48 protein-coding genes (1 of these 48 only partly in view) are annotated in these 48,601 nt (G+C 66.8%); 10 read left to right on the top strand and 38 right to left on the bottom strand.

Translation table 11 applies throughout. The features are described from left to right. The first annotated feature begins 369 nt into the window (after positions 1–369). Genes KK488_RS13870 through KK488_RS13860 form a run of 3 tightly spaced genes read left to right on the top strand, consistent with a single transcriptional unit; the run spans position 370 to position 2,434 of the window. Positions 370–591 (top strand): hypothetical protein, encoded by a 222-nt coding sequence (locus KK488_RS13870; RefSeq protein WP_214624273.1) that lies wholly within the window; start codon positions 370–372, stop codon positions 589–591. Further along, positions 588–1,502 carry an EamA family transporter RarD gene (rarD, locus tag KK488_RS13865; protein WP_214624272.1) on the top strand — a complete coding sequence of 305 codons (915 nt, stop codon included), beginning with the start codon at positions 588–590 and terminating at the stop codon, positions 1,500–1,502. Before KK488_RS13870 ends, rarD begins: the two co-directional genes overlap by 4 nt. Next, entirely contained in the window at positions 1,499–2,434 is a 936-nt protein-coding gene (locus KK488_RS13860; protein WP_214624271.1) for a DMT family transporter, read from the top strand. The genes rarD and KK488_RS13860 overlap by 4 nt, the downstream gene beginning before the upstream one ends. On the opposite strand, the gene KK488_RS13855 is transcribed toward KK488_RS13860, so the two are convergent. The 24 genes from KK488_RS13855 to KK488_RS13740 all read right to left on the bottom strand — a co-directional run bounded on the left by KK488_RS13855 (position 2,397) and on the right by KK488_RS13740 (position 28,427). Continuing rightward, entirely contained in the window at positions 2,397–3,056 is a 660-nt protein-coding gene (locus KK488_RS13855) for a DUF938 domain-containing protein (RefSeq protein ID WP_214624270.1), read from the bottom strand. The two genes, KK488_RS13860 and KK488_RS13855, sit on opposite strands and share 38 nt — an antisense overlap. Continuing rightward, positions 3,053–3,571, bottom strand: a complete 519-nt coding sequence (locus KK488_RS13850; protein WP_214624269.1) for a CcdC protein domain-containing protein — start codon at positions 3,569–3,571, stop codon at positions 3,053–3,055. The genes KK488_RS13855 and KK488_RS13850 overlap by 4 nt, the downstream gene beginning before the upstream one ends. 11 nt (positions 3,572–3,582) lie before the next feature. Then, positions 3,583–4,755 (bottom strand): deoxyguanosinetriphosphate triphosphohydrolase, encoded by a 1,173-nt coding sequence (locus KK488_RS13845; RefSeq protein ID WP_214624268.1) that lies wholly within the window; start codon positions 4,753–4,755, stop codon positions 3,583–3,585. Then, a complete protein-coding gene (locus KK488_RS13840) occupies positions 4,752–6,431 on the bottom strand; it encodes a tetratricopeptide repeat protein (RefSeq protein WP_214624267.1) in 1,680 nt (559 codons plus the stop codon). The genes KK488_RS13845 and KK488_RS13840 overlap by 4 nt, the downstream gene beginning before the upstream one ends. Positions 6,432–6,656: 225 nt before the next feature. Continuing rightward, a complete protein-coding gene (gene ftsZ, locus KK488_RS13835; protein WP_214624266.1) occupies positions 6,657–8,117 on the bottom strand; it encodes a cell division protein FtsZ in 1,461 nt (486 codons plus the stop codon). Between the two features lie 128 nt (positions 8,118–8,245). Beyond that, positions 8,246–9,508: a cell division protein FtsA gene (gene ftsA, locus KK488_RS13830; RefSeq protein ID WP_214624265.1), complete on the bottom strand. Its 1,263-nt coding sequence runs from the start codon at positions 9,506–9,508 to the stop codon at positions 8,246–8,248. Positions 9,509–9,511: 3 nt separating this feature from the next. Continuing rightward, positions 9,512–10,489, bottom strand: a complete 978-nt coding sequence (locus KK488_RS13825) for a cell division protein FtsQ/DivIB (RefSeq protein ID WP_214624264.1) — start codon at positions 10,487–10,489, stop codon at positions 9,512–9,514. Beyond that, complete coding sequence (locus tag KK488_RS13820) at positions 10,486–11,445, bottom strand: D-alanine--D-alanine ligase (RefSeq protein WP_214624263.1); 960 nt, start codon at positions 11,443–11,445, stop codon at positions 10,486–10,488. Before KK488_RS13820 ends, KK488_RS13825 begins: the two co-directional genes overlap by 4 nt. Then, on the bottom strand, positions 11,442–12,365 hold the full coding sequence (murB, locus tag KK488_RS13815; RefSeq protein ID WP_214624262.1) for a UDP-N-acetylmuramate dehydrogenase: 924 nt from the start codon (positions 12,363–12,365) through the stop codon (positions 11,442–11,444). The genes KK488_RS13820 and murB overlap by 4 nt, the downstream gene beginning before the upstream one ends. Then, entirely contained in the window at positions 12,365–12,583 is a 219-nt protein-coding gene (locus KK488_RS13810) for a hypothetical protein (RefSeq protein WP_214624261.1), read from the bottom strand. Before KK488_RS13810 ends, murB begins: the two co-directional genes overlap by 1 nt. Then, positions 12,583–13,998 (bottom strand): UDP-N-acetylmuramate--L-alanine ligase, encoded by a 1,416-nt coding sequence (murC, locus tag KK488_RS13805; RefSeq protein ID WP_214624260.1) that lies wholly within the window; start codon positions 13,996–13,998, stop codon positions 12,583–12,585. Before murC ends, KK488_RS13810 begins: the two co-directional genes overlap by 1 nt. Further along, positions 13,995–15,161, bottom strand: a complete 1,167-nt coding sequence (murG, locus tag KK488_RS13800) for an undecaprenyldiphospho-muramoylpentapeptide beta-N-acetylglucosaminyltransferase (RefSeq protein WP_214624259.1) — start codon at positions 15,159–15,161, stop codon at positions 13,995–13,997. Before murG ends, murC begins: the two co-directional genes overlap by 4 nt. Further along, the gene (locus KK488_RS13795; RefSeq protein WP_214624258.1) at positions 15,158–16,441 is read right to left on the bottom strand and encodes an FtsW/RodA/SpoVE family cell cycle protein; all 1,284 of its coding nucleotides are present in this window, start codon (positions 16,439–16,441) and stop codon (positions 15,158–15,160) included. Before KK488_RS13795 ends, murG begins: the two co-directional genes overlap by 4 nt. Further along, complete coding sequence (gene murD, locus KK488_RS13790) at positions 16,438–17,766, bottom strand: UDP-N-acetylmuramoyl-L-alanine--D-glutamate ligase (protein WP_214624257.1); 1,329 nt, start codon at positions 17,764–17,766, stop codon at positions 16,438–16,440. The genes KK488_RS13795 and murD overlap by 4 nt, the downstream gene beginning before the upstream one ends. Further along, on the bottom strand, positions 17,763–18,833 hold the full coding sequence (gene mraY, locus KK488_RS13785) for a phospho-N-acetylmuramoyl-pentapeptide-transferase (RefSeq protein ID WP_214624256.1): 1,071 nt from the start codon (positions 18,831–18,833) through the stop codon (positions 17,763–17,765). The genes murD and mraY overlap by 4 nt, the downstream gene beginning before the upstream one ends. Then, entirely contained in the window at positions 18,833–20,215 is a 1,383-nt protein-coding gene (locus tag KK488_RS13780) for a UDP-N-acetylmuramoyl-tripeptide--D-alanyl-D-alanine ligase (RefSeq protein WP_214624255.1), read from the bottom strand. Before KK488_RS13780 ends, mraY begins: the two co-directional genes overlap by 1 nt. Then, complete coding sequence (locus KK488_RS13775) at positions 20,212–21,642, bottom strand: UDP-N-acetylmuramoyl-L-alanyl-D-glutamate--2,6-diaminopimelate ligase (RefSeq protein ID WP_214624254.1); 1,431 nt, start codon at positions 21,640–21,642, stop codon at positions 20,212–20,214. The genes KK488_RS13780 and KK488_RS13775 overlap by 4 nt, the downstream gene beginning before the upstream one ends. Beyond that, positions 21,642–23,399 (bottom strand): peptidoglycan D,D-transpeptidase FtsI family protein, encoded by a 1,758-nt coding sequence (locus KK488_RS13770; protein ID WP_214624253.1) that lies wholly within the window; start codon positions 23,397–23,399, stop codon positions 21,642–21,644. Before KK488_RS13770 ends, KK488_RS13775 begins: the two co-directional genes overlap by 1 nt. Then, positions 23,399–24,094: a colicin transporter gene (locus KK488_RS13765; protein WP_214624252.1), complete on the bottom strand. Its 696-nt coding sequence runs from the start codon at positions 24,092–24,094 to the stop codon at positions 23,399–23,401. Before KK488_RS13765 ends, KK488_RS13770 begins: the two co-directional genes overlap by 1 nt. Then, positions 24,091–25,068, bottom strand: coding sequence for a 16S rRNA (cytosine(1402)-N(4))-methyltransferase RsmH (gene rsmH / locus KK488_RS13760; protein WP_214624251.1), 978 nt, complete (start codon positions 25,066–25,068; stop codon positions 24,091–24,093). Before rsmH ends, KK488_RS13765 begins: the two co-directional genes overlap by 4 nt. Next, positions 25,065–25,502, bottom strand: a complete 438-nt coding sequence (locus KK488_RS13755; RefSeq protein ID WP_214624250.1) for a division/cell wall cluster transcriptional repressor MraZ — start codon at positions 25,500–25,502, stop codon at positions 25,065–25,067. Before KK488_RS13755 ends, rsmH begins: the two co-directional genes overlap by 4 nt. Positions 25,503–25,750: 248 nt before the next feature. Then, positions 25,751–27,061 carry a Gldg family protein gene (locus KK488_RS13750; RefSeq protein ID WP_214624249.1) on the bottom strand — a complete coding sequence of 437 codons (1,311 nt, stop codon included), beginning with the start codon at positions 27,059–27,061 and terminating at the stop codon, positions 25,751–25,753. Between the two features lie 20 nt (positions 27,062–27,081). Further along, entirely contained in the window at positions 27,082–27,417 is a 336-nt protein-coding gene (locus tag KK488_RS13745; RefSeq protein ID WP_214624248.1) for a hypothetical protein, read from the bottom strand. Positions 27,418–27,440: 23 nt separating this feature from the next. Then, complete coding sequence (locus KK488_RS13740) at positions 27,441–28,427, bottom strand: cysteine synthase A (protein WP_214624247.1); 987 nt, start codon at positions 28,425–28,427, stop codon at positions 27,441–27,443. Between the two features lie 270 nt (positions 28,428–28,697). Here KK488_RS13740 and KK488_RS13735 point away from each other — a divergent pair, with 270 nt between their 5' ends. Next, positions 28,698–29,840 carry a cell wall hydrolase gene (locus KK488_RS13735; RefSeq protein ID WP_250890410.1) on the top strand — a complete coding sequence of 381 codons (1,143 nt, stop codon included), beginning with the start codon at positions 28,698–28,700 and terminating at the stop codon, positions 29,838–29,840. Here the strand turns inward: KK488_RS13735 and tatC are convergent. The 11 genes from tatC to KK488_RS13680 all read right to left on the bottom strand — a co-directional run bounded on the left by tatC (position 29,791) and on the right by KK488_RS13680 (position 38,742). After that, positions 29,791–30,564 (bottom strand): twin-arginine translocase subunit TatC, encoded by a 774-nt coding sequence (gene tatC, locus KK488_RS13730; RefSeq protein ID WP_214624246.1) that lies wholly within the window; start codon positions 30,562–30,564, stop codon positions 29,791–29,793. The genes KK488_RS13735 and tatC overlap by 50 nt on opposite strands. Then, positions 30,561–30,974 (bottom strand): Sec-independent protein translocase protein TatB, encoded by a 414-nt coding sequence (gene tatB, locus KK488_RS13725; RefSeq protein ID WP_214624245.1) that lies wholly within the window; start codon positions 30,972–30,974, stop codon positions 30,561–30,563. Before tatB ends, tatC begins: the two co-directional genes overlap by 4 nt. Before the next feature lie 33 nt (positions 30,975–31,007). Next, positions 31,008–31,250 (bottom strand): twin-arginine translocase TatA/TatE family subunit, encoded by a 243-nt coding sequence (locus KK488_RS13720; RefSeq protein ID WP_214624244.1) that lies wholly within the window; start codon positions 31,248–31,250, stop codon positions 31,008–31,010. Positions 31,251–31,510: 260 nt separating this feature from the next. Next, a complete protein-coding gene (scpB, locus tag KK488_RS13715; protein WP_432653852.1) occupies positions 31,511–32,110 on the bottom strand; it encodes an SMC-Scp complex subunit ScpB in 600 nt (199 codons plus the stop codon). Beyond that, positions 32,107–32,940 carry a segregation and condensation protein A gene (locus KK488_RS13710; protein ID WP_214624243.1) on the bottom strand — a complete coding sequence of 278 codons (834 nt, stop codon included), beginning with the start codon at positions 32,938–32,940 and terminating at the stop codon, positions 32,107–32,109. Before KK488_RS13710 ends, scpB begins: the two co-directional genes overlap by 4 nt. Further along, complete coding sequence (gene nagZ, locus KK488_RS13705; protein ID WP_214624242.1) at positions 32,937–33,953, bottom strand: beta-N-acetylhexosaminidase; 1,017 nt, start codon at positions 33,951–33,953, stop codon at positions 32,937–32,939. Before nagZ ends, KK488_RS13710 begins: the two co-directional genes overlap by 4 nt. 24 nt (positions 33,954–33,977) lie before the next feature. After that, complete coding sequence (locus tag KK488_RS13700; protein WP_214624241.1) at positions 33,978–34,724, bottom strand: SPOR domain-containing protein; 747 nt, start codon at positions 34,722–34,724, stop codon at positions 33,978–33,980. Continuing rightward, entirely contained in the window at positions 34,724–36,457 is a 1,734-nt protein-coding gene (gene argS, locus KK488_RS13695; protein ID WP_214624240.1) for an arginine--tRNA ligase, read from the bottom strand. The genes KK488_RS13700 and argS overlap by 1 nt, the downstream gene beginning before the upstream one ends. A gap of 71 nt (positions 36,458–36,528) precedes the next feature. Beyond that, positions 36,529–37,254 (bottom strand): hypothetical protein, encoded by a 726-nt coding sequence (locus tag KK488_RS13690; RefSeq protein WP_250890408.1) that lies wholly within the window; start codon positions 37,252–37,254, stop codon positions 36,529–36,531. Between the two features lie 92 nt (positions 37,255–37,346). Then, positions 37,347–37,988 carry a DNA oxidative demethylase AlkB gene (gene alkB, locus KK488_RS13685; RefSeq protein WP_214624239.1) on the bottom strand — a complete coding sequence of 214 codons (642 nt, stop codon included), beginning with the start codon at positions 37,986–37,988 and terminating at the stop codon, positions 37,347–37,349. A gap of 4 nt (positions 37,989–37,992) precedes the next feature. After that, positions 37,993–38,742, bottom strand: coding sequence for a 2OG-Fe(II) oxygenase (locus KK488_RS13680; protein ID WP_214624238.1), 750 nt, complete (start codon positions 38,740–38,742; stop codon positions 37,993–37,995). Between the two features lie 112 nt (positions 38,743–38,854). Here KK488_RS13680 and ispH point away from each other — a divergent pair, with 112 nt between their 5' ends. The 5 genes from ispH to KK488_RS13655 all read left to right on the top strand — a co-directional run bounded on the left by ispH (position 38,855) and on the right by KK488_RS13655 (position 43,465). Next, complete coding sequence (ispH, locus tag KK488_RS13675) at positions 38,855–39,826, top strand: 4-hydroxy-3-methylbut-2-enyl diphosphate reductase (RefSeq protein WP_214624237.1); 972 nt, start codon at positions 38,855–38,857, stop codon at positions 39,824–39,826. Positions 39,827–39,832: 6 nt separating this feature from the next. Beyond that, a complete protein-coding gene (thrB, locus tag KK488_RS13670) occupies positions 39,833–40,816 on the top strand; it encodes a homoserine kinase (protein ID WP_214624236.1) in 984 nt (327 codons plus the stop codon). Beyond that, positions 40,813–41,253 (top strand): ribonuclease HI, encoded by a 441-nt coding sequence (gene rnhA / locus KK488_RS13665; RefSeq protein WP_214624235.1) that lies wholly within the window; start codon positions 40,813–40,815, stop codon positions 41,251–41,253. Before thrB ends, rnhA begins: the two co-directional genes overlap by 4 nt. A 25-nt stretch (positions 41,254–41,278) precedes the next feature. Then, positions 41,279–42,787 carry a malonate--CoA ligase gene (locus tag KK488_RS13660; protein WP_214624234.1) on the top strand — a complete coding sequence of 503 codons (1,509 nt, stop codon included), beginning with the start codon at positions 41,279–41,281 and terminating at the stop codon, positions 42,785–42,787. A 213-nt stretch (positions 42,788–43,000) separates the two neighbouring features. Further along, positions 43,001–43,465 carry a DUF6265 family protein gene (locus tag KK488_RS13655; protein WP_214624233.1) on the top strand — a complete coding sequence of 155 codons (465 nt, stop codon included), beginning with the start codon at positions 43,001–43,003 and terminating at the stop codon, positions 43,463–43,465. A 78-nt stretch (positions 43,466–43,543) separates the two neighbouring features. Here KK488_RS13655 and KK488_RS13650 read toward each other — a convergent pair whose 3' ends face one another. From KK488_RS13650 to ahpC, 3 genes are all read right to left on the bottom strand, one after another. Continuing rightward, positions 43,544–44,023, bottom strand: a complete 480-nt coding sequence (locus tag KK488_RS13650) for a DUF4142 domain-containing protein (RefSeq protein WP_214624232.1) — start codon at positions 44,021–44,023, stop codon at positions 43,544–43,546. A 224-nt stretch (positions 44,024–44,247) separates the two neighbouring features. Then, entirely contained in the window at positions 44,248–45,831 is a 1,584-nt protein-coding gene (gene ahpF / locus KK488_RS13645; RefSeq protein ID WP_214624231.1) for an alkyl hydroperoxide reductase subunit F, read from the bottom strand. Between the two features lie 192 nt (positions 45,832–46,023). Beyond that, the gene (gene ahpC / locus KK488_RS13640; RefSeq protein ID WP_214624230.1) at positions 46,024–46,587 is read right to left on the bottom strand and encodes an alkyl hydroperoxide reductase subunit C; all 564 of its coding nucleotides are present in this window, start codon (positions 46,585–46,587) and stop codon (positions 46,024–46,026) included. Between the two features lie 309 nt (positions 46,588–46,896). Here ahpC and KK488_RS13635 point away from each other — a divergent pair, with 309 nt between their 5' ends. Continuing rightward, positions 46,897–48,601, top strand: partial view of a TonB-dependent receptor gene (locus tag KK488_RS13635; protein WP_214624229.1) — the 5' portion only. The gene runs 539 nt beyond the window's last position; only the first 1,705 of its 2,244 coding nucleotides appear in the window; it begins with the start codon at positions 46,897–46,899; its stop codon lies off the right edge, out of view.

Genomic DNA, 48,601 nt, shown 5'->3' with positions numbered 1-48,601 from the left:
TGGTCGACGGGATAGAGCGCACTGCCCGCCGCAGGGGACCACAATCCGCCAAAGCTTCGAAGGGTTAAGCGCGACGGCAGCTTTCAGGCACATGACATCTGGCGCTGAGCGACCGACTGTGGGTCGGGACCGGAACGGCAGCTTCCAGCGTTGGCACCCACGATATCGGACGGTTCGAACGGGAAGCGCGCCTTATCAACTCTCGTCATTCCCTCGAACGCGGGAATCCAGAACCCAACCGCACTGCCATGCCGCCCTTTGGATTCCCGCACTCAAGGGAATGACAACATGGGATGTGCGGACGTGCCGCAGGCGGCCTGATCCCCGCGCCGCCCTTGCAAAGCCAGACGCCCCTCGTCATGGGGAGCCATGCTTTCGCTCATATCCGTCCTGATCGGCGCGGTGGCGCTGCTGCTCGCGATTCCTGCGTTCATCCCGTTTCTGGGCTGGGCCAACTGGCTGATCGTGCCGATCGCCCTGTTCGGCGCGCTGATCGGCCAGTTCTCCTACGGCAAGGGCGCGCGCAATTTCTGCCTGATCGTCGCCTGCATCTGCATGGCGCGCCTCTGGCTCGGCGGGGGCCTCTTATGAACGCGAGCATAGTCCGCGATACCCATCAGGTCGCCGAGCGGCGCACCGGCCTGCTTGCCGGCTTCGGCGCCTATGCGCTGTGGGGCTTGCTGCCGATCTACTTCAAGCTGCTGCACGACGTCTCGCCCACCGAACTGGTGGCGCATCGCATCCTGTGGTCGGTCCTGTTCCTGGTCTTCGTCATCGCCGGCATGCGGCTTTATCCGGCCCTGTGGCAGGCCTGCCGGCAACCGCGCCTCGTCGGCGCGCTGGCGCTGAGCTCGCTGCTGATCGCCTCCAACTGGTCGATCTTCATGTGGGCGATCCTGGGCGGCCATCTCGTCGCGGCGAGCCTCGGCTATTTCCTCAATCCGCTGGTCACCGTCGTCATCGGCACCCTGCTTCTCAAGGAGCGCCTGCGCCGCTGGCAACTGATTGCCGTGCTGATTGCCGCCGTTGCCGTCGCGATCCTTGCGTCCGGGGAGTGGCAGACGCTCTGGATCAGCCTTGGCCTGGCGCTGACCTTCGCCTTCTACGGCCTGGTCCGCAAGCTCACGCCCGTGCCGTCCGCTGTCGGCCTTGCGATCGAGACGAGCCTTCTGGCCGCGCCCGCGCTGGTGGTGCTCGGCTGGCTGTCGGCGCATCAGGGGCTTGCTTTCGGGCGTGACCCGATGACCACGCTCGGCCTGATCGGCACGGGCGCGGCAACCTCGATCCCGCTGATCCTGTTCGCCGTTGCGGCCCGCTCGCTGCCGCTGGTGACGCTCGGCCTGATGCAATATGTGGCGCCCTCCCTGCAGTTCGTCACCGGCGTCTTCCTCTATCACGAGAAGCTCTCGCCCGAGCGCTGGGCGAGCTTCATGCTGATCTGGGCGGCGCTGGCCCTGTTCATCTGGGACAGCCTGCGGGGCGCCCGGGCGGCGCGCGCATGAGCGACCGGACACCGGCGCGCCACGACCGTCCCTTCTTCGCCATCGGCCTGCGCCTGCTCGCCATGATGATGCTGGCGACGACCTATGCCTGCGGCAAGCTGCTCGCCGAGCGCGGCGCGCATTTGGCCGAGATCACCTTCTACCGCCAGCTCTTCGCCCTGCCCGTCGCCGCGGCCTGGGCCTTCGGGACGCTGGGCATGGCGACGCTGCGGCCCAGGGCGCCGATGCGCATCCACTGGACGCGGACGATCGTCGGCCTCACCGGCATGTTCTTCAACTTCGCGGCCGTCGCGATGCTGCCGCTGGCCGAGGCGACCTCCATCGGCTTCACCATGCCGATCTTCGCGACCATCCTCTCGGCCCTGTTCCTCAGGGAGCGGCCCGGCATCCACCGCTGGAGCGCGGTGCTGCTCGGCTTCGTCGGCGTGGTGATCATGGCCCATCCGGACTCGGCCAGCTTCGCCTCGGCCGGCCTGTTCGTGGCCTTGGTCGGCGCGATCATCACCGCGATCGTGGCGATCCTGCTGCGCGAGCTGGGGCATGTCGAAGCGCCGCCGGTCGTGGTCTTCTGGTTCTTCCTGCTCTCGATTCCCCTGCTCGCGCCACTGATGCTCTGGTGGGGACAGGCGCATGACCTGACAAGCTGGGCGCTGTTCCTCGCGCTCGGCCTTTCGGGCGGCGTGGCGCAATTGCTGATGACCTCGGCGTTGCGCTGGGGTCCGGTCTCGATCGTCATCCCGATGGACTACAGCCAGATCATCTGGGCGACCTGGGCGGGCTGGCTGCTCTGGTCGAGCTGGCCCAACTCGTCGACATGGGCAGGCGCCGCCCTGATCGCGGCGAGCGGGCTTTACATCGCCTGGCGCGAGCATGTCCGCCGGCGCGAACCGGTGGTCAGCCCCGGGGAGGATCTCGGCGGAAGATCAGGCTGAGATTGTTGGCGGGCATCGGCACGATCCGTGCGAGATTGAGGCCCTCCGCCCTGGCGACCGCCGTGACGTCATGCACCCAGCGCAGTCCCCAGGCGGCATTGCGGGACCGCAGCGACTCATCGAAGGCGATGTTGCTCGGCGCGGTCTCGACATCGTCCTGGAAATAAGGACCATAAAGATAGAGCAGCCGGCCTGCCGGAAGCAGCGCGGCGGCACCTGCGAACAGCCCCAGCGTCGCTTTCCATGGGCTGATATGCACCATGTTGATGCAGAGGATCGCATCCGCCTTCGAAAGGGGCCAGGAGCGCGGATCGGCCGCGTCGATCTGCAGCGGCGGCGCGATATTGGGCAGCGCCGCCTCGTCGATCCAGGACGCGATCGATGACAATGCGGCCGGGTCCGGGTCGCTGGGTTGCCAGCGCAGGGCGGGAAAGGCCTGTGCGAAGAACACCGCATGCTCGCCAGATCCGCTGGCGATCTCCAGCACCAGCCCGACGGACGGCAGCTCCTCGCCGAGCAGTTGCGCGATCGCCTCGCGATTGCGCGCGGTCGCCGGGGCATGGCGCTTGCCGCCCGACGCGCCCGCTTCGCTCGTCAGCCAGGGGCGCGGCGCGTCGGTCATCGCCGGGCCTGTCGCGCTTCCTGCAGGAGCGAGCGCGCGCGCAGAGCCATTTCGAGCCGCTGCGTCGACAGGAAACCGAGGGCAAAGGCGAGCAGCACATCGGTGACCGCGAAGATCGCATCCGGACTCCCGCCACCATTGGAGACGGTATAGCTGCGCGCGATCATACGGACGGCGACGAGCGCGAAAATGAGGAGGATCGCGGCCGGCGAGGCGCGCTGGCTGAGCTCGTGCGTCTCCGGATCGACACTGATGTGCATGAGCTTGCCGCGATACCAGCCGAGCGGCAGGCCGATCAGCAGGGCGAGGAACGCATAGAGCCAGGTCATGCCATGCGGCGGATGCGACCAGAAGATCGCGATCACGACCAGCGCATAGAAGCTCGGCAATATCCACAACCGCTCAAGGTGGAGACGGCGGCCCTGGTTCATCCGGCGGATGCGCAGGAACAGCACCAGCGAGATGATCACGATGGGGATCAGCGTCGCGAGCCAGTTCTGCGGTGGTTGATGCATGACCCTGTCCCTTAATGTGCGCGGCGATCGAACTTGCTGCCGTAGATATCGCGATGCGCCTGCTCGGCAAAGCGGTCCGTCATCCCCGCGATATAGTCGGCGATGTGACGGCTGCGGTGCGGTTCGTTGGGCAAACAGGTCGCATCCCAGGCCGAGCCCATCAGCGCCGGATCCGCATGATAGGCCTCGAACAGATCGGCCACGATGATGCGCGCCCGTTCGGCGGCGGCGAGCTGGAGCGGGTGATGATAGAGATTCTTATACATGAAGCGCTTGAGCGTCCGTTCGTCCTCGCGCATCCCGTCCGAGAAGGCGGCCACGGCGCGGCCAGCGCCGCGGATGGCCGAGACGTCCGCATCGGCAAGGCCGAGATCGACGAGATTGGCGCGCGTCGTCTCGATCAGGTCGTTGACCATGTAGCCGATCTGCTCGCGGATCAGCTCGCGCACCAGGCGCTCGACCGGAATGTCGGGATGGCGCGCAACCACCCTGTCCCAGCAGCGGGCGACGATCGGCACGTCGAGAAGCTGCTCCAGCGACAGGATGCCCGCACGCAGGCCGTCATCAATGTCATGATTGTCATAGGCGATGTCGTCCGACAGCGCGGCGACCTGCGCTTCCAGCGACGCCCAGCTGGTCAGATCGAGCGGGAAGGCATTATTGACCTCCCGCATCGCCCAGTTTGGCGCGGTGATCGGGCCATTATGCTTCGCGAGCCCCTCCAGCATCTCCCAGCTCAGATTGAGGCCGGGAAAACGCGGATAGGCCATTTCGAGCTGCATCAGGGTGCGCAGGCAATGCGCGTTATGATCGAACCCGCCATGCGCGGCGAGCGCCTCCTCCAGCGCATCCTCGCCGGAATGGCCGAACGGCGGATGGCCGATGTCGTGGGCCAGGCACAGCGCCTCGGTCAGATCCTCGTTGAGACCCAGCACCCGCGCGATGGTGCGGCCGATCTGCGCGACCTCCAGGCTGTGGGTCAGGCGGACGCGGTAATGATCGCCGTCTGGCGCGATGAACACCTGGGTTTTGTGGCGCAGGCGGCGGAAGCTGATCGAGTGGATGATGCGGTCACGATCGCGCTGGAAGATGTCGCGCGGTCCCCGCGCCTCTCCGCCCGGCTCGTCATACTGGCGGCCCCGGCTGCGCGCCGGATCGCAGGCATAAGAGGCGAGCGCCGTCACTTGCCGCCGATCTTCGCGACTTCCTCGCCTGCATCGCTTTGCCACAGGAATGCGTCGCCGCCGGACTTGGTGATCTGGGCGACGACCGCCTTGGCATCCTCGACTTTCTTGAACGGTCCGATCAGCAAGCGCCGCGTCGCGCCCCATTCGGCCGTCCAGCCGGCCTGATCGCCGATCGCATCGGCATAGGAGCGGCGCAGGCGGCGCAGATCGAAAGCCAGTGCGTCGACATCCTTGCCCGTCGCGATCTGCACCCAGCTGCGCGAGGGATTGGCGGCGAGCTTGGCTTTGCGCTCGGCCTCCGCCTTCTTGGCGGCCTCGGCCTTCGCCTTGGCTTCCGCCTCGGCCTTGGCCTTTGCTGCTGCGGCCTCGGCGGCCTTGCGGCGCTGCTCCTGGATGCGCGCGACGGCCCTCAGATCAGCGGAAACGGCGGCGGACTGGCGCTCCTGCTCGGGAATGGAGAGCGCCGAAAGTGCGTCCGCCAGCGAACGAGGCGGCGCGGCGATCGGCTGGGCCGCAGCGCTGAAGCCCGGCGCCGGCTCGGTTCGCACAGGAGCCGGCATCGGATTGGCTGCAGGCGGTGTCGAGGTGCGCGGCGGCGCGGCGGATACCAGCTCCGTGCCCGGATCCGCTGGCCCCTGGATCTGTCCCGGAGGTGGCTCCGCCCGCTCGACATTGCTCTGCGCGAGCGCAACCGTCGTGGGCGCTTCGTAGTTGCGCTGCGGTGCCGACGCTGACTGTGGCGGCGGGCTGGACCGCGGCGCTTCCTGACGGACCGGCGATGCCGCCGGCGGCGCTATGGTTGCCGGCGGAGGTGCTTCCCGGCGAATTGGGGGCGGCGTGGCCGCGCGGATCGGTGCAGCAGCCGCCAATGTCGTCGCAACTGGTGGCGCCGGGGCGGGGCGCGGTGCTGCCGCACGTGCTGCTGCGGCTTTCTCCGCCTCGCGTGCCTGGGCTTCCGCGCCGCGCGCCGCGCGCCGCTCGGCAGAGGTGGGACGGCGGCTGCGCTTGCCACCATCGGTTGCGGCGGAGGCGACCTGCACTTCCCGCTCCCTGACAGGATCGGGTGCCGCGAGCTTCAGAACGTTGGTCGGGAACTCGCCATAATAAGCGGCGGCGGCCTTTTGCGGCGGCGTCAACAGCGGCAGGCGCTGCATATAGGGATCGAGCGCGTCGGCCAGACCCTTCGGCATCACGGACTGCGTGACCTTGCGCGCATCGGTCATGCGACCGTTCATCGCATAGATGAAGGCACGCATCCGCCACGCCTCGCGATCGCCCGTGGCCAGCGCCTGTTCGAGCTGGCGATCTGCATCGCCAATCTTGCCGGAGATGCCGAGCGAGACGGCATAGCGCAGCCGTGCGGTTTCGTCGGCGCTATTGGCACGCAGCGCGGCCATATAATCGCGCTGTGCCTTGTCTTGCTGACCGGTCAGGTCATAGGCCAGTCCGCGTTCGGCCAGATGCCCGGTCGGCTGCTCGCCGAGCGCCTGTGCGGCGTCGAAATTTTCGGCAGCCGAGGTCGCTTGCTTGAGCGCAATCTGCACGATAGCGAGGCCGAGCTTGGCCTTGCCGAGCTGTGGATTGACCATGTTGGCACGAGCAAAAAAGCCGTTCGCGGCCTGAATGTCGCCCAGGTCGAGGGCTGCCTGCCCTGCCCCGAGAAGCGCCGTCACATCCTGAGGATTGCGTGAAAGCGACGCCAGATTTCGATTGAGAGAGTCGACTGCCGCAGCCGACGGCGTCGCCTGCACCACTTCGCCGGCCTGCCGCGCTTGCGACGGCACAACCTGACCCATCGCCAAAGCCACCAATGACGGGGCCAGGATCCAGCGCATCCGTTTCACTCGACGATATCCTCTCGGACCAGCGGGCGCGTCGATCGCGCCCGCACGCCCCGGTTACTGGTTGTTCTGGCGATTGAGGAACCGCGGCACCTCGAAATCGGTGCGATCGCCGTCACTCTCGTCATCTTCTTCCGGACGGGCCTGGCCCCGGGCGAGCTGCGACATGCGCTCAAACAGGGTACCGCCGACCACCTTGGGCGTTTCAGCCGCAGGCGTCGGCGTCGGCGGATTAAGCGTCGGGGCGGGTTCGGCCGACAGGCTGCTATCCAGAACCAGCTCGTCTTCACCGGTAATATCGTCGAACTTCGTGGTCGCAAAGCGTGGTGCCTCGACCTTCGGTGCCGGTTCGGCGGGTATGAAATGCTGAGCCGGTGCTTCTTCCAGCTCTTCCTCCTCTCTCAGGTCGAGCTCGGCGGGCGTCGTTTCGAACGGCGCGGGCGGAGTCAGCGTCACTGGGGCAGCCGTGGGCGTTACCGCCGCAGGCGCCGGGCGCGACACACCGATGTCGCCGAGGCGGAACGGCTGGCTCTTGGGCGCATGCGCGACCGCTTCCGTATCGATGCCGGTCGCGACGACCGAGACGCGGATCTTGCCGTTGAGATTCTCGTTGAACGCCGAGCCCCAGATGATGTTCGCATCGGGATCGACCAGCTCGCGAATGTGGTTCGCCGCCTCGTCGACTTCCATGAGGCGCATGTCCTCGCCACCGACGATCGAGACGATGACGCCCTTGGCGCCACGCATCGAGACGCCGTCGAGCAGGGGGTTAGCGATCGCCTTCTCCGCCGCCGCGAGCGCACGGCCGTCGCCTTCGGCTTCGCCGGTGCCCATCATCGCCTTGCCCATCTCCTCCATCACCGAACGGACGTCGGCGAAGTCGAGATTGATGAGGCCGGGCATGACCATGAGATCGGTGATGCCGCGCACGCCCTGCTGTAGCACTTCGTCGGCCATCTCGAACGCTTCCTTGAAGGTCGTGTTCGGATTGGCGATCAGGAACAGATTCTGGTTCGGGATGACGATGAGCGTGTCGACATGCTTCTGCAGCTCTTCGATGCCGCTCTCGGCCGAGCGCATGCGGCGCGCGCCCTCGAAGGTGAAGGGCTTGGTGACGACGCCGACGGTAAGGATGCCCTTGTCGCGCGCCGCCTTGGCGATGACCGGCGCGGCGCCTGTGCCCGTGCCGCCGCCCATGCCGGCCGCGATGAAGCACATGTGCATGCCTTCGAGCGCTTCCTGCACTTCGGCGATCGTCTCTTCCGCTGCGGCGCGGCCGATGTCGGGCCGCGAACCTGCGCCCAGCCCTTCGGTGATGCGCGGGCCGAGCTGGATGCGGCGCTCGGCCGGCGAGGCGTTGAGCGCCTGCGCGTCGGTATTGGCGACGATGAAGTCGACCCCGTCGACCGAGGCGCCGATCATATTCGCGATGGCATTGCCGCCGGCACCACCGACACCGATCACGGTGATCCGCGGCTTCAGCTCGTCCACATGAGGCGGACCGATTTCAATGCTCATTCGATAATCTCCTTGCGGTGCCATTGGCGCCATCACCATCGCGGAATCATGCACCAGTTGGACGGCCAATTCACGCTCTTTTTAACCATTCATCCACAATATATTGCGTCCGGCCCCGCCGGCGCGCGCTAATATCCGGCACGCACCGCCGAGATCAGTCGCTGCATCATCGCGGCGCCTCGCGTTCGATGCACACGCTGTTCAGCCAAAGGGCGATGCAGCAGATCTTCCCGATCGCGCGACGCATGCAGAGCGAGCCCCGTGAGCGTCGCGAAGGCCGGACCGCGATGCGCCTCGGGCAGTGCATCAAGCAGCTTCGGCTTGCCGATCCGCACCGCGCGGCCGAGGGCGGTCTGCGCATAATCGGCAATGCTCTTGAGATCCGCCCCCCCGCCTGTCAGCACGACCTGTCGTCCGACCGGGCTATGGAAGCCCATCTCGTCCAGCGCCTTGCTGACCTCGCTCATCAGCCGGTTGAGCCGCTCGCAGATCACGCCGACCAGCTCGGCGCGGGTCACGCGCCGCGTCTCGGCCTGCTCGGCGCTACTCGCCGCCGGTGCAATCTCGATGATCTCGCGAAAGTCGCGACGCGACTGCATGGCCGAACCGTAGAAGCATTTCATCCGTTCGGCCTGGCTGCGGCGGATACCGAAGGCCGAGGCGATGTCGTCCGTGATGTCGGCCGCGCCGATCGGAATCGACTTGAGACCGACCAGCATGCCGCCGATATGCAGCGAGACATTGGTGACGCCCGCCCCGAGCTCGACCAGCGCCACGCCGAGGTCACGCTCCTCGTCCGACAGGCAGGCCGCCGCTGTCGCGACTGGCGCGGCCACGATGCCCTGCACGTCGAGATAGGCGCCACGCACGCTGGTCTCAAGGTTGCGCAACGGTGCGCCGTCAGCCAGCACGACATGAATGTCGACGCCGAGCTGCTTGGCATGAAGACCGAGCGGCCGCGCTACGCCGCGCATGCCGTCTATGGTGTAGAGCGTCGGCTGCGCCTGCAGGATCACGCGGCCTTCGGGATCGATGCGCTCGCGCGCACGGTCGTAGAGCGCGTCGATGTCCGCCTGCTCGATGCGCCGGCCGCCGACAGACATCTCGACCGGCTCGACCTTGCTCTCGACGCTGCCGCCCGAGAAGCTGAGCAGCACTTTCTCGATGTTGGTGCCGGCGACCTTCTCGGCCTGCTCCACCGTCTCGCGCACGGCCAGTTCGGTGCGCTCCATGTCGATGACGAAGCCGCGCCGTACGCCGCGGCTCTCGCGCTGGCCGGTACCGAGCACAGACAGGCTGCCATCCTCATTCTTCTTCGCGATCAGCGCGGAGACCTTCCAGGTGCCGATGTCGATGGCGGTGATCAGGCCGTCATTGCGGGGCGCTGCCATGCGTCAGTCCTCCTTCTTCTCGGGCGCGGGCGTGGCGGCGGCCTTGGGCGCTTCACTGCTGGCGACGACGGCAGTCCCGGCGCTCGGGGCGGTGATGGCCGGCGCGTCATTCTTGCCGTGACCGGGCGGCAAGCGCAGCACGAACCGGCTGGGGTCACGCATGTCGAAACGCAGAACCCCGCGCCCGAGCAGTCGGTCGACGCCGTCCATCCGCGCGAAATTCACGAGCGCAGCGGCCGCTTCCGCCTCGCCCTCGGGTAGCATGAGCTGCTCGCCGGACTGGAAGCGCAGATCCCAGCGGCGATTGCCGATCCAGGTGGCGCCGGCGAGGAGCGGCTTGAGGGCAGGCGCCGCATCCATGAGACGCGTGAGCGCCTCGGTCTGCTTGTTGGCTTCCGGTCCGACCACCAAAGGCAGATCGGGAATCGCGTTGGCCGCGACGCTGCCGAGCGGAATGCCGCCGGCATCGACGAGGCTGAGCTGGCCGTCATGCTGCCACACCGCGACCGGTTGGCGCTCGACGACATCGACGATCAGCGCGTCCGGCAGGCGGCGCGAGACGCGCGCATCCTTGACCCATCCCAGGGTCATCACCTCGGCGCGCAGCTTGTCGAGATCGACCGACAGCATCGAGCGGTCGACATATTTGACCGCGATGTCCGAGACCTGCATTTCGTCGTTGCGCTCCAGGCCGCGCACCTCGATCTTGGTGACGGCGAAGCCCGCGCGCCCGGCGGCGCCGCTGATCTCCTGGCCGACCATCGCGGGCAGCCCGAGGAAGCTCGCGGCGAACCATAGCATTGCCAGGATCAGCAGACCGATGCCCCAGGTCATCAGCTTGTGGATCTGCGCGGGGCTGAGCGGGATATAGTCCAGCAGCCGATCGCCCAGCGGCTTGCCCTGACGCGGCCGGCGCGGGGTGCCGCTGCCGCCCGTCCGGCCGGAGCGGCCCGAGCCGCGCTTGATCGTCGCCGTATTCATGCCTTCGCCCCCTTCGCCGCCAGCGCATCCTCGACGAGCGCCTCGACCAGATCCCCGAAATTGATGCCCAGATGAGCGGCCTGCTCCGGCACGAGGCTGAGCGGCGTCATGCCGGGCTGTGTGTTCACCTCGAGCAGGAAGAGCCCCGCCAGTCCGCGCTCGTCATCCCAGCGGAAGTCCGAGCGGGACGTGCCCCGGCAGCCGAGCAGGCGATGCGCCTTGAGCGCGATCGCCATCATCGCCTCTGCAATGTCATCGGGCACCTGCGCGGGACAGACATGCTGGGTCATGCCCTCGGTATATTTGGCGTCATAATCGTAGAAGCCGTTGTTGGGCTTGAGTTCGGTGACGCAGAGGGCCCGGTCGCCGAGCACCGCAACGGTCAGTTCGAGCCCGCGGATGAAGGGCTCGGCCAGCAGTTCGTCGAACGCCTGCCAGGGGCCGACCACGTCGCGGCCGATCGGATTGCCATAATTGCCCTCCGCCGTGACGATGGCGACGCCGATCGACGAGCCCTCGTTGACCGGTTTTACCACATACGGACGCGGCAGTGGATCGGCGACGAACAAGGCTTCGGAGGCGACGATATGGCCGCCCGGCATGGGAATGCCATGCGGCACGAGATGCTGTTTGGTGAGTTGCTTGTCGATGGCGATGACCGAGGTGGCGAGGCCGCTATGCGTATAGGCAAAGCCCATGATGTCCATGAGACCCTGCACCGTCCCGTCCTCGCCCGGCACACCGTGCAGCGCGTTGAACACGACGTCGGGATTGGCGGCGATCAGCTTGGCGGGGAGGTCGCGCCCCTCCGCCCTCGTCGCGCCGAGATCGACGCGCGTCACCTTGTGACCGCGTGCTTCCAGCGCAGCGGCGATCTGCCCACCGCTGGTCAGCGACACCTCGCGCTCGGCCGCCCAGCCGCCCATCAGCACGACGATGTTATAAGGGCCGCTCATGCCGCCCCTCCCTCAACTCGGCGCCCCACGCGCTGGATTTCCCATTCGAGGCTGATGCCGCTGTCCTGCTTCACGCGCTTGCGGACTTCCTCGCCGAGCGCTTCGATGTCCGCACTGGTGGCGTCTCCGGTGTTGATGAGGAAATTGGTGTGCTTCTCGCTGACCTGCGCGCCGCCGAGCATAAGGCCGCGACAGCCGGCGCGATCGACCAGCGCCCAGGCCTTCTCACCATCGGGATTCTTGAAGGTCGAGCCGCCGGTCTTGCTGCGCAGCGGCTGGCTGGCCTCGCGCGCGGTGGCGATGCGGTCCATCTCGGCCTGGACGGTCTCGGGCGCCTCGGGATGACCGCGAAACGTCGCCGAGACGACGACCGCGCCCTCGGGCAGGGTCGAGTGGCGATAGGTGAAGCCCAGCGCGGACAGCGCCAGCGTCTGGCGCGCGCCGTTACGCAGGACGATGTCGGCCTCGACGAGAATGTCCTTCACCTCGCGGCCATAGGCGCCGCCGTTCATGCGCACGAAGCCACCGACCGTGCCGGGGATCGAGCGCAGAAATTCGAGGCCGCCGATGCCAGCGTCTCGCGCAGTCGAGGAGACGAGAATGCCCGAGGCGCCGCCCCCGCAGCGCAGGCTGGTCGCGTCCAGCCGCTCGACCTGCGCGAAGGCCTTGCCGAGCCGCACCACCACGCCGGGCACGCCGCCGTCGCGGACGATGAGATTGGAGCCGAGACCGAGCGCCATTACCGGCACGACCGGGTCCAGCGCCGCGAGGAAATCGCAGAGGTCGTCGGCGTCCTTCGGCTCGAACAGCCAGTCGGCCGCGCCACCGGACTTGAACCAGACGAGCGGCGCCAGCGGCGCATCCGCCGTCAGCTTGCCGCGCACGGCAATGTCAGCAACGGGACGGGCTTCTGCAACCATCAAAGCCGGCCGCCCCAGAAATTGATCCAGCGATCGAACATGTCGTTCTGGACCTTGGCTGCCTGATTCAGGGCCTCGCCCATATCGAGCGCGGCCTTGCCGACATCGGCCTGCGTCTCGGCGGCATTCATCATACCCCGCGCCATGTCGAGGCCCTTGCTGTGCACCTCGATCATGCGCTCCTGCATCTCCAGCCCGATCCGCATAAGCTCCCACATCAGCGGCGCTCCTCGATCGCGGCGGCGAGACCGGCGGCCCATTTGGTGATGTCACCGGCGCCGAGGCAGACGATCATGTCGTCGGCCTTGAGATCGGCGGCGAGCGCGGTGGCCAGCGCATCGGCATCGGCGATCGTCTGCGCGGCGCGATGGCCTCGGCGCTTGAGGCCGGCGACCAGAGCGTCGGCATCGACACCCTCGATCGGCTGCTCGCCCGCCGTGTAGACCGGCGACACATAGACGACATCGGCATCATTGAACGCCTGCTGGAACTCGTCCATCAGATCGCGCAGACGCGTGAAACGGTGCGGCTGGACGACCGCGATCACCCGGCCCTTGGCGCCCTCGCGCGCGGCGGCGAGGACGGCGCGGATCTCGACCGGATGATGGCCGTAATCGTCGATGACAACCGCGCTGCCGCCGTCGACGGCAATCTCGCCAACCTTGGTGAAGCGCCGCTTGACGCCGCCGAAGTTCGCGAAGCCCGACTGGATCGTCGCATCGGGAATGCCCATGTGCAGCGCGACGCCGATCGCGGCCATGGCGTTCAGCACATTATGCCGGCCGGGCATCGGCAGGCTGATGCCCTCGATCCGTCGCACCGATCCATCGCGCTCGCGGATCTGCACGTCGAAGATACTGCCGCCGGGTACAGGCTGGACATTCTCACCGCGAATATCGGCCTGGGCCGAGAACCCATAGGTGACGATGCGCCGGTCCTGAACGCGCGGCAGGATCGCCTGCACCTCGGGATGATCGAGGCAGAGCATCGCCGCACCATAGAAAGGCACATTCTCGACGAACTCGACGAAGGCATCCTTCACCGCGTCGAAATGCCCATAATGATCAAGATGCTCGGGATCGATGTTGGTGACGATCGCCAGCGTGCCGTCGAGACGCAGGAAACTGCCGTCGCTCTCATCGGCCTCGACGACCATCCACTCACTGTTGCCGAGACGGGCGTTCGAACCATAGCTGTTGATGATGCCGCCATTGATGACGGTGGGATCGACGCCGCCCGCGTCCAGCAGCGCCGCGACCATCGAGGTGGTCGTCGTCTTGCCGTGCGTGCCGGCGACCGCGATGGTGGACTTGAGGCGCATCAACTCAGCCAGCATCTCGGCGCGGCGGATCACCGGCACCCGGTTCTCCAGCGCGAGGTCGACTTCCGGATTGCCCTTCTTGATCGCCGTCGAGGTGACGACGACGGCGGCATCGCCCAGATTCTCCGCGGCGTGGCCGATCATGACTTTGATGCCCAGTTCGCGCAGATGGGCGATGACATAGCCCTCGGCCATGTCCGACCCCTGCACCTTGTAGCCCATATTGTGCATCACCTCGGCGATGCCGGACATGCCGATGCCGCCGATGCCGATGAAATGGATCGTGCCGATGTCGGTCGCGACGCCCTTCATGCGGACGCTCCCGCAAGGCCGGAGAGCGGAATATCATCGCTCACGCGGACAGTATCGATGGTCTGGGGAGCAGGGCCGAAACTTTCGATCAAATCACACATATCCTTGACGGCATCGGGCCGGCCGCAGTCCCAGGCGCGCTTGGCCGCGTTCTGGAGGACGCCCGGCTCCATGGCGAGCTTCTGCATCTGTTTGGCAAGCTCGGCGGGAGTGAAGTTCTTCTGGTCGATCGCGCGCGCGCCGCCAGCCTTGACCATCTCCTGGACATTGTAGGCCTGGTGATTGTCCATGGCACTGGGCAGCGGGATGAGGATCGCGGGGCGGCCGGCGACGGTCAGCTCGGCGATGGTCGAGGCGCCGGCGCGGGCAATGACGAGGTGCGACCAGCCGAGCTTGGTCGGCATGTCCTCGATATAGGTCGCGAGATCGGCGGGGATCTCCATGTCGGCGTAGATCTTGCGGACCTGCTCGATGTCCTCCGGGCGGCACTGCTGCGTCACCTGCAGGCGGCGGCGCAGGCTGATCGGCAGCATGGCGAGTCCAGCGGGGACAACGCTGGAGAGGATCGTGGCACCCTGGCTGCCGCCGGTGACAAGGAGGCGCAGCACGCTCTCCTCGGAGAAGACCGGGAACGGCTCCTCGCGCAGGGCCAGCACCGCCTCGCGCACAGGGTTGCCGACCAGATGGGTCTTGTGCGCATGGCGCGCGGCGAGGCGCTTGACATCCGGATAGGCAGTGGCGATCGCTGCCACCTTGCCGGCTACGAGGCGATTGACCCGACCCAACACGGCATTTTGTTCATGCACGATCGTCGGAATGCGCTCGGCGAAAGCGCCGAGCAAGGCGGGCAGCGCGGGATAGCCACCGAAGCCCACGACAGCCGCCGGCTCGAACGTCTCGTAAAGGCGGCGGGACATGGTCCGCCCCTCGCGGATCGCGCGCAGCCCCTTCATCCAACCACTGATCCCGCCGCTCATCCGGCCGGCTGGCAGAATATGGGTCTGCACATCCTCGAACAGGCCGGGAATCCGGGCGCCGCGTTCGTCCGTCACCAGCGCGACGCGGTGCCCGCGCGCTGTCAATTCCTGCGCGACGGCATGGGCCGGGACCATATGTCCCCCCGTCCCGCCTGCAGCCAGCACATAGTGCCGGAAGATGCTCATTTGCCGCTCCACGTGATCACATAGGGTGATCGCGCCATATACGGGTTGCGCCGGGTGAAGGCCAGCAGCAGGCCGACGCCGCCGCACAAGGCGATCATCGACGAACCGCCATAGCTGATGAACGGCAGAGTCATGCCCTTGGAGGGGAAGATGTGGATGTTGACGCCGATATTGATGATCGCCTGCAACCCCATCTGGATCGCGAGACCGGCGGTCGCCATGATCACGAACGGATCATCCTCATCGAGCAGGCGCAGCAGCACGCGCACGATGATGGCGAGGAAGACCGCCGCAATGGCGACACAGGCAATGAGGCCGAACTCCTCGCCGACAACCGAGAAGATATAATCGGTATGGGCTTCGGGCAGGTTGAACTTGGCGGTGCCGCCGCCCGGCCCGACGCCGAGCAGACCGCCATGGGTGATCGTGGTATGGGCGAGTTGAACCTGATCAGGGCCCTCGAGCGAATCCTTGACCGGAAACAAGAAGGCGTCGATGCGCTCGCGGCCATTCTCATAGAAAAGATAGGCCAGCACGAACAGGCCGAGCGCCGCCGCGCCGAGCGCCGTCATGATTCGCAGCGACGCGCCGCCGATCAGCAGCAGCGAGGCCCAGAGCGCGCAGAAGACGACAGTCTGGCCGAAGTCCGGCTGCTTCATCAGCAACAGCGCGACGATGCCGGTCATCATCCCGGTCAGCGGCACGACGGGCAGCGAGGGGTCGCGCGCGCGCAGCGAGAGCAGCCAGGCGACGGTGACGGCGAAGACGGGCTTGAGAAACTCCGAGGGCTGGAAGCGGAATATGCCGAAACCGATCCAGCGCGTCGCCCCCTTCACGTTGGAGCCGACATGCGGAAGCAGCACCAGCACCAGCGAGACCATGAACGCCACGGTCAGCCCCACCGCGAGACGCCGGGCCTGAATGCGCGGCAGCATCGAGATGACGAACATGATCGGCAGGCCGATCGCAATGAACATGATCTGCCGATAGAAATAATAAAGCGGTGCCACGTCCTTGCCCGTCTCCTTGGCGAGCTTCATCGCCCCGACCGGCGAGGCGGCCGCGACGGCAACGAGGCCGATGGCGATCAGCACGACGATGAGACCGAGCAGGACGCGGTCGATCTCCCAGAACCAGATGGCGAGCGCCGTCCGTTCGCGGGGAAGCGGCTTGCGCGGACGGGGCCGCAGCGGCGACAGCGCTATTTCGAGCTGGCCGATCTTGCCGGTCGGGCGCGGCGCGCCGCCGTCGATGAGAGTGATCTCGCCGTCCCCGCTCATGCGCCTTCTCCCGACTGTGCCTTGTCGCTCAATGCCGCCACCGCCGCCGCAAAGGCGTCGCCCCGCGCCTCGAAATCCCGGAACTGGTCGAAAGAAGCACAGGCCGGCGACAGCAAAACGACATCGCCCGGCCGCGCGCGCGCGGCCGCTTCCGCGACCGCCGTCACCAGCAGCTCGCATTCCTTGACAGGCACCTTCGCCGCGTCGAGCAGCCGCGCGAAAAGCGGGCCGGCCTCGCCGATCGTGTAGGCATGGGCGACGTTCGGGAAGCCCGGCGCGCATTCGTCGAGAGTGTCGCTCTTGGCGAGGCCGCCCAGGATCCAGTGGATGCGCGCATGGCCCCCGATGTTCGGCCAGGCGGCGAGCGCCGGCGCGGTCGAGGCGGCATTGGTCGCCTTGCTGTCGTTCACGTAGAGCACGCCGCCAATCTCGGCGACGCGCTGCATGCGGTGCGGCAGGCTGGCATAGGTCTCCAGCGCAGCACCGACATTGGCCTCGCTGATGCCGAGCGCCTCGGCGACCGCGACCGCGACCGCGACATTCTGCGCATTGTGCGGCCCCTGCAGCGAGGGCCAGCGCGCCTGCGCCTCGGTCGAGACGGACGCGGCCGAGACGAGCCGGGCATGAGGCACATGCGCCGCAACGCCGCGCGTGATATCGTCATCGACGGCGATCACCGCGGCACGGCCCGGCGACTGCATGGCGAAGAGCCGCGCCTTGGCATCCACATAGCCCTGGAAATCGGCATAGCGATCGAGATGATCGGGCGTCACGTTGAGCAGCACGGCCACGTCGCAGTCGAGGCTGAAGGTCAGGTCGATCTGGTAGCTGGAAAGCTCAAGCACATAGATGCCGCCTGCCTTGAGTGGTTCCTGCGCGAGGATCGGCAGACCGATATTGCCGCCCATCCGCGTCGGCAGGCCGGCCATGCGGATGATGTGATGGATGAGGGCCGTGGTGGTCGATTTGCCATTGGTGCCGGTGATGCCGACGACGCGATGCGGCGGCAGGCTCGGCCGCGCCATGGCGAACAGCTCGATATCACCGATGATCGGCACGCCGGCTTCGCGCGCGCGCGTCGCGATCGGATGCCGATTGAGCGGCACGCCGGGCGACACGACGATCGCGTCGAGCCCGTGCAGGTCCATCTCCATGGGATCGCCCAGCACCGCCTTGCCGGCGACGAGCGCGCGGGCATCCTCGCGCTGGTCCCAGGCGATCACCCAGGCGCCGCTTGCCGCCAGCGCGTCGACCGTGGCGAGGCCCGAGCGGGCCAGGCCCAGAACGGCAAAGCGCTTGCCGGCAAAGGCGTCCGAGACGATCATCGCAGCTTGAGCGTCGCGAGGCCCGCCAGCGCGAGCACGAAGGAGACGATCCAGAAGCGGATGACGACAGTGGTCTCGGGCCAGCCGAGCTGCTCGAAATGATGGTGGATCGGCGCCATCCGGAAGACGCGCTTGCCGGTGCGCTTGTAATAGAAGACCTGAATCACCACCGACAGCGCCTCGACCACGAACAGCCCGCCGACGACGGCGAGCACGATCTCGTGGTGGGTGGCGACGGCGATGACGCCGATCGTGCCGCCCAACGCGAGGCTGCCGGTGTCGCCCATGAACACGGCGGCTGGCGGCGCGTTGAACCAGAGGAAGGCGAGGCACGCGCCGATGATCGCGCCGCACAGGATGATGAGATCGCCCGCGCCCGGCACATGCGGGATGCCGAGATAGGCGGCATAGTCGGCACGGCCGACCAGATAGGCGAAGGCCATGAAGGCCATGCAGGCGATGATGACCGGCATCGAGGCGAGCCCGTCGAGCCCGTCGGTCAGGTTCACCGCGTTGCCGAACGCGACGATCACGAAGGCGCCGAAGATATAATAGGCATAGCTCAGATCGAGCGCGCCGCCACTCCAGAACGGCAGATAGAGCAAGGTGCCGTTGCGGCTGACGATCAGCCAGGTGGCGAGGCCGGCAATGGCGAATTCCGCCAGCAGCCGCATGCGCGCAGAGAGACCCTTGTGGCTGGCCTTCGTGACCTTGTCATAATCGTCCATGAAGCCGATCGCGCCGAAACCCAGCGTCACGATGAGGCAGGCCCAGATGTAGATGGATGCGATGTTCATCCACAGCAGCACCGAGACCATCAGGGCGGTGAGGATCATGAGGCCGCCCATGGTCGGCGTCCCGCGCTTGGCGAGATGGGTTTGCGGGCCATCGGTGCGGATCGGCTGCCCCTTGCCCTGGCGGACGCGCAACCAGCCGATGAGTTTCGGTCCGATGATCAGGCCGACGACCAGCGCGGTAACGATGGCCGCGCCGGCGCGGAAGGTCAGGTAGCGGATGAGATTGAGGACGCCGGAGAAGTGAAGCTGCTCGGCAAGCCAGTAGAGCATCAGGCCACCTCGTTCGCAGCAAGCTTCTCGACGAGGCGGGACAGGCCGACGCTGTTCGATCCCTTGACCAGCACGACATCGCCATCGGCAAGCCGATCGGGCACCATATCCAGCACGTCCGTCACATCCTTCACACGTTCGACCGGCACCTGCCCTGCCAGCGCATCGGCCAGCGGCGCCATCTCGTCGCCGACCAGCACAGCCAGGCCGACATTGGCGGCCCTGACCGCATCGGCGAGGCCGCCGTGCAGGCTCTCGGACAGATGGCCCAACTCCTTCATCGCGCCGAGCACGGCGATGCGCCGGCCGGCCTTCTCCTCGCCAAGCTGCGCCAGCGTGGCGCGCATCGAGGCGGGGTTGGCATTATAGGCTTCGTCGATCAGCAATGCCTCGCCGCCATCGGCCGTGCGCAATTTGCGGCGAGCACCGCGCCCTGGCAGGCCGGTCATCTCGGCAAGAGCGAGGCCGGCCTGCGCCAGATCGCCGCCAACCGCCTCGACTGCCGCCAGCACCGCCAGCGCATTGCTGACCCAGTGCCGCCCGGCCATCGCGACGGTGAAGCTGAGGCGCGCGTGGCGCAGTTGCGCCGTCACCAGCGTGCCGCCGCGCTCGGAGGGCATTTCCTCGATCACGCGGACATCCGCCCCTTCGCCAACGCCGAAGGTGACGACCCGGTGCGCATAACGCGTCGCATGGCTGTAGAGCAGAGCGGCGTGCGGCGAATCATAGGGAATGATCGCGACCCCGTCCCGCGTCAGCCCTTCGAAGATCTCGGCCTTGGCCTCGGCGATCTTTTCCTCGCTGCCGAAATATTCGATATGCGCCGGCGCGATGGTCGTGACGATGGCGACGTGCGGGCGGACCATGCGGGTCAGAGCGCGCAGTTCGCCGGCATGGTTCATCCCCATCTCGAACACGCCATATTGCGTCTGCCGGGGCATGCGCGCCAAGCTGAGCGGCACACCAACGTGATTATTATAGCTTTTCAAGGACCTGTGCGCCGCACCGAAGCTCATCCGCTCGAACGCGCGGTAGAGCGCTTCCTTTGTCCCGGTCTTGCCCGCCGAGCCGGTGACGCCGATGATCCGGGCATCGGTCCGCGCGCGCGCGGCAATGCCGAGCCGATCGAGCCCCTTCGCCGTGTCGGCGACCTTCACGAAGGGGCCGTTGACGTCATGATCGACGAGCAGGCCGCCCGCGCCCGCGGCGAGCGCCCTGGGGATATAGTCATGACCGTCGGCCGTCTCGCCCTTGAGCGCGATGAACAGGTCGCCGGGCGTCACCTCGCGGCTGTCGAACGCGACGCCGTTCACTTCGAACGGCCGCGATGCCGCGCCCCCGGTCGCCTCGGCAATGTCCTCGGACGTCCAGAGAGCGCTCATGCGGCGCATTCCCGCGCGACCGTGACGTCGTCGAACGGCAGCACCCGGTCGCCGATGATCTGGCCCTGCTCATGGCCCTTGCCGGCGAGCAGGACGATGTCGTCCGCGCCGGCTTCCGCAATCGCGGCGGCGATGGCCACGCGGCGCCCGCCAATCTCGCGCGCGCCCGGCGCGCCGGCCATGATCGCCGAGCGGATGACCTGTGGATCTTCCCCGCGCGGATTGTCGTCGGTCACGATCACCACGTCGCTGAGATCGCTGGCGACGCGGCCCATCATCGGGCGCTTGCCGGCGTCGCGGTCGCCGCCCGCGCCGAACAGGGTGATGAGCCGGCCCCGCGTGTGCGGCCGCAACGCCTCGATCGCCGCCTGCAGGCCGTCCGGCGTGTGCGCATAGTCGACATAGACCGGTGCGCCGGCCCTGGTGATGACCGCGCGCTCCAGGCGGCCACGCACCGGCTGCACACGCGCGAGCAGCCCGAGCACGTCCTTCAGCGCACCGCCGGTGGCGAGGACGAGGCCGGTCGCGGTCAGCGCGTTGGCAGCCTGATAAGCGCCGATCAGGGGCAGCTCGACCTTGTGCGTTGCGCCCTCGGCCTCGATCATCAGCGTCTGGCCAAGCTGCGTGGGCGTGCGGCTGACGAGCTTCAGCGTCGTGCCCTTGGTCCCCACGGTGATCAGCTTGAGCTTGCGCAGCGACGCGTGCTCGATGACGGCGCCGGAATAGTCCTCGTCATCAGCCCAGATCACGGCGGTGCCGTCGCTCGCCAGCACCTCGTCGAAGAGGCGCATCTTGGCGGCGAAATACATGTCCATCGTGCCATGATAGTCGAGATGGTCGCGCGTCAGATTGGTGAAGGCGCCGGCGACGACGCGCAGACCCTCGCTGCGATACTGGGCGAGGCCATGGCTCGACGCCTCGTAGGCGACATGGCTGACGCCTTCCTTGGCGAGGCCGGCCATGTTGGACAGGAAGGTGACGATGTCCGGCGTCGTCAGGCCGGTCGAGACCTGATCGACCGAGGTGGTGACGCCGAGCGTGCCGATGGACGCGGAGCTATGCCCCATCATCCGCCAGAGCTGGCGGGTCAGCTCGACGGTGCTGGTCTTGCCGTTCGTGCCGGTCACGGCGACGACGGTCTGCGGGAACGGCGCATAATATTGCGAGGCGAGGCTCGCGAAGAGGCGGCGCGGCTCGTCCGCCTTGATGTGCAGCGCGCCGTCCACCTTCGCCTCGTGCCGCGCCACGACCGCGATCGCGCCGGCCGCGATCGCCGCGGGAATGAAGTCCTCGCCATTCACCCGCGCACCCTGGAAAGCACCGAAGATGGTGCCCGGCGCCACCTTGCGATTGTCGATGGCGAAACCCGACACCGCCGCGTCTTCGGCGCCGGCGGGCAGGGAGGAGATGAGGTCACTGAGCCGCATCATTCGTCCTTAGCCTGTTCGTGCAGCAGGGGCATCAGCGCAGTGGTGTCGATATCGCGATTTTGCTCGGGAAATACGTTGAGCAGAGGCGCGACGCGGGTGATGAACCGGCTGACCACCGGCGCGACGGTATAAGCCGCGGTGCGAACGCCGGGCGCCCGCGCGCTGCCCTGTGGCTCGTCCATCATGATGAGGACGACATAGCGCGGATTGTCCATCGGGAAGGCCGAGGCGAAGGTCGTGATCAGCGAGCGGTGCGCGTAGCCGCCCCTGGTCGGTTTCTCGGCCGTGCCCGTCTTGCCGCCGACACGATAGGCCGGCGCATCGGCGGAGCGACCGGTGCCGGAGAGCACGATCATGCGCAGCAGCTGGCGCATGCGCGCGCTGGTCGCCTCGGTGAACACGCGGCGCGACGCGAGCTGCTCGCCCGGTTTGCGCTTCAGCACCGTTACCGGATGCCAGACCCCGCCGTTGACCAGCGCGGCATAGGCGCTGGCGAGATGCAGCGGGGTAACGGCGATACCATGACCGTAGGCCGTGGTCATGTTGGCAAGCCGGCTCCATTCCCGGGGCCAGAGCGGCTTGGCACGCTCCTTGAGCTCGAAATCGAGCCGCTGGTCGAAGCCCAGGGCGCGATAGACTTTCGGAAGCGTCGTCAGGCCCATTTCGTCGGCGATCCGCGCCGTCGCGATGTTGCTCGAATGAACCAGCGTCTCGGGCACGTTGATCCAGCGGCCGAGCGGGTGATCGTCGTGGATTGTGAAACCAGCGATCTGCAGCGGCTTGGTGGCGTCGTAGGTCTTGGAAAGATCGGTCACGACGCCTGCATCCATGGCCGCGCCGATCGAGAGCGGCTTGAAGGCCGAACCCAGCTCGTAATTGGCCTGGACAACGCGATTGCAGCGTGGCGACATATCGCAGTCGATGATCGCGGGGCGAAGCTTGCCGTCCCTGCCCATCACCGGCGGGGGCAGCTGGAGTGGCGCGAGGCGGTTGGGATTGAAGGTCGGCAGCGAGGCCATGGCGACCACTTCGCCATTGGTCGCATCGAGCACCACGCCGGCCGCACCCTTGGCGCTCTGCTCGGTGACGCCCTGCGACAGCTCATCCTCGAGCGCGGCCTGGACGCGCGCGTCGAGCGCCAGCTCGAGCGGCTGGCCGCGCAGCCTGGGATCGAGCAGCCGCTCGTCAAACGCCGCCTCGACGCCCATGCCGCCATGGCCTTCACGATTGGTAAAGCCGATGATGTGCGCGGCCAGCGTGCGCTGCGGATAAAGCCGCTCCGGCTCGCGCGGAAACTCGATGCCGACCTCGCCGAGCGCATTCACCGCCGCCACTTCCCGGGGCAGCGCGCGCTGGCGCAGATAGTTCCAGTTCCCGCCCGAGGTGAGCTGCTTGTAGAAATAGCCGACCGACTGGTCGGGGAAGATATCATGCAGCTTGACCGCCAGCACGCGCGGATCGCCAAGCACCCGGTCGCGGCGGACGGCGATGGCATAGCCATCGATGTTGCGGGCCAGCGGCACGCCGTTGCGGTCGACGATGTCCGCGCGCTGCGGCACCGGCAGCGGGCTGATCGATCGCTCCGCCTGCGCACCGGCGGCAACGCCCATCCAGACCATCCGGGCGGCCATCACCGTGGTGATCGCCACGAAGATGATCAGCACGAGCATGATCCGCCCGTGCGCCACGACGACGAGGTCGACCTGTTCTCTGCTGTCCTGGCGCGGCTCCGGCCGGGCGATGATTGTGGCCATCAGCGCCCCTTGACGTTGCTGGCGCCCGGCGCCCTGGTCACGCGATCGAGCCTGGCGAGCGGCGCGGCGCCGAGCAGCTTCTCATCCAGCAGGGCGAGCCGGGCCTTCTTGCGGGCATCGGGATCGGGCTCGCCGGCGGGACGGATGAACTTGTCCTCGGCGCGCGTCTTCGCCTTGCTGTCATCGCGGACCTTCAGCTCGGCGGCCGAGGCGGTCTTGATCAGCGAGAAGTCCGATCCGGTCGAGCGGGCGGGCGCTTCGGTGGTCGCCTTCTTCGGCGCAAGTGCCGCGGCCGGCGGGGCGGGTGCTTCCGCCTGCGCAACCTCCACCGGATGCTGCGCGACCTTGGTCGCCATCGCGGTCATCACGGGCGGCGGCGCATAGCCTTCGCCGGCCGGGGCGATCCGGTCGAGATTAGCGAGCGCGCGCTCATCGGGCAGATATTGCGTGGGCGACGGCACATAGAGACGCAGGTCGTTCTGGTTCCACGCGGCCAGCTGACGCATGCTCGCGCGCGACCCGAACTCCGCCTCAAGGTAGCGGATATTGGCGCGCGTCCAGCGGATCTGGTCGATCACGTCGTGCACCGCGTTGCGCTCGGTCGCGACGCGCAGGCTGATGAGATAGGCCGAGAGCGCCCCCATCGCGACGACGAGAATCCACATGATGCTTTGCAGGCGCTTGATGGCGATCATGACTGTGCTCCCACATGGTTCCAGGCTGGGGCGTCCGTCCGCACGGCGCTGCGCAGGGTGGCGGAGCGGGCACGGGGATTGCGGGCAAGCTCCGCGTCGCCGGGGCGGACGGCCCGGGCAGGCTTGTGAAAGGTCGGCGCCCGGGTGGCGCGCGCCTCGGGGCGGTGGCGCGATCCGCCGGCATCCTGACCGGAACGGGCGCGCAGGAAATTCTTGACGATGCGATCCTCGAGGCTGTGGAAAGTGATGACGGCGAGCCGCCCGCCGGGACGCAGCACGGCCTCGGCGGCATCGAGCCCGCGCTCCAGCGCATCCAGCTCACCGTTCAGATAGATGCGGATCGCCTGAAACGTCCGCGTGGCCGGATCGGTCTTGTCGCCCGGCCGCTTGCCAAGCGCCTTGTGGACGGCGCCGACCAGATCGCCGATCGTCGCCAGAGGGCGCGCCGCGACGATGAACCGGGCAACGCGGCGCGACTGGCGCTCCTCGCCATAAGTGTAGAGAATGTCGGCAAGCTCGCTTTCGTCGATACGGTTGAGCAATTCCGCCGCCGTCTCGCCGGCCTGGCTCATCCGCATGTCGAGCGGTGCATCGGGAAAGCGGAACGAGAAGCCGCGCCGCGCCCGGTCGAGATGCATGGACGACACGCCGATGTCGAGCAGGACGCCATCGACGGAGCCGTAGCCGGCTTCCGCGAGAAGCGCGTCCATCACCGCGAAATTGCCGTGCAGCAGGCGGATCGCGCCGTCGCTCGCCGCGACGACCGCCTGACCCTCCGCGATCGCATCCGGGTCCTGGTCGATCGAGACGACGCGCGCGCCGCGCGCCGCCATGGCGGAACTGTGCCCGCCGGCGCCGAAAGTGCCGTCGACATGCGTCTCGCCGGGGGCAATGGCGAGCGCCTCGACGCTTTCGTCGAGCAGCACGGGCAGGTGCGGCTCGGCCGGCGGGGTTGCTGAAGCGGCGTGGCTCATGCCTTCGCCCTCCGCTTGGCTTCGACTTCCGCCATGAACTTGCGGCAGAAGCCATCGATCACGCTGTTCTTGGGGCCAAGATCGAGGAAGCGCTGGGGATCCCAGAGCTGGATCACGCGATTGGCGCCGGTGAAGAAGATCGCATCCGAAATGCCGGCGGATTCGCGCACTTCGCGCGGGATGGCGAAGCGGCCGGCGCCATCCAGATTCACTTCGTCGATGCCGACGAAGAAGGCCATGTCGTGCATGTCCTGATCGAAGTCCTCGCCGCGGGCGCGGGCAGCTTGCGCCTTGGCTTCGGATTCGGCCTGAAAGGCCAGCAGCTCGGAATCGCCGAAGACCGTGAGATAGGGGCGGTTCTCGTCCAGCCGCAGCTGGATGCGGGTCTCGACGGTGCAGCTTTTGCGCAGTTCGCCGCGGAAGTTCGCAGGCATGACGAAGCGCCCCTTCGAATCGAGGGCGCTGCTGCCATATCCCTTGAAAACTGCCCCAGCCACTTGGCGCCAACGCTCCCTGTCCTCGGGACAAACGTCTCCCCGTTGCCGAAACGCGCATGCGCACGGCGTCGATGTCCGGGAATGAGACGAGCTGCCCCTTGGGTCACTTTCCTATCAAAGTGCCTGGGATCGCGAAAGCAAAATATGGGAATTCATGGGAAATCATGATGGATTCCGGGGAAGTGTTACCTGGAATCAGCTTTTAGACCTCCTATGTTCCTTTTTTGGTCCGGTGGCTTGACGGAGCGCATATGGGAAGTCGTGGGGAGCCGCTTCACGACGGCCCAGGCCGCCACCAGCAGAAGCAGCAGGAGGAAGGCCCAGCGGAGCGCGGAAATCAGCCGATTTTGATCCACCAGCCAGATGCCGGGCGAGTCGACTCGCATACTGTCGGGACGCAGCCAGGTGCGGAGCGCTGGCACGGCATCGCTGGTCCAGGCGGCACGGTCATGGGGGATCGTGGGATCGAACGTCCACAGGCGGTCATCGATCCAATCGGCGTCGGCAATGAGGCGGACATGCCCTCGCCCCACGACACAGCGGGCGATCAGCCCCTCCTCGCCAAGCTCGCAGCGCGCATCGCCACGCGCCAGCCGCGTAAAACGCGAGGCGCCCGTCATCTGCAGAAGCGCGCCGCTTTTCAGGATGCGCCTTTCCACTGCGCCGCCTCGGGCTGGCTCGAGCTGCAGGCCCCAGTGCGTCAGCAGGGGGTCCAGAAGACTGGTAAGCGGTGTCCGTCGCGGATCGCCGAGCGGACGCGGGTCCGGCCAGCCGAGCAGCGGATCGGCCAGGACCAGCGCGTAGCCGCCGCCACGCACCCAGCCATCGAGCGCGACCAGCTCGGTCGGCGCGAGCTGGCGCGGCTGGGCGATGAGCAGACGCCGGAAGGGCGTAAGGGCCGCTGGATCGAGATGATCGATCGGGCGCAGATCATAGTCGCGCCCCAGCATGTCCCATATCGGCGTGGTTCGTGCAGTATCGCGCAGCATATCGGTCTGGCCGGCCGGCGCCAGGGCAGCCCCGTAGAGCGGCAGCGCACTGATCACGCCCACAGCCGGGCGCCCTGCGGATGGCGTTTGCGGACTGTCGCGCGAGGCCAGCAGCATGGCCTCCCGGCCGCCAACAACGAGCAGGGACAGCAGGACAAGCGACGGCCGGCGCAACGACGCGGCACGCACGAAAGCCCAGCCGGCCGCCGCCGCGATGCCCGCCAGAGCGCCGCCGAGCATCGCCAGATCGAACCAAGGCTGCCGCGATGCGACCAGCAGGATGAGCAGGGTCGTTGGCGCCATGACCAGGGTCCAGGCGATCGCCGCCGACCTCCAGCCACTGCGCCCGCCATACCACCGCAAGCACAGGATCGCCGCCGCGCCGGGCAGCAGCCAGTCGAACGGATCGATCCGCCCGGTGTGCAACGCCGTTCCGGCAAGGCCGAGCAGCAATGCCGCACCGGCAATGAGAAAGAGAATCAAGGCGGAGATCAGCACGCGCGCCATGGCCGGCCGCTCGGCAGGCTTTAGCGCTGCGATTGCTTGGGATCGCGGTCCATGCGCTTGCGCAAGCGCGGATCAGGCTCCAGATCCGGTACCGAGGGGGCGGCGGTGTCAGCCGTGGGGGTGACGCCAAGATCGGCGAGCGGCTCGGTCGGTTCAGCCGCGCCATTGGCGCCTGCCGTTCCCGACGCGACCTGCTCGACCGGCGCGCCATTCGACCCCGGACCATCGCCCCGCGCGGTCTGGATGACGAGATTGGCGAGCGTCACCACCAGCAACACCGCCGCCAGCCCGACGAGGCCGATCTGCACACGCTGGAGCTCCTCACGGTGCGCTCGCAATTCATTTCTCAGAGCCATGGGTCGCCTCCGGACCGCCAGCCTCAATTTGACAGCCAGGGGAACGGCGTCAAGCCCTTGGAGACGAGCCACTCACGATTGTAGAGTGTCGAGAGATAACGCAGGCCCGTGTCGCACAGGATGGTCACGATGCGGCTGCCCGGGCCGAGCTGCTTGCCCAGCGCCACGGCGCCCGCAATATTGATACCGGTGGAGAGGCCCACGCACAGCCCCTCGCCCATCAGCTTCTCGACCCAGACCATGCCTTCCTGATCCGAGATGCGATATTGCGTGTCGATCGGCGCACCGTCGAGATTGGCGGTGATGCGCCCCTGCCCGATGCCCTCGGCGACGCTGCTTCCCTCGGCCTTCAGCTCGCCATGCGCATAATAATTGTAGAGCGCCGCGCCGTGCGGATCGGTGAGCGCGATCGTGACGCGCTCATCCTTCTGCTTGAGGCCGAGCCCGACACCGGCGATCGTGCCGCCCGTGCCCGCGGCGCAGGTGAAGCCGTCGACCCGCCCTTCCATCTGCGCCCAGATTTCCTCGGAGGTGCCGAGGATATGCGCCTTGCGATTGGCGGTATTGTCGAACTGGTTCGCCCAGATGGCGTTCGGTGTCTCCTCGGCGATGCGGCGCGAGGTGTGGACGAAATGGCCGGGATTGGAGAAAGGCGCGGCCGGAACCAGCACCAGCTCGGCGCCGAGCGCGCGCAGCGTGTCCATCTTCTCGCGGCTCTGCGTCTCGGGCATGACGATGATCGTCTTGTAACCCTTCGCATTGCCGACGAGGGCAAGGCCGATGCCGGTATTGCCCGCCGTCCCCTCGACGATCGTGCCGCCGGGCTGGAGCTGGCCCTTCTCCTCGGCATCCTCGACGATGTAGAGCGCGGCACGGTCCTTGACCGAGGCGCCGGGATTCATGAACTCGCACTTGCCGTAGATTTCGGCGCCGCTGGCCTTGGAAGGGCCGGCCAACCGCACCAGCGGCGTGTTGCCAATGAGAGAGAGCGTGTCGCTGTGAACGGTCATCGCTGCATCACGTAGGATGCCAAGGCTCGGACGGCAAGCAAGGAGATGTGGAGTCTCGCGAAGTGCAGGTTGCACCGCTTCATTCCTCCCCAAGCTCGCTTGGGGAGGGGGGACCGCCGAAGGCGGTGGAGGGGCGGCCGAAGGCCGACAGCTCGGCATTTCCCCTCCACCACGCCGCTACGCGTCGCGGTCCCCCTCCCCGAGCGAGCTCAGGGAGGAATGGAAAGACAGGTTCAGGAAAATTTACCTTGTTTCTGCTATGCGCGGCCAATGTCCGATCCCGCGCCCGGAGGCGACCGATTCTACCCGCCGGTCCTGGTGACCCGGCAGCGCCTGTCGGTGTGGCGCTGGATTGTGCCGTTCGTGCTGATCGCCCTCGCGCTGCGCCTCGTCCCGATTGCAGCCGGAGAGATATCGGGCACGCACGGCGCATCGCCGGCGCAGATGGCGGCGGTCTCGGTTCCTAATCTCATCGAGCGATCGGGCGAGACCTTTCCGGGCTCGGCCTATTTCTTCGCACAGGACGCGTTCGATCCGGCTCCGGGAGCGAGTGGCGCGGCCAACGGACTTCCCGCCAGATGGCGCGGCAACAGGCACATTCTGGCGATCGACATCGGCCCGGCGGCCGCGTCCTACCGGTTCGTGGGGCGCACGCCGGTCGACCGGCTGCGCGCCCTCTCCTGCCTGACCAACGCCATCTATTACGAGGCGGCCAACGAGCCCGAGGAAGGGCAGCGCGCGGTCGCGCAGGTAGTGCTCAATCGGCTGCGCAGCCCGGACTGGCCCAACAGCATCTGCGGCGTCGTCTATCAGGGGACGGAGCGCGACGATCTGCGCTGCCAGTTCACTTTCAGTTGCGACGGCTCGATGGCGCGCATCCCCAATGGCGACAAATGGCTGCGCGCGCGGCGGGTCGCCGAGGAGGCGCTGGGCGGCAAGGTGTTCGAGCCGGCCGGCCTCGCGACCTATTATCACACGCTCACCGTTTTTCCGGGCTGGGCCACACAGATGCATGCCTCGGCGATCATCGGCGCGCATATCTTCTATCGCGCCCCGGGCCCGAGCGGCACGCCCGGCCGGTTCCGCGACGCCTATGCCGGCATCGAGACGATCAATGGCCCGAGCGCCAATGCCTATCTCGATCCGCGCAACAGCCCCGCGCTGATCCCGGCGATCCCGGTCGAGAGCGCGGCAGCGGGTCTTCCGCCAGCGCCGGCGCCGATCGTTGCGTCCCCGGTTGCGATCGCAAGCGTGCCGGCTACGCTGCCCGCCGCGAACCCCACGCCGCGCGTCCTGATCCAGTCGGGAGACGTGAAGCCGGAATATCTCAACAGCGGGCGACCCTTGAACCGCCCCTCAGGCGCTATTCGGCGTTCGCCAGCGCCTGTTCCTTCGCCTCGCGCCGCTCCGTGAACCAGATGGCGATCAGCGCCAGCTCGTAGAGCAGGATCAGCGGGATCGCGAGCATGAGCTGCGAGATGACGTCCGGCGGCGTCAGCACCGCAGCGACGATCACCGCCGCGACGATCACGTAGCGCCGCACGCTGACCAGTTGATGGCGGCTGACCAGGCCGGCCCGGTTGAGCAGCATGACCAGAACCGGCAGCAGGAAACTGATCCCGAAAGCCAGAATGAACTGCATGACCAGGCTGAGATAACTGTCCATACTGGGCAGCGCCTCGACCGTGATTCCACCGCTGTTCCCCTGGAATTTCAGGAAGAAATGGAAGGCTGTGGGCATCACCACATAATAAGCCAGCGCCGCGCCCATGACGAACAGGATCGGCGTCGCGAGCAGAAACGGCAGCAGCGCGCGCTTCTCCTTGCTGTAGAGCCCGGGCGCGATGAACAGCCAGAGCTGGTTCGCGGTGATCGGGAAGGACACGAAAAAGGCGCCGAACATCGCGACCTTGAGCTGCACGAAGAAGGCCTCATACAGCTTGGTATAGACGAGGCGGCCCTGCGCATCGCCAAAGCCCTTCTTGAGCGGCTCGACGAGGAAGGCGAGGATCTGGTCGGAGAAATAGAAGCAGACCGCGCCGGAGACGAACAAAGCCGCGATCGAGATGAGCAGGCGACGGCGCAGCTCGATCAGGTGCTCGATCAGCGGCGCCTTGGTCTCGTCAATGTCCCTCATGCCGCCGACGAGCCCTTGGGCACTTCGCCATGTGGTGCGTCAAGCGGGAGCGTGGGCTCTACGGGCGATCCGTCCGCGACGGCCTCCGACGATGCGGCGGCGGCCGCGGGCGGCGGAAGCTCGCCGGCAGTCGCGCTCTCGTCGACCAGCGATGTCATCCGTCCGCCAAGGTCGGGCAAGGTCTGCGCCATGATTCGCTCATTTTCGGCGGCCCACTGCTTCTGCAGCTCCTCCAGCTCCGCCTCGCGGATCATCGCGTCGATGCCGGTGCGGAAATGGCGGGCCATGCCCTTCGCCTTGCCGACGACCTGGCCCACCTTGTAGAGCGCGCGCGGCAGATCCTTCGGGCCGATCACCACGATCGCAACCACGATGATCAGCAACAGCTCGGATGAGCCGATATCGAACATGTTCGGCCGTTCCCCTGCCTCGGTCAGCGGGTATTAGCTGTCGAGCTTATGCTCATCGCGGGTGGCGCTTGGCTCGCCAACCGGGGTCTGCTGCGGGATGCGCTGCGCGGGCTTGGCAGAGGCGGCGACATCATCGTCGTCCTCGGCGAGCCCTTTCTTGAAGCTCTTGATGCCCTTGGCGACGTCACCCATCACGCCCGAGATACGCCCGCCGCCGAACAGCAGCACGACGACGAGGATGACCACGATCCAGTGCAGGGCTGAAAAGGAACCCATGAAAAATCTCCTGTGTACGCGCCCTAACTAGGCTCTTGGCACCCGCTGCGCAATGGCCGTGACGGCTTGGCTTCTTGATGGAAGCGAGTCTATTTTCAGTGGCCCCTCCCCTTCAGGGGAGGGTTGGGGTGGGGCTGCAAGGTCGCAGATCGCTGCGCGACACCCACCCCGCGTCGGGTAAACAGCGCCCCGCGCTGTTTAGGTCATGCCGGGGGGCATGACCGACCCGATGCGCCCTCCCTTGAAAGGGAGGGGCTTATTTAGTCCTCGCCCTCTTCCTCCACCTCGTCCCGCTCCAGCAGGGCCTGCGACTCCATGCTCTCCATCGCGAGGTCGATCGGGTCGAGCAGGCCGGCGGCGCGCAGATCCTCGATGCCGGGAAGGTCGCGGCGGCTCGTCAGGCCGAAATGGCTGAGAAAGTCGCCTGTCGTCGCATAGATGAGCGGACGCCCCGGCACCTCGCGGCGGCCGGCAGGGCGGACCCAGCCTGCTTCCATCAGCACGTCAAGCGTACCCTTGGCGACCTGGACGCCGCGAATCGATTCGATCTCGGCGCGGCTGACCGGCTCGTGATAGGCGATGATCGCCAGCGTCTCGACCGCCGCGCGACTGAGCTTGCGCGGCTCCTCGCGCTCGCGTCGCAGGATGTAGCTCAAATCCGCCGCGGTCTGGAAATGCCAGCGACCGCCGCGCTCCACCAGTTCGATGCCACGCCCTGCATAATGATCGGCTAGCGCCGTCAGATGCGGGAGGACGCTTTCTTCCAAAGCCGAGTGCCGCTGGATTTCCTGCTGGGTCAGGGGCCCTTCGGCGGCGAACAGTACCGCTTCGACAAGACGCGCGGAGATGGTCAGGCTCACGCGCGTGCCTCCGGCGCCTTGAGGTAAAGTGGCGCGAAGATCGCCTCCTGCCGGATTTCCACCCGCCCCTGCCTGGCCAGTTCCAGCGCGGCGACGAAACTGCTCGCCAGCGCCGATCGCCTGAGCTGCGGATCGGCATGATCGGGCAGGAAGCTGCGCAGATCCGCCCAGTCGAGCCGCACGCCGATGAGGCGCGAGACGCGCTCGATCGCCTCGTCGAGCGTCATCACCGGGCGCCGATGGACGATGTGCATGCGCGGCGCGGTGCGCGCCTTCACCTGGCCATAGGCCTGGATGAGATCGAACAGGCCGGCTTGCCAGACGATCGACCGGGGCCGGTGCAGCCCTTCCGGCTCGGGGCGCACGAACACGTCACGGCCGATGCGGTCGCGGCCCATCAGGCGCGCGCCGGCCTCGCGCATTGCTTCCAGCCGCTGCAGGCGCAGATGCAGGCGCAGCGCCAGTTCCTCGGGCGAGGGATCGGGCTGCGCTTCCTTGGGCAGCAGCAGGCCGGATTTGAGATAAGCCAGCCAGGCGGCCATGACGAGATAATCGGCGGCCAGTTCCAGCCGGAGCTCCACTGCGTCCTCGATGAAGCGCAGATATTGCTCGACGAGCGCGAGGATCGAGATTTCGCGCAGATCCACCTTCTGGGTGCGCGCCAGCGAGAGCAGGAGGTCGAGCGGCCCTTCCCAGCTTTCGGTCTGGACGGTCAGGATCGCCTCGCCCGGGGCGCGGCGGATCGGCTCGGCCCAGTCGGCGTCGCCCAGCAGCGTATCGACGTCGAGCTGCTCGGGTGACCGAATGTCCGTGGACGCCTCGCCGCTCATGCCGCGCTCTTGGCGAGCAGGGCGTCGCGGGTCGCCAGGGAGCGCTCGATCGGCCAGTCTGCATCTGCGCCGGCCGCGATCGTCGCCATCGCCCGGTCGAGCCGCGCGCGCGACACATCGCTGATCTCGGGCAGGCGCGCGGCGATGGCGGTCATCTCGTCCATCCGGCCCCAGCAATTGAGCGCGATGTCGCAGCCCGCCTCGATCACGCCGGCCGCCAGATCGTCCGGCGTGCCGTTGAGCGCCTTCATGTCGAGATCGTCCGAGAGCAGCAGCCCGTCGAAGCCGATCGCCCCGCGGATGATCTCGCCGATCACGATCGGCGAAAGGCTGGCCGGGCGCTGCGCATCCCAGGCGGTGTAGAGGCAATGGCAGGTCATGCCGACCGGCGCCTGATTGAGCGTGCGGAACGGCGCGAGGTCCATCTCCAGATCCCAGCCGCTGGCGTCGACATGCGGCAGTTCCTTGTGGCTGTCGACCAAAGCGCGGCCATGGCCCGGCATATGCTTGATGCAACCGACCACGCCGCCCGCGCGCAGTCCCTCCAGCGTTGCGCGGCCGAGTGCGGCGACGCGCATCGGCTCGCCGCCGAAGGAGCGATCGCCGACCACCTCGCTGGCGCCGGGCTGGCGCACGTCGAGCACCGGGGCGGCGTTGGCGGTGATGCCGACCTCGCGCAGCATCGCGCCCAGCGCGCGCGCATTGCAACGCGCCGCCTCGATCGCGCTCGATGGCGCAATCTCGTAGAGCGCATCGAAGGCACCGGCCGCAGGAAAGGCCGGCCATACGGGGGGCGACATCCGCGCCACCCGGCCGCCTTCCTGATCGATCAGGATGAAGAGATCGTCACGCCCCGCAATGGCGCGCAAATCATCGGTCAGCGCGCGCAGCTGTGCCTTGTCGCGGATGTTGCGGCCGAACAGGATATAGCCAGCCGGCTCGCACGCCTTGAAAAGCGCCCGCTCCTCGTCGCTGACCGTCTCGCCGGCAAGGCCGAAAATAACTGGCTTCATGCCGGGGGACTCATACTCCGATTGTCAGTGCACCACCATGCAGCTTTCGCCGGCCACGCGCAACTTGCCGCACATCGCATCGCCATCCTTCGCGGACGCGGCGCTGGCGCGCAGGCGGTAGAGCGTCTTGCCGCCGGTCTCGACCGGCTCGACCGAATGGGTCGCGGCGGCCAGATAATCGAAGCGGCCGGAGAGTTTCTTCCAGACCGTCTCGGCCAGATCCTTCGAGCCGAACGCGCCGAGCTGGATGCGGGCCGCGCCCGGTGCGGCGGCAGCGCCCGCGCCGGCAGCGATCTTCTTGGTGTCGGCAGGGACATTCTTCACCGCCGCCTTGACCGTCGGCTTGGCGACGGGCGCCTTGACGGTCTCCGGCGCCTTCTTCTCGACAGCCTTGAGATCGGTGCGCGGCGTCTCGGGCACCTTGCTCGCGTCGATCTTGCCGGTCGCTTCGCCGCCTTCGCTGGCCTCGAACGCCTGATCGCCCTCGCCCTGGAATTCCTTGGCATCGGAGGCATTGGCCGGGATCTTGTAGGTCGCGCTCTTCGCGGCGATCAGCTTGGCATTCTCGCCGCCGCCGCCTTGGCCCTTGTTCTTGAGCCAGTAGCCGCCACCGACGATCACACCGAGCAAAGCCAGGCCGAGGGCGACGAGACCGAGCACCTTGAGCGGCGACACCCGCTCGGGCTCTTCCTCGATGCCTGCCGGCTCGAGCCAGGGCAGACGATCGCGATCGTCCAGATTGAAGCCGTCGCTTTGCTGCTCAGCCGACATCAGTTCATCTCCTCAAGCGCCGCAACCCCCATCAAGCCGAGGCCGTTCCTGATAACCTGAGCGATTCCGGCGCTCAAGTGCAGTCTAGAGGCGGTTAACCCTATATCGCCTGCGACAATGACGCGCCGCTCAGGCTGGTCGTTGCCGAGGTTCCACCAGCCATGGAACGCTGCAGCCAAGTCATAGAGATAAAAGGCGATTCTGTGCGGCTCGTGGGCATTTGCCGCCCCCTCCACGACCCGCGGGAAATTGGCCATTTGCTTGATCAGGTCGAGCTCCTCCGCCCCGAAGCGGGACAGGTCCGCAGCAGGAAGTTCCCCGGGAAATGCCTCCTTCACCCGCCGCCCGAGCGACGCGATGCGTGCATGGGCATATTGAACGTAGAAAACCGGGTTGTCCTTGGAGGCCTCGACGACCTTGGCGAAGTCGAAATCCATCTGCGCGTCGGCCTTGCGCGTCAGCATGGTGAAGCGCACCACATCCTTGCCGACTTCCTCGACGACATCGGCGAGCGTCACGAAATTGCCCGAGCGCTTGCTCATCTTGACCGGCTCGCCCTCGCGCAGCAGCCGGACCATCTGGACGAGCTTGACGTCGAACTTGGCCTTGCCCTGGGTCAGCGCGGCGACGGCGGCCTTGATCCGCTTGACCGTGCCGGCATGGTCCGCGCCCCAGATGTCGATCAGCTCGTCGGCGCGGCTCGCCTTGTCGGCATGATAAGCGAGGTCGTTGCCGAAATAGGTATAGAGCCCGTTTGGCCGCTTGACCGGCCGGTCGCTGTCGTCGCCGAACTGGCTGGCGCGGAACAGCACCATCGGCACCGGCGCCCAGTCCTCGTCAGCCGGCTCGCCCTTGGGCTGCTCGAGCGTGCCTTCATAGATGAGGCCCATGTCGGTCAGCCGCTGGATCGCCGCATCGACCTTGCCGCTCTTCTGCATCTCCGCTTCGGACGAGAAGAGATCGTGATGGATGCCGAGCAGCGCCAGGTCGGCCCGGATCATGTCCATCATCGCGGCGACGGCGCGCTCGCGGAACAGGTCGAGCCAGACGAGATCGGGCACGCCGACATATTTGTCGCCATATTCGGCGGCGAGCGCCTGGCCGATCGGGATCAGATAGTCACCGGGATAATAGCCCTCGGGAATCTCGCCGATGTCCTCGCCGAGCGCTTCGCGATAGCGCAGGTGGACGGACTGGCCGAGCGTCTGCACCTGGCTGCCGGCATCGTTGATATAATATTCGCGCGTGACCTCATAGCCCGAGAAGGCGAGCAGGCTGGCGAGCGCATCGCCTACCACCGCGCCGCGGCAATGGCCCATATGCATGGGGCCGGTCGGATTGGCCGAGACATATTCGACATTGACGCGCTTGCCCTTGCCGACATCGGTGCGGCCATAGCCGCCGGCCCGCTCGTTGATGAGCGTGAGCTCGGCTTCCCAGGCGCTGCGGTCCAGCCGCATGTTGATGAACCCCGGCCCGGCGATATCGACGCTCTCGACCTCGGGCAGGCCGCGCAGCCTTGTCGCGATCAGCTCGGCGAGCGCGCGCGGATTGGTCCCGGCGGGCTTGGCGAGCACCATCGCGGCATTGGTCGCCATGTCGCCATGGCTCGGGTCGCGGGGCGGCTCGACGGTGACGGCAGCGTGGTTGAGGCCAGCGGGCAACTCGCCGGCTGCGACCATATCATCGAGAAGGCCGTCCAGCGCGGCCGATATGCGAGCGAAAATCGTCATGTTTCCATCCTGTCAGCGGCGGGCCTTACCGACAGAATGGCTGCGCTCGCAAGGCCGCGCCGAGAATAAGCTCAGCGGGTGATATTGTAGCGGAGCTGGTCCGGGGTCAGGTTGAAGCCCACGAGCAGCTCGAAGCTGGTTCGCTGGATCGCGGCCTTGACCTCGGGCCGGGCCAGCGGATCGAGCGCGGCATCGGCATCGCCGGTCTTGCGCGGGCGAGTGATCAGGCGCTCGATCTCCGGCGGCAGCGTCGCGGCGGCGCGGTTGACGAAGGCGGTGCTCGAGGCGGGCGTCGAGGCACGCAGCGAGCCTTCGGCGAAGTTCAGCCGCACCATCGTGACCCGCTTGGCGATCACCGAGGTCGCGCCGCGCACCACCGTCGAGAAGACCGGCACGTCGACCGAGCGCGCCGGTCCGGCATCGCGGCGCAGCGCATTGACCACGAAGGTCACCTGGCTCTGGATCTCCTCGCCGACGGTCTGGCAGGTCGAGCGCAGGTCGGTGATGTTGGCGACCACGTCGATCGCGGCGGCATCCTTGCTGCCCGCCGGGTCGAAGAGCGTGATATCGCCGATGTTAGCAGGGATCGCAACGCTCGGGCAAGCCGACCGAAACTGGATGATGCCCTGTCCGGTGGAGTCGATGTCGCCGCGCTTGGCGCAGCCCGCTACGAGAGCCAGAACGGCGCCGAGAGCGAGAAATTTCGATGCAGCGGCGATCCGCACTGTGGCTCCAAATCCTTCCACGGGCATGAATGGCGCCGCCCGATCGCAAAATAGTCCGCGCTTCTTAGTCATGGTCCCCCGGTCGCGCAACCGAAAGGGCGGCTCATGGCTGAGACGACCGCCCGCACCTCGCCCAGCGAAGCTTTCGCCAAGCTGAACTGTCCCTATCGCGCCTGGCGGAAGGTCAGATTGTAGCGCAGGGGGCCGGTCAGCGGGTGCGCGTCCACGGGCAGCGGCGCGATGCCGTGGAAGGTCAACCGCGCCGGACCACCCCAGACAACCACATCGCCATGATGCAGGACATGGCGCCGCACCTTGTCGCCCCGCGCCTGCCCGCCCCAGAGAAAGGTCGCCGACACGCCGAGCGACACCGAGACGACCGGCGCAGTGTGGAAGGCCTCGTCCTTGTCCTGATGCAAGGTGAGGCGCGCGCCCGGCTCGTAACGATTGATGAGGCAGGCATCGGGCGCGAAGCCGGGAAATCCGGCGGCTAGCGCGGCGCGGACGGCAAGATCTCGAAACAAAGGCGACATGGCGCCCCAAGGCAAGCCGGAGAGCGGGTCGTGCGCCGCATAGCGATAGCCGCTGCGGTCGCTGACCCAGCCGGCCTCGCCGCAATTGGTCATAGCAACGGACATGCGCCGCCCGCCCGGCGTTTCCAAATGCCGCAACGGCGCCCGCGCCGCGATGCACGCGATCGCAGCGAGGATCCGGGGTGCTTCGTCCAGCGCGAAGCCGCCGAGGAGCAACGCTCCGGGATCGAGCGCAACATGGCGCCGATCGGCAGCGAACAGGTCCGCCGTCACCGCCTCAGGCCGCGTCGTGAAAAATGATACCGAGCGCGTGGCGCTCGCCGGCCCGAACCGTGCTGACGCCGTGGCGCATGGTTACGCGATAATCGCCCCGGCTGCCGGCCTGCGGCCGGACGTTCACCGCAAACAATATCATATCGCCCCGCCGGGCAGGCACCACCTGAGCGCGCGATTGCATGCGCGGCCGCTGCTCGGTCAGCACCAGTTCGCCGCCGTCGAAATCCGTCCGCGGATCGGACAGCAGAACGACCGCCTGGATAGGAAAGACATGCGCGCCATAGAGATCCTGATGCAGCCGGTTATAGTCGCCCGGCCCATAGCGCAGGATCAGGGGCGTTGGGCGGCGCTGGCCGTCTGCATGGCAGCGCGCGATGAACGCGTCATGATCGGCCGGAAGGTCCGCCGGCAGACCCATCCGCCGATGCCAGTCATTCGCGAGCGGCGCGAGATGGGGATAGAGTCCGCTCCGCAACGCCGCGACCAACGGCGGTAGCGGGTAGGCGAAATAGCGATATTCGCCCTGCCCATAGCCGTGCCGCTGCATGATGACGTGGCTGCGGAAACCGTCCGGAGCTGCGAACATTGCGGTGGCATCGCGACATTCCGCAGGGGTTAGCAAAGCGGGAATATGTGCCCAGCCCTCCGTGTCCAGCCCGTTTGAAATGGCCGACCAATCCAGGCCGGCAATCCTTGCCTCGATCGCGATGTCGATCACAGTGTCGATCGGGTGCTCAGTCAATGTCGTCATGCGCCTCATGTAGGATCGCCGTGCCGCGACGACATCCCGGGACTTGCGGTCAAAAGAAATCCTCCACCGGTTCCACCTTCCCCTCCCGCCCCAGTCCCCCTAATGGGGGCGCATGGCCGCCGCATCTTCGCCCGTTTCCGACACCCGCCCGCCGCTCACCGTGCTGATCGCGGCGCCGCGCGGCTTCTGCGCCGGGGTCGACCGGGCGATCATGATCGTGGAGCGCGCGCTCGAGAAATATGGCGCGCCGGTCTATGTGCGCCACGAGATCGTCCACAACCGTTTCGTCGTCGATGCGCTGCGCGCCAAGGGCGCCGTGTTCGTCGACGAGCTGGACGAGTGCCCGGACGGCCGCCCGGTCGTCTTCTCCGCCCACGGCGTGCCCAAGCTGATCCCTGCCACCGCGCAGGAACGCGGCCTCGACTATCTCGACGCCACCTGCCCGCTCGTCTCCAAGGTCCACCGCCAGGCCGAGCGCCAGGTCGCGGCCGGACGGCACATCCTGTTCATCGGTCATAAGGGCCATCCGGAAGTCATCGGCACCTTCGGCCAGGTTGCCGAGGGCAGCATGACCTTGATCGAGACCGAGGCGGATGCCGAAGCCTTCACGCCGCAGCCCGGCCAGGCGCTCGCCTTCCTCACCCAGACCACGCTCTCGGTCGACGATACCGCAGCGATTGTCGCCACGCTGGAGCGCCGCTTCCCGGACATTATCGCGCCCAAGGGCGAGGACATCTGCTACGCGACCTCCAATCGCCAGAGCGCCGCCAAGGTGATCGCGGCGCGCGCCGATGCCGTGCTGGTGATCGGGGCGCCCAACAGCTCCAATTCGCTGCGTCTCGTCGAAGTCGCCGAGCGTCTGGGTACGCGGGCGCGGCTCATCCAGACAGCGGCCGAGATCGACTTCGACTGGATTGGCGACATCAAGATGCTCGGCATTACCGCCGGCGCGAGCGCGCCGGAGATCCTCGTGCGCGGCGTGGTCGAGAAGCTCGCCGAGCGCTTCATCGTCACCGAAGAGGAAGTCCGCACGACGACGGAGGACATGGCCTTCAAGCTGCCCCGCGGCCTCGAAGCGGTCTGAACGACGATGGCGGTCTATACCCAGGTTCCGGCCGAAGAGCTGGCCCGCTTCCTCGAACTCTATGACGTCGGCACCTTGCTGGCCGCCAAGGGCATCGCCGAGGGCGTCGAGAACAGCAATTACCTCGTCGATACGACGGGCGCGGACGGCCAGGGCGCCCGCTTCATCCTGACGCTGTACGAGAAGCGGGTCGACGTGGCCGACCTGCCCTTCTTCTTTGCGCTGCTCGATCATCTGGGCGAGCGGGGCTGCCTCGTCCCGCGCTTCATCCACGATCGGGAAGGCAAGACGCTGCAGACGCTGTGCGGACGGCCTGCCTGCCTGATCGAGTTCCTGAGCGGCGTCTCCGTCACGAGGCCGACCCCGGAGCAGGCGCGCGCGACAGGCGTGGCGCTGGGCCAGCTTCACCGCGCGGCAGAGGACTTCACCGGCGAGCGCCCGAACGCGCTCGGACCCGAGGGCTGGCATCGGCTCGCGGACGCCTGCGGCGACGGGCTGGACGAGATCACGCCGGACCTGGGTGCCCGCGTGCGCCATGAGCTCGCCTTCCTCGACGCACACTGGCCGACGACCCTCGATCGCTGCGTCATTCATGCCGACCTGTTCCCGGACAATGTCCTGATGCGCGGCAACGAGGTGGGCGGGCTCATCGACTTCTACTTCAGCTGCACCGACATCCGTGCCTATGACGTCGCTATCACCCACAGCGCCTGGGGCTTCACGCCGGACGGCACGACGTTCAACGAGACGGTCGCCCACAAGCTGATCTTCGGCTATGTCGCGAGCCATGGTCTGACCCCGGCCGAACATGCCGCCCTCCCCATCCTCTCACGCGGCGCGTCCCTTCGCTTCCTGCTGACCCGCGCATATGACTGGATCAACACGCCGCCCGACGCGCTCGTGACGCGCAAGGATCCGCTCGCCTATCTGCGCCGCCTGGAGACCTATGCGACGCTGCCAGCCGAGCGCCTGTTCGGCCGGCTGGTATGAGCGAGCCGGTTCATGTCTTCACGGACGGCGCCTGCAAGGGCAATCCCGGCCCCGGCGGCTGGGGCGCGGTGCTGCGCTATGGCGACCGGGAGAAGGAGCTCTCCGGCGGCGAGGCGCATACCACCAACAACCGCATGGAGCTGATGGCCGCGATCGAAGGGCTGAAGGCACTGACCCGGCCGTGCGATGTCATCCTCTCGACCGACAGCGTCTATGTGAAGGACGGCATCACCAAGTGGATCCACGGCTGGGTGCGCAACGGCTGGCGCACCGCCGACAAGAAGCCGGTCAAGAATGCCGACCTGTGGCAGGCGCTGCTGGCCGAGACCAAGCAGCACCGCATCGACTGGCAATGGGTCAAGGGCCATGCCGGCCATCCCGAGAATGAACGCGCCGACCGCCTCGCCAGCGCCGCAGCGGAAGCGGCGCGAGGCTGATACAAACAGGCTGAGGAGAGAGGCGATGCTGTTCCGCGCGATCATGGATGGCAAGGACCGGGCGGCACCGGCGCTGATCAGCGGCTGGGAGCGGAGCCTGAGCTATGGCGAGCTTGCCGATGCCACCGCGCGCATGGCGCACCGCCTGATCGCGCTCGGCGTCGCACCGGGCGATCGGATCGCCGTGCAGACCGGCAAGAGCGCCGAGACGCTGATCCTCTATCTCGCGACCTTGCGCATCAGCGCGGCCTACCTGCCGCTCAACACCGATTATACGCCTGCCGAGATCGCCTATTTCCTCGGCGATGCGGAGCCGAGCCTGTTCGTCGTCGATCCGGCCGCTAGCGAGAGCGCCGGCCCGCTCGCAAGCGAGGTCGGCGCGACGCTGGCGACGCTCGGCACGGACGGCAAGAGCGGCAGCCTGCTCGACGGACTGGACACCTTCCCCGCGACCTTCGACGACGTGCCCCGCGGCGCCGACGACCTCGCCGTGATCCTCTACACCTCTGGCACCACGGGCCGCTCCAAGGGCGCGATGCTGAGCCACGGCAACCTCTATTCCAATGCCGCGACGTTGGTCGACGCATGGCGCTTCACCGCCGATGACGAGCTGCTCCACGCGCTGCCAGTCTATCATATCCACGGCCTGTTCGTGGCGACCAACGTGCCGCTGCTGGCCGGCGCGCGCATCCGGCTGCTGCCGAAGTTCGAGCCCCGCGCGGTGCTCCGCGGGCTGGAGACCGCAACCGTCATGATGGGCGTGCCGACCTTCTATACCCGCCTGCTCGCCGACCCGCGCCTCGACAGGGACGCGACCAAGGGCATGCGCCTGTTCGTGTCCGGCTCGGCGCCTTTGCTTGCCGAGACGCATCGCGCCTGGGAGGAACGCACCGGCCACCGCGTCCTCGAGCGCTACGGGATGAGCGAGACCGGCATGAACACCTCCAATCCCTATGACGGCGAACGGCGGCCCGGCACGGTCGGTCCGGCCCTGTCGGGCGTCTCTGTCCGCGTGGTCGACGAGGCCAGCCGCGCGCCGCTGCCGGCCGGCGAGATCGGTATGATCGAGGTCAAGGGACCGAACGTGTTCACAGGCTATTGGCGCATGCCGGAGAAAACCGCCGCCGAGCTCAAGGCGGATGGCTGGTTCGTCACCGGCGACCTGGGCCAGCTCAGCGCGGACAGCTATCTGGAGATTGTCGGACGCGGCAAGGACCTGGTCATCACCGGCGGGCTCAACGTCTATCCCAAGGAAGTCGAGACCGAGATCGACGCGCTGGAGGGCGTGGAGGAATCGGCGGTCATCGGGCTGCCCGATGCCGACTTCGGCGAGGCCGTGACGGCGGTGGTCGTGCGCACGCCGGGGAGCACGATCGGCGAAGCCGAGATCCGCGCGGCGCTCGCCACGCGGCTCGCCCGCTTCAAGCTGCCCAAGACGGTGATCTTCGTCGATGCCCTGCCCCGCAACACGATGGGCAAGGTCCAGAAGGCCGCCCTGCGCGAGCAGGCGATGATGCCGCAGGCGGCTGATTAAATTGCGCAACTGCGTAATTTCCTTCCGAAGTTCACGAAGGACACGCTGTGGCGCACTATGAATTTTCTTGTCGGGGGCCGATTGATTGAGGGAATCGATCACAAGCGGAGCATGCCTTCGCGCGCGGCGTGTAGGACAGCAAAAATGCGGACGATTGTCGGGAGAGTAGCTGTACGCCTATACTAGCCGACATGTCGCTGGAGAGAGGTGATCATGGCACGCCTTTGGATATTGATCGGACTGGCGGCCTTCATGATGGCGCGTAGCGCCGCCGTTCATGCCGAGGGCGACGCCACCGCAGGGCTCCCCCGCTGGATGTCCGGCTGCTGGCTGACCGACCCCGGCCAGACGACGCGCGTCGAGGAATGCTGGACGATGCCGCGCGGATCGATGATGCTCGGCAGCAGCCAGACCTACGACAGCGAGGGAACCCGCAGCTTCGAACATATGCGCATCTTGCGCGATGCCGAAGGGCTCGGCTTCATCGGCCAACCGGGCGGCACGACTTCGGTACGCTTCAAGCTGGACCGGCAGAGCGCCGGCGAAGTGAGCTTCGTCAACGCAACGCATGATTATCCGCAGCGCATCACCTACCGGCTGGCGGACGGCAAGCTGGTGGCCGAAATCGCGCTGCTCGACGGATCGAAGCCGACGCGCTGGACCTATCGCCGCGACTGATCGGGGCGATGAAGGATCGCCCCCGGATGACCAGAGTCCCGCAGCCATCGGCCGTGCACAGCGGGACTCCGAGCCAGGTCACATGGGCATCGACGCGATGTGCTGCTTGACGACAGGCACGATCTCCGCCGCAGCTGATTTCAGCGCGGGCTTGTCGCCGGAATTGGCGTAATCCTGGTGCAGAGCGAGGGCCATCTCATGGGCCTTGTGCTGCTGTTGCAGGTACAGCTTGTCGCGGGCCGGACCCGTCGCCGCCTTGAGTTCAGCCATCATCGCGTTTTGCGCCGCATCGAGCTTGGGGGCCGCGACCGTCAGCTTTGATTTCGCGGCTGCGGCTTTGACCTTCGCGGTGCTGACCGCATGGTCGGCTATCATGCGATCGGCAAAGGCGCGGACCTTCGCGTCCTTCGTCGTCGTCAAGACGAGTTTGCTCGACTGGGTTTCGTAAAGATCGCCCCCTCCCGCCTTGGCAACGTAGGTGGCGGCGGTGGTGGCGGCATAAAGCGGCGCGGCGATTGCAAAACTTGCCAGAGCGGCAAGGAGGGGAAGTTTTTTCATGATCGCTCTCCTGTCGGCGACGACAGTCGCCCAGCCATCAACGCGCGAGACGGCAAGGAGGCCATGCCGTTCGTCGCATCCCTGGATGCGTTGGAAGGCGAGGTTGCACCAGCCCCTCGCGGGCTTTTTCCGCGCGGCAGGGCGTTCTTTGGGAGCGGCCGAGAAGAAGAAAGACCCTCACCCTGCCCTCTCCCGCCGGGGGGAGAGGGTTCCGAAGGAGGAGGTCAGGCGGCCTCGGCGCGTTCTTCCTCTGCGGGCAGGCGGATCAGATAGTCGAAGGCGGAGAGCGCCGCCGTCGAGCCCTGGCCCATCGCGATGATGATCTGCTTGTAGGGCACGGTCGTCGCGTCGCCCGCCGCGAAGATGCCGGGCTGCGAGGTGTGGGCGCGATGATCGACCTCGATCTCGCCGCGATTGCTGAGCGCGACGGCGTCGGCCAGGAACTCTGTGTTGGGGACAAGGCCGATCTGGACGAAAATGCCTTCCAGCTCGACGAGATGCGTCTCCTCCGTGTTGCGGTCCTTGTAGGTCAGGCCGACCACCTTCTCGCCGTCACCATGCACCTGCGTGGTGAGCGCCGAGGTGATCACGGTGACATTGGGCAGGCTGTAAAGCTTGCGCTGCAGCACCGCGTCGGCGCGCAGCTGGCCGTCATACTCGATCAGGGTGACATGCGCAGTGATGCCGGCCAGGTCGATCGCCGCCTCGATGCCGCTGTTGCCGCCTCCGATCACCGCGACGCGCTTGCCCTTGAAGAGCGGGCCGTCGCAATGCGGGCAATAGGCCACGCCCTTGTTGCGATACTCGTCTTCGCCCGGCACGTTCATCGTGCGCCAGCGGGCGCCGGTGGCGAGGATGACCGCCCTGGCCCGCAGCGTCGCGCCGCTCTCCAGCTCGACCTCGGCATAGCCGCCGACGGTGCGGGCGGGGACCAGCTTCTTCGCGCGCTGCACGTTCATGATGTCGACGTCATAGTCGCGGACGTGCTGTTCCAGCGCGGTGGCGAGCCTGGGCCCTTCGGTGTGCGGGACCGAGATGAAATTCTCGATGCCCATCGTGTCGAGCACCTGCCCGCCGAACCGCTCGGCAACGACGCCGGTGCGGATGCCCTTGCGCGCGGCATAGATGGCCGCGGCCGCGCCCGCAGGGCCGCCGCCGACGACCAGCACGTCGAACGGCTCCTTGGCGGCGATCTTCTCGGCGGCGCGAGCGACGGCGCCCGTGTCCAGCTTGGCGAGGATCTGCTCGATGTCCATGCGGCCCGAGGCGAACGGCTCGCCGTTCAGATAGACGCTCGGCACCGCCATGATCTTGCGGCCGTCGACCTCGTCCTTGAACAAAGCGCCGTCGATCGAGACGTTGCTGATGCGCGGATTGAGGATGCTCATCAGGTTGAGCGCCTGCACGACGTCCGGGCAATTCTGGCAGGAGAGCGAGAAATAGGTCTCGAAAGCGAAGTCGCCCTCCAGCGCCCGGACCTGCGCGATGACCTCGTCGCTCACCTTGGGCGGATGGCCGCCGACCTGCAGCAGCGCCAGCACCAGCGAGGTGAACTCATGGCCGAGCGGGATGCCGGCGAAGCGCACGCCGATGTCCGTGCCCGTGCGGCGGATGAGGAAGCTCGGCTTGCGGGCGTCGTCGGCTTCGGGGGCGAGCGTCACCATCTCGTGCAGCCCGGCAATCTCTTCCAGCAGCGCGCGCAGCTCCGACGCCTTGGCGCTGTCGTCAAGCGACGGCACCAGCTCGATCGGCTGTTTGATGTTGGCCAGATAGGCCTGCAACTGGGTCTTGATCGCGGCGTCCAACATTGGGGGGCTCCTTAATGAAACTTAGCCCCTCCTCTCCAGAGGAGGGGTTGGGGTGGTGCTTGCGACGCTGCGAGTTGTCGCTGCGCGGAGCGATGCTGCGCATCGCCACCACCTGCCCCTCCTCTTGAAGAGGAGGGGTGGGACGGCGTCCGGACTCCGGGACCGCGCCAGCGGCCCCGGACCCTTGGGAAATCAGATCTTGCCGACCAGGTCGAGCGAAGGCGCGAGGGTCTTCTCGCCTTCTTCCCACTTGGCAGGGCAGACCTCGCCAGGGTGGCTCACCCAATATTGCAGCGCTTTGATCTTGCGCAGGAGCTCGGTGGCGTTGCGGCCCACGCCCTCCGGCGTGATCTCGACGAGCTGGATCGTGCCTTCCGGATCGACGACGAACGTGCCGCGATCGGCAAGGCCGACGCCTTCGCGCAGGATCTCGAAATTGTTCGAGATGCTGTGGTTCTGGTCGCCCAACATGTAATAATCGATCTTGCCGATGGCCGGCGAGGTGTCATGCCAGGCCTTGTGGCTGAAATGCGTGTCGGTGGAGACCGAATAGACCTCGACGCCCATGCCCTGCAGTGTGGGGTAGATATCGGCCAGATCCTCCAGCTCCGTCGGGCACACGAAGGTGAAATCGGCGGGATAGAAGAAGAAGACTGCCCACTTGCCCTTCACATCGGCATCGGTGACGTCGACGAACTTGCCCTGCTTGTATGCGGTGGCGGCGAATGGCTTGAGAGGGGTATTGACGAGACTCATGTCGGCTCCTTCGGTTGTTGACGCAACGCACATAGGAAGCCGGACTCCACAGGTGAAATTGATTAAACTCGCTCCAAAGATCGATTAAATCGATCAGAAGCCCTTCGCGTGCTTAACGCGCAGGCGGGGTCATCAACTGCGAAAACTGCACATGTTTGCGCCGTCCGCGACGAAAAGAGCCGGACGGATGGCGAATGGTCCGCCATCGCAAAACTGTCAAAAAGTCGACACTGCAATGCAACAGGACTTACGCCGCGCTGCAACAGTGCGCGCCTAGCGGATCCCCACAGCACAACAAAGGGGACTCCCATGCGCATCGCCATATTGCTTGCAACCACCGCCCTCTCCCTCGCCGCGCCGGCCCTGGCGCAAGCCCCCGCCGACGATGCGGAAGGCGGCGCGGACATCGTCGTCTTCGGCCGCGGCGAAACCCGCCAGGTCCAGGAAGTCTCGGCCGCCGATCTCGTCACGCTGACGCCGGGCACCAGCCCCCTGAAGGCGATCGAGAAGTTGCCCAGCGTCAACTTCCAGTCGGCCGATCCGTTCGGCAATTATGAATGGTCGACCCGCGTCACCATCCGCGCGTTCAGCCAGAACCAGCTCGGCTTCACCTTTGACGGCATTCCGCTCGGCGACATGAGCTACGGCAATATGAACGGCCTGCACATCAGCCGCGCGATCAGCCCGGAGAATATCGGTGTGGTGCGCGTGTCCCAGGGCGCCGGCTCGATCGGCACCCAGTCGACCAACAATCTCGGCGGCACGGTCGAGACCTTCTCGATGGACCCGGCCGACAGCTTCAAGGCGCAGGGCAACCTGACCTATGGCAGCAACGAGACATGGCGCGGCTTCGCGCGGGTCAACATGGGCGTGGCCGACGGCATTCGCGGCTTTGTCTCCTATGCCTATGGCGCGACCAACAAGTATCGCGGCTCGGGCACGCAGGACCAGCACATGGCCAACGCCAAGATCGTCGTGCCCGCAGGCGCGGCGACGCTCGACGGCTGGCTGAGCTATTCCGACCGGCGCGAGCAGGATTATCAGGACATGTCGCTCGGCATGATCCAGCGCCTGGGTTGGGGCTGGGACAATACGGCGCCCGACTGGAACCGCGCGGTCCTCTATGCCGACATCGGCAATAATCGCGGCGAAACCGGTGCGCCGGTCTCCAACGCGGCGGCGGGCAAGGTCTATCCCGGCAACGTCACGACGGTCGACGACGCTTATTATGACGCCGCCGGCCTGCGCAAGGACACGCTGGCCTCGATCGGCCTCAAGTCGCCGCTCGGCGACATGTTCAAGGTCGCGCTGCGCGGCTATTATCACCACAACAAAGGCATGGGCCTGTGGGCCACGCCGTATGTGCCGAGCCCGAACGGTGTGCCGATCTCGGTGCGCACCACCGAGTACAAGATCGACCGCGGCGGCATCTTCGGCACGGTCGGCGCAACGATCGGCATCAACGAGATCAGCGTCGGCGCCTGGTACGAGAACAACAAGTTCAACCAGGCCCGCCGCTTCTATGCGCTCGCCAGCCGGACCGCGCCGGGCTTCAGCTTCCGCACCTATCCGACCAACCCGTTCGCGACCCAGTGGGCGTTCGATTTCTCGACCGACACCTTCCAGTATCATGTCCAGGACAAGATCGACCTCGGCATGATCAAGGTGAACCTGGGCTGGAAGGGCTACAAGGTCACCAGCGAAGCCACCGCGATCGTCGGCGGCGGCTTTCCGCAGGGCAAGATCGGCGTGACCGACTGGTTCCAGCCGCATACCGGCATCGTCGCCGAGATCACCCCGGAGGCCGAGCTGTTCGCCGGCTTCACGCAGGTGACGCGCGCCTATCAGGCGGCCACAACCGCCGGCCCGTTCAGCACGACGCAGGCCGGCTTCGACGCGATCAAGAACACGCTGAAGCCGGAAAGCTCGGACACCTATGAGCTGGGCGCGCGCTACAATCAGGGCGGGTTTCACGGCGTCGTCGGCGTCTATCTCGTCAACTTCCACAATCGCC

Source organism: Sphingobium nicotianae, assembly GCF_018603885.1.
Taxonomy (GTDB): domain Bacteria; phylum Pseudomonadota; class Alphaproteobacteria; order Sphingomonadales; family Sphingomonadaceae; genus Sphingobium; species Sphingobium nicotianae.
Note: the sequence above shows the minus strand (reverse complement) of the source record. Positions and strands in the feature narration are given on the sequence as shown.

Coding starts and splice junctions, on each gene's coding strand:
- KK488_RS13820 (WP_214624263.1), bottom strand. CDS start 11,445: ATGAGCGGCCCTTATAACATCGTCGTGCTGATGGGCGGCTGGGCGGCC.
- KK488_RS13870 (WP_214624273.1), top strand. CDS start 370: ATGCTTTCGCTCATATCCGTCCTGATCGGCGCGGTGGCGCTGCTGCTC.
- KK488_RS13655 (WP_214624233.1), top strand. CDS start 43,001: ATGGCACGCCTTTGGATATTGATCGGACTGGCGGCCTTCATGATGGCG.
- mraY (WP_214624256.1), bottom strand. CDS start 18,833: ATGCTCTACTGGCTTGCCGAGCAGCTTCACTTCTCCGGCGTCCTCAAT.
- KK488_RS13780 (WP_214624255.1), bottom strand. CDS start 20,215: ATGAGCGCTCTCTGGACGTCCGAGGACATTGCCGAGGCGACCGGGGGC.
- murG (WP_214624259.1), bottom strand. CDS start 15,161: ATGAGCATCTTCCGGCACTATGTGCTGGCTGCAGGCGGGACGGGGGGA.
- KK488_RS13690 (WP_250890408.1), bottom strand. CDS start 37,254: ATGACTAAGAAGCGCGGACTATTTTGCGATCGGGCGGCGCCATTCATG.
- KK488_RS13775 (WP_214624254.1), bottom strand. CDS start 21,642: ATGCGGCTCAGTGACCTCATCTCCTCCCTGCCCGCCGGCGCCGAAGAC.
- ftsA (WP_214624265.1), bottom strand. CDS start 9,508: ATGGCAGCGCCCCGCAATGACGGCCTGATCACCGCCATCGACATCGGC.
- KK488_RS13795 (WP_214624258.1), bottom strand. CDS start 16,441: ATGAGCGGGGACGGCGAGATCACTCTCATCGACGGCGGCGCGCCGCGC.
- KK488_RS13750 (WP_214624249.1), bottom strand. CDS start 27,061: ATGGCGCGCGTGCTGATCTCCGCCTTGATTCTCTTTCTCATTGCCGGT.
- KK488_RS13735 (WP_250890410.1), top strand. CDS start 28,698: ATGTCCGATCCCGCGCCCGGAGGCGACCGATTCTACCCGCCGGTCCTG.
- murC (WP_214624260.1), bottom strand. CDS start 13,998: ATGAAGGGCGTCGCGACCGACATCGGCACGATCCATTTCATCGGCATC.
- ispH (WP_214624237.1), top strand. CDS start 38,855: ATGGCCGCCGCATCTTCGCCCGTTTCCGACACCCGCCCGCCGCTCACC.
- KK488_RS13755 (WP_214624250.1), bottom strand. CDS start 25,502: ATGCCTGCGAACTTCCGCGGCGAACTGCGCAAAAGCTGCACCGTCGAG.
- rarD (WP_214624272.1), top strand. CDS start 588: ATGAACGCGAGCATAGTCCGCGATACCCATCAGGTCGCCGAGCGGCGC.
- KK488_RS13740 (WP_214624247.1), bottom strand. CDS start 28,427: ATGACCGTTCACAGCGACACGCTCTCTCTCATTGGCAACACGCCGCTG.
- KK488_RS13745 (WP_214624248.1), bottom strand. CDS start 27,417: ATGGCTCTGAGAAATGAATTGCGAGCGCACCGTGAGGAGCTCCAGCGT.
- tatC (WP_214624246.1), bottom strand. CDS start 30,564: ATGAGGGACATTGACGAGACCAAGGCGCCGCTGATCGAGCACCTGATC.
- rnhA (WP_214624235.1), top strand. CDS start 40,813: ATGAGCGAGCCGGTTCATGTCTTCACGGACGGCGCCTGCAAGGGCAAT.
- KK488_RS13810 (WP_214624261.1), bottom strand. CDS start 12,583: ATGTGGGAGCTTATGCGGATCGGGCTGGAGATGCAGGAGCGCATGATC.
- thrB (WP_214624236.1), top strand. CDS start 39,833: ATGGCGGTCTATACCCAGGTTCCGGCCGAAGAGCTGGCCCGCTTCCTC.
- KK488_RS13770 (WP_214624253.1), bottom strand. CDS start 23,399: ATGGCCACAATCATCGCCCGGCCGGAGCCGCGCCAGGACAGCAGAGAA.
- KK488_RS13650 (WP_214624232.1), bottom strand. CDS start 44,023: ATGAAAAAACTTCCCCTCCTTGCCGCTCTGGCAAGTTTTGCAATCGCC.
- argS (WP_214624240.1), bottom strand. CDS start 36,457: ATGACGATTTTCGCTCGCATATCGGCCGCGCTGGACGGCCTTCTCGAT.
- KK488_RS13855 (WP_214624270.1), bottom strand. CDS start 3,056: ATGACCGACGCGCCGCGCCCCTGGCTGACGAGCGAAGCGGGCGCGTCG.
- KK488_RS13710 (WP_214624243.1), bottom strand. CDS start 32,940: ATGAGCGGCGAGGCGTCCACGGACATTCGGTCACCCGAGCAGCTCGAC.
- KK488_RS13680 (WP_214624238.1), bottom strand. CDS start 38,742: ATGACGACATTGACTGAGCACCCGATCGACACTGTGATCGACATCGCG.
- KK488_RS13765 (WP_214624252.1), bottom strand. CDS start 24,094: ATGATCGCCATCAAGCGCCTGCAAAGCATCATGTGGATTCTCGTCGTC.
- KK488_RS13700 (WP_214624241.1), bottom strand. CDS start 34,724: ATGTCGGCTGAGCAGCAAAGCGACGGCTTCAATCTGGACGATCGCGAT.
- KK488_RS13720 (WP_214624244.1), bottom strand. CDS start 31,250: ATGGGTTCCTTTTCAGCCCTGCACTGGATCGTGGTCATCCTCGTCGTC.
- KK488_RS13660 (WP_214624234.1), top strand. CDS start 41,279: ATGCTGTTCCGCGCGATCATGGATGGCAAGGACCGGGCGGCACCGGCG.
- ftsZ (WP_214624266.1), bottom strand. CDS start 8,117: ATGAGCATTGAAATCGGTCCGCCTCATGTGGACGAGCTGAAGCCGCGG.
- KK488_RS13850 (WP_214624269.1), bottom strand. CDS start 3,571: ATGCATCAACCACCGCAGAACTGGCTCGCGACGCTGATCCCCATCGTG.
- KK488_RS13860 (WP_214624271.1), top strand. CDS start 1,499: ATGAGCGACCGGACACCGGCGCGCCACGACCGTCCCTTCTTCGCCATC.
- murB (WP_214624262.1), bottom strand. CDS start 12,365: ATGGTTGCAGAAGCCCGTCCCGTTGCTGACATTGCCGTGCGCGGCAAG.
- ahpC (WP_214624230.1), bottom strand. CDS start 46,587: ATGAGTCTCGTCAATACCCCTCTCAAGCCATTCGCCGCCACCGCATAC.
- ahpF (WP_214624231.1), bottom strand. CDS start 45,831: ATGTTGGACGCCGCGATCAAGACCCAGTTGCAGGCCTATCTGGCCAAC.
- tatB (WP_214624245.1), bottom strand. CDS start 30,974: ATGTTCGATATCGGCTCATCCGAGCTGTTGCTGATCATCGTGGTTGCG.
- murD (WP_214624257.1), bottom strand. CDS start 17,766: ATGATCGTCTCGGACGCCTTTGCCGGCAAGCGCTTTGCCGTTCTGGGC.
- nagZ (WP_214624242.1), bottom strand. CDS start 33,953: ATGAAGCCAGTTATTTTCGGCCTTGCCGGCGAGACGGTCAGCGACGAG.
- rsmH (WP_214624251.1), bottom strand. CDS start 25,068: ATGAGCCACGCCGCTTCAGCAACCCCGCCGGCCGAGCCGCACCTGCCC.
- KK488_RS13825 (WP_214624264.1), bottom strand. CDS start 10,489: ATGAATACGGCGACGATCAAGCGCGGCTCGGGCCGCTCCGGCCGGACG.